Consider the following 54,999-nt stretch of genomic DNA (forward strand, 5'->3'; position numbering starts at 1 on the left):
GCTGCTCCGCAGCCTGGCGCTGGGCACGCACGAACTCCTCCAGCTCACCGAGGTTGGGAAAGTCCAACTTGTCCACCAGGCCGCGCACCGCCGCCCGGCCGCCCTGGTCCTTCTCCCGCGCCATCAACGAACTGAGCTGCTTCTGGCTGAGGGAGACCTGCGGTTCCTCATTGGACGGATCATCGGCGGACGCGCCGAGCACCGGGTGGATCGGACGCCCGTCACGGCGGTAACCGAGCACAGCAGAAGGGTCAGGCAGGCTGCGGGTCATGGAAGGGTGCGCTCCCTCTATGGCCCCGCGCCATTTCGAGTCTACGGAAGCCAACGTCGCGCCATCTACGGATGGACAGACAATCAGTACCCAACCTGGGTGATCTGAACGTTGGGATCTCTATCCGGGCAGTTCGACTGGATAGGACGCAGGAGGTGCCTTCGTGGCAAGAATAGAACTGTCGTATACGCCGACGGTCGAGGACTTCCAGGAGGCGTTGGGAGCTCGGGCCAAAGCGTCGAAAACCGCTCGTCGGATGCGCTGGCTGATAGCCGCAACGGGCGTCTGCATGACCATTGCGACGGTGCTGGCGTTGGTGAAGAACGGCAGCCGTGATCTGTCGCTACTCGTCAGCCGTGCAGGCAGGGTTGGACCCGTCGGCCATCCGTCCGCGCGTCCGGCCTGGTGAAGCCGTTGTGCCATCTTCAGCAGCAGCGCGTACTTGTGGGCACGGGCCAGCCGCATCGAGTCGACCAGCGAGTCCAGCGGACCAAGGCTGATCTGGAGGGCATAGCCGTTGGGCACGTCGGTGGGGTCGACCGTTCCCAGGCTGACGGCCGGCAGCCGGGCGTTGACCGCCGACCGGTCTCTTCGCCGCCGCGTCGTCATCGACGTCCAGCCACGTCACGGCGATGTCGGTCCAGTCGAGCTGCTTGGCGGCCTTGAAGGTGTGGTTGCCGGCCAGGATCTCGTTGGGGCGGCCGGTGAGCGTGCCGCGATTGACGACGATCGGCCGGTACTGGCTATGAGTGGACAGTGACTCGGTGATGGAGTCGAGGTCACCGGTGCGCGGGTTGCGGTGGTAGGGGGCCAGCTCGTCGACCGGGATGGCCAGGTCCGCGAGCGAGGCCGGTATGCGAGTAGCGGCAGACATGAGGCTCCAGCCCTACGCCCACCTTCGCGCCTAGGTGATCAAGCACTATCACCAGCCAGCTGAGGCGCCGCCAGTTTCGTGATGTCAGGGTGACGTCAAAGGTTTGTGCGGCGGCTTGGTGCACGCCCGCTCCCCTTGTTGGGTGGTGATCATCAGGGGGAGTGAAATGACGTACGCGGAAGAGGGGAAGCCGCCGACCGAGGCGGCTATGGTCGGTCGGCACAGGGATGTTGCCTCGGCGCGCAGGAGGCGGCGCACCAACCCGCGGGCCCGCAAGCGCCGACCGGGCGACAGTGAGGTCCCTTACCCCTCCCGGCCCGTGCTGGCCACGCTGTCGATTCCCTTATGCGCCATCCTGATCCTCGCTGGCGGCGCGCTGATGGCGTTTCCCTGGTGGATGGCGGTGCCCGGATTTCTGCTCTTCTTTGCGGGATTCCTCGGGTTTGTGTTCGCGGTGATCGCGCTCTGTCCCTCCGCGGTACTGCGCGGCATTGTGTGCGTGCTGCTCTTCGTTCCCATGCTCGCCACCGCACCGTCCGGTACGGAGGCGGCTCAAGCGGCGGTCCTCACGGCGCGGGGTGTGGCGACGGCGGGCACCATCGTGCGGATCAAGGAGAGTCACGGGAAAACCACCACATACCGGTGCACCGTCCACTACAACGATCGCGTCGAGGGGCCCGGATACGTCAGGTGCGGCAAAGACGATCGGGTCGGCGACCGGGTGCGGGTACTCCAGGATCCCGAGGAGATGGTGGACCCGCACTTCGACAGAGGAGCGGGCTGGGCGCGAAGAGAAGTGTCCTTCGCCGTGTCGAGCGGCGCCGCGCTGCTGGTCATCTCCCTGCCGTGCGTCGCCATCGGGGCCGTCCTGCGCCGCAGGGGTCTCCGTTCCGGCGCGGCCGCCGCCAACCCCTAGGCAGGGTCCGACGGGTCGTGTGGCCGGGTGGTGTCTGTATCGTTCCGGCCCTGGGGACGTTGCGCCTGATTCTCACGGCGCAACGTCCGGGCTTACGGCTATGGCTTCTGGAACGTCGCGGTGTAGACGCCGCTCTCGTGGGTCAGCCCGCCGGGCTGGGCGCATTGCTGCACGGTCGGTTTGGCGACATCGAGGACGGTCTCGACGGAGTCCCCTTGGAACTCACCGGCTGTCGCTTTGCCTTTGAAGATGCTGAGCATGTCGCTGCCGGTCGAGCTTGCGGCGAATCGGCCGCTGGCCGTGCTGGTCCTGCCGTTGTTCCAGTGGAACGTCAGAGTGACGGGGCCGCTGAAGAACGGTGTCAGGCAGGACAGGGTGAAGGTGCCGTCGAATGTCTCTGTCCTGCCGGTCAGAGTGGGGTCCGTGGAGGTGCAGCTCATGCGCTGGTCCGCGTGGAGGTGTACGAGCTGAGGCTGCAGCGTCAGGCCGGGGGTGAAGGTGTCCTGTTCTTGGCCCTTGCAGAGGACGTCGACGGCGACGGCGTGGGCGGCAGTTGCCGGCCCCGCCAGGGGGAAGGCCGCAGCGAGCAACAGCGCCGCTGCTGAGGCACGCAGCGATCTCCTGATCTTCAACGCACGCACGACAGCCCCTCTCGTTCCGGTGCGGGGTGCGGTGAGCCCGCCGAATACCAGCTATGCCCGTTCGGCTCGCCGTTGAAATGCCTCCGCAGGGGCGCACAGGCGCTACCCAGGGCGTGCACGACACGCTGAACACCTCCGCCAGATTCGGCGTGCCGTGCACGTAGGACACCTTGCGCACGGGCGCTGTCGATGAGTCAGCCGTACTCGACCGTCGGACCGTCCAGTCACACGACCTATCGGACACTGCCTAAGCCTGTCGGCCTGCGCTGGCCCGGCCCGCCGTGTCAGGTTCTCAGCCGTATCTGTCACCAGATCTCAAAGCTGGTCGTCACACACGAGGTGGACGAGGCGCAACGTGGCGCCTGACCGAGGGCTGTGACTTCGCACTTCGACTTGCGCCCTCGCATTCGACAGGATGGGTGCCATGACCGAGATTCGCACCCCCCGTCTCCTCCTCCGCCGCTGGTATGACGACGACCTGGCTCCCATGGCGGAGATCCATGCGGACCCGCAGGTCATGCGCTGGATCGGCGACGGTTCGGTTCGTGATCTGGAGCGCACGGCGGAGGACATCGAGCGGTGGGAGGAGGAGTGGGACGAGGAAGGGTTCGGCCTCTTCGCCGTTGAGCTGCTGGCCTCGGGTGAGCTGGCAGGCTTCGCGGGTCTTTCCGTGCCCACGTTCCTGCCTGAGGTGCTGCCTGCGGTGGAGATCGGCTGGCGGCTCGGTCGGCAGTTCTGGGGCCAGGGGTACGCGTCCGAAGCCGCTCACGCGGCACTGGAGTTCGCGCTCCAGGACCGCGGCCTCGACCGCGTCGTCAGCATCGCCCGAGTGGGCAACGACGCTTCCGAGAACGTGATGCGCAAGCTCGGCATGGTGCCGGAGCGCGAAACGAAGCACCCGGTGTACGGCCACCCGCTGCGCGTTCACACCATCGATCTCTCCGAGTTTCACGCGTGAACCGATCGGGCCGCCCCAACCGCCGTCATTCTGGCGTGGAGCAGGCGGCATGGCTAAACGCAGTAGGAATCTGCCGAGTCCGCGGGGCAGGACAGGGCGCTACCTGACAGAGGGGTCGGCGGGTGCGGTCTTGGTGACAGACATCCCCGCGATGTGTCGTCTACCTCTGCTACCTCTGCGAGGCACACGTGACCTGCGCGGATGCCGTGATCAAAATGGGCAGCCCAGACGCCATGTGTGATTCGCGGGCGGCGACCTCGCGTTGGAGGCGGGCGACGAGGTATTCCGGATGGGTCCAGGACTCCTTGCGGGCTCGTTCGGCCAGGCGGTCGGCGGCGGCCAGCAGGGCGGGGGCTTTGAGGGCCCGGGCGAGGAAGGCCAGGTCGGAGGTGGTCTGCTGGCTGGTGCGACGGCTGGCAGCCGGGGGCTTGCCTGTGGGCTGAGTCAGCACGGACTCGCCATCGACGGTGGGGGTGCGGGGCATCAGCCGGCCTCCTTGTCGCCGCCACCGTCGATCACGGTGAACAGTCGGTCATAGGTGCCGAGCTCTTGCTGTTCGACCTCGACCAGCGGGCCGGATCCGGTGCCGACGGCCTGGATCTGACCCGTCGGACGACGCCGGGCTCGATGCCGCATCATCGCTCCGGCCTCGGCGTGCTCGGGATCGGTGAAGGTCTGGTGGCGGGCCCAGCGGCGGACATGTCGAGCGACGATCTCCCCGTCGGTGGTCAAGGCGATGACCTTGTCGTTGTCGGTCAGCACGGTGACGTGGTGACCGATGGCGGCGGGGTCGACGGAGTAGTCACAGGTGTCGACGCGGACGTAGTGGTCCCGGCCCAGCCGGGTGGAGAACCGCCACCAGGTTGGCGGATCCACCGCCGGCAGGGTGAGCATCCCGGCCCGGTCCGCCTCCCACCGATCGAGTGGGCGGGCTCCCAGGGTCCGGTGGACGCGCCGGTTGGCGACCTTGAGCCAGGCGTCGAGCTGGGTATTGAAGTCGTCCGGACCGCTGACATGACGGCCGGGCAGGAACGAGGTTTCCAGATAGCCGTTGGCCCGCTCCACCAGCCCTTTCGCCTCGGGATCCCGCGGTCGGCAAAGGTAGATCTTGGTGGCGAGCAGGCCCGCGAACGCGGCGAATTCGCTGGTGGGACGTCCGCGGCCGACGCCGGCCTCGTTGTCCCAGACCGGCGTCTTGGGGACGGCCTGCCACTGTGACAGCAGCCGCCAGTGACCATGGATCAGGTCGCCGGTTCTTCGTGAGGGCAGCATCCGGGCGGCGATCAACCGTGAATACCCCGACACCATCACCAATACCGGAGGCCGACCGGTCTGGCCATGGCCCAGCGGGATCTGTGCTTCTGGGAACCACAGGTCGCATTGGGCCAGTTCACCGGGGCGGTAGGTCGTGCGGGAGACCGGATCGACGGGAACATAGGCTGGTCGAAGCTCGCGGATCCGGTCCTTGAGGATCGTCATCCCCCTCTCCCAACCGATCCGCTCGGCGATCATGGTCGCGGGCATCGTCGGTGTCTCCCGCAACAGCTCACGGATCTGCACTTCGACCGCGTCCACCACCGAACCCTTCGGCGGTCGCGCATACTTCGGGGGCCGGTCGCTGGCCAGGGCCCGCTTGACCGTGTTCTTCGAAAGGCCCAGGTGCCGCGCGATCGCACGGATCGGCATCTGCTCGGCCCGGTGCAGGCGACGGATCTCTGCCCAGTCCTCCACGAGGATCACCCTTCCTCCTGACCTTGATCACCAAGGCCAGGACCAGACGAAGATCACCAAGTGGGTCAGTTTTGATGTGCCGTCAGAGGGTCAAGATTCGGCCGACGCCGAGATCTGCCAAGTACTGCCCTGCGATGCGGCGGGCGTGAGCATCTGAGCGAGCTGGCCAACGGCTGGCGACCAGGCTGCGGTCGGCGAGGCCGGCTGCAGGTTCTGCGGTAGGGACTCCGACGCCCTCGCTCCAGATGGCCAGCGGTAGGACCGGGTGATGCCGCTTCTGGTGTCTGGATTCGCCGACGGCAGACAAGCTCGGGCACTCCTCTCCGGCCATCACGCTCGGTTACTATGCTCGCTTCATGCCGGAAGCCGGAAATAGAGGGCGGACCGCCATCGACGGGCTGTTCGGAGGGGAGCGGGATGGGCACGCGCCAGTCGAAACTCCCCAGATTCTCTCCAGGGCTGAGAGTGGGCGGTCTGCTGATGTGCGCCACTGTGGAGTTGACCGTGAAATCTAAGGAAAAAGCTTCGTGGAGCCTGGGAAAATGCTGAGGGAGGTCGTCGCGACGCGCTATGTCACGCCCTTGCGTGAGGGCGGGTCGCTTCCGGGGATTGTCGAGGGGGACGATCTCGGGACTTACATCATGAAGTTCACCGGGGCCGGGCAGGGGCGGAAGACCCTGGTCGCGGAGGTGATCTGTGGTGAGCTCGGGCGGCGGCTCGGGCTGCGGGTGCCGGAGCTGGTGCGGATGCAGCTCGATCCGGTCATCGGGCTGAGCGAGCCGGACCAGGAGGTCCAGGCGCTGCTGAAGGCCAGCGGGGGGCTGAATCTGGGGATGGACTACCTCCCCGGGTCGCTGGGGTTCGATCCGCTGGCGTTCGAGGTGAGCGCGCGCGAGGCGGGCCGGGTGGTGTGGTTCGACGCGCTGATCAACAACGTGGACCGGTCCTGGCGCAACCCCAACCTGCTGGTGTGGCACGGGGAGTTGTGGCTGATCGACCACGGTGCGGCGATGATCTGGCACCACAACTGGCCGACCGCCCAGAAGGCGTCGGCCCGGCCGTACGACGCCTCCGACCACGCGCTGGCCACGTTCGGGCCCGATGTGGCCGCCGCGGCCGAGGAGTTCGCGCCGCTGATCACCGAGGAACTGCTCGACGGGATCGCCGCCGACGTGCCCGACGAGTGGCTGGTGGACGAGCCCGGCTTCGACTCGCCGGAGGAGCTGCGCGCGGCGTATGTGCGCACGCTGCTGGCCCGGGCGCGGACCGTCAGTGAACAGATCACCGTCGGGGAGCCGACGAAGGACCGGCCGTCGCAGGCACCGGAGTGGCTGGCGGGCAAGTTGCCGCGGAGGGCCGTGAAGTGAGCGGACTGCACAACGGGCGCGACGTCTTCGAGTACGCGCTGCTCAAGGTCGTACCGCGGGTCGAGCGCGGAGAGATGATCAACGCGGGGGTGGTGGTGTACTGCCGCGCGCGGCGGTTCGTCGAGGCCCGTACGCATCTGGACGAGGCCCGGCTGCTGGCGCTGGACCCCGAGGTGGACATGGCCGGTGTACGGGCCGCGTTGGGTGCCGTGGAGGGCGTCTGCGCGGGTGGTGCACGGGCCGGTCAGGCCGCCGGCGAGGATCCGGGGCAGCGCTTCCGGTGGCTGATCGCGCCGCGCAGCACGATCGTCCAGCCGGGGCCGGTGCACACCGGTCTGACCGCCGATCCCACGGTGGAGGCGGAGCGGCTGCTGGACCTGCTGGTGCGGTGAGAGCGTGCCGGGCACGGTGCGCGGGGCGGATTCCTTCGGGGACCCGCCCCGCGCGCTGTTTGCGACCGGCGTGCGGTGGTGGGGCGTTGACAGGGGGTGGCCGGGCTTCTAGCGTCAGCCCTGCTGAGGCTACTAAGCGGTTGCTCACCTGGATCGGGGGCCGGCCGCTGGTGTTCGAGGTATCGACGATCGAGGGTGAGGAGAACCCGCATGTCCACCACCGAGCAGCGTGTCGCCATCGTGACGGGCGCGGCCCGCGGCATCGGCGCGGCCACCGCCGTCCGCCTGGCCGCCGAGGGCCGCGCCGTCGCCGTACTCGACCTCGACGAGGCGGCCTGCAAGGACACCGTCGGGAAGATCACCGCGGCCGGCGGCAAGGCCGTCGCGATCGGCTGCGACGTCTCCGACGGCGACCAGGTGGCGGCCGCGGTCGAACGGGTCACGGCGGAGCTCGGCGCACCCACCGTCCTCGTCAACAACGCGGGCGTGCTCCGCGACAACCTGCTGTTCAAGATGAGCGAAACCGACTGGGACACCGTCATGAACGTCCACCTGCGCGGTGCGTTCCTGATGTCGCGGGCCTGTCAGAAGCACATGGTGGACGCCAAGTTCGGGCGGATCGTCAACCTCTCCTCCAGCTCGGCGCTCGGAAACCGCGGCCAGGTCAACTACTCGGCGGCCAAGGCCGGTCTCCAGGGCTTCACCAAGACCCTCGCCATCGAACTCGGCAAGTTCGGCATCACCGCGAACGCCGTCGCCCCCGGCTTCATCGCCACTGACATGACCGCCGCCACCGCCGCGCGGGTGGGGATGGACTTCGAGGACTTCAAGACCGCGGCCGCCACCCAGATCCCGGTGCAGCGCGTCGGCAACCCGGACGACATCGCCAACGCCATCGCCTTCTTCACCGGCGAGGCGGCCGGGTTCGTCTCCGGCCAGGTGCTGTACGTCGCCGGCGGCCCGCTGTGCTGACCGCCGGACCGACCGCAGGAGCACACGAGCAGGAGGACGGGATATGACAGAGCAGGACAGCGGGCTTCCGGCGCCCTCCGGCAAGGTGGCGCTGATCACCGGGGCCAGCCGCGGTATCGGCTACGGCATCGCCGAGGCCCTGGTGGCCCGCGGCGACCGGGTCGTCATCACCGGTCGCAACGAGGACGCCCTCAAGGAGGCCGCCGAGAAGCTCGGCGCCGACCGGGTGCTCACCGTCGCCGGCAAGGCCCACGACGAGGCGCACCAGGCCACCGCCGTCGAGCGGGCCATGGAGACCTTCGGCCGGGTCGACTATCTGGTCAACAACGCCGGCACCAACCCGGTGTTCGGCCCGATCGCCGACCTCGACCTCAATGTGGCGCGCAAGGTCTTCGAGACCAACGTCGTCTCGGCGCTCGGCTTCGCCCAGCGCACCTGGCACGCCTGGCAGAAGGAGAACGGCGGCGCGATCGTCAACATCGCCTCGATCGCCGGGGTGGCGCCCTCGCCGTTCATCGGTGCGTACGGCATCAGCAAGGCCGCCATGGTGAACCTCACGCTCCAGCTGGCGCACGAGTTCGCGCCGGCGGTACGGGTCAACTCCATCGCCCCCGCGGTGATCAAGACCAAGTTCGCCGCGGCCCTCTACGAGAACCGCGAGGAGGAGGCGGCCGCCGGCTACCCGATGGGGCGGCTGGGCGTCCCGGAGGACATCGGCGGGGCCGCGGCCTTCCTGCTGTCCGACGCGTCCGGCTGGATCACCGGGCAGAACCTCGTCGTGGACGGCGGGCTCTTCCTGAACGCCGGGGTGTGACGGCCGGGGGCCGCTGCGGTCGGCGGCCCCCGGTCCGGCCCGGGCCGACCTCGTCCAGTTCAGCTCAGCCCGGCCCAGCCCGGTGAGGGTGGTGCCGGCGGGCCCGCTGGGCGTCGCCCGCGGAGCCGGGAATACCGCCGAGGGCGCCGGCGGACGGCCCGCGGCGGGGATTGTCAGTGGTCGCCGGTAGGTTCTGAGAGAGAACGGAACGCACACCGGAGGTTGTTGACGTGGTCACCGACATGCTGCCCGAGTCCTGGCGCGGGGTCCTGGGCGAGGAGTTGGCGAAGCCCTACTTCAAGGAGCTGATCGACTTCGTCGAGCAGGAGCGCGCGGCCGGCCCCGTCTACCCGCCCCGTGAGCAGGTCTTCGCGGCGCTGGAGGCCACGCCCTACGACCAGGTCAAGGTGCTCATCCTCGGCCAGGACCCGTATCACGGCGCCGGCCAGGGCCACGGTCTGTGCTTCTCCGTGCAGCCCGGGATCAAGACGCCGCCGTCGCTGCGCAACATCTACAAGGAGATGAAGGAGGAGCTCGGCCACCCGGTTCCGGACAACGGCTATCTGATGCCCTGGGCCCAGCAGGGCGTCCTCCTGCTGAACGCCGTTCTCACCGTCCGCGAGGGCGAGGCCAACTCCCACAAGGGCAAGGGCTGGGAGAAGATCACCGACGCGGTGATCCGCGCCGTCGCGAGCCGTCCGGACCCGGCCGTCTTCGTCCTCTGGGGCAACTACGCCAAGAAGAAGCTGCCGCTGATCGACCAGGAGCGGCACGCGGTGGTCCAGGGCGCGCACCCCTCCCCGCTGTCCGCGAAGAAGTTCTTCGGCTCCCGCCCCTTCACCCAGATCAACGACGCGATCGCCGCCCAGGGCCACGCCCCCATCGACTGGCGCATCCCCGACCTGGGCTGATCCGCCACCCGGTGCGTCGCGCACACCGCGCGGAGCTTCCCCCCGGCGGTTAGCGTCGGGGGGAGCCAACGGTGGCGGCGATCGAGGACGGGGAGTGTGCGGTGGCGGAGCAGCGACGGGAGGCGGAGCACGAGGACCGCATGCTGACCCGGATCGGCCAAGCGATCATGCTGCACCGCGCCGGCGACCGGGAGGAGGCCCGCAACCGCCTGGCCGCCCTGTGGCAGGAGATCGGCCCGCGCGGCGACGCCTTCCATCGCTGTGCCCTTGCGCACTACATGGCCGGCACCCAGGACGACCCCCGGGACGCCCTGGACTGGAACCTGCGCGCCCTGGAGGAGGCGGAGGGCTTCGTCACGGAGCGGCCCCCGCGGGCCCGGGCCGCGGAGCCCGCGGCCGAGCCAGCCACCGGGACCGCGACGGTCGGCGAAGCGGGCACCGCCGTCGGGCCGGGCCCCCGCCACCCCTTCGCCGCGGTCCGGGCGTTCTTCCCCGCCCTGCACCTCAATCTCGCCGCCGACTACGCCGGACTCGACCGCCCGGCCGACGCCCGCGCCCAGCTCCGGCGGGCTCGCGCCTCGGTGCGCACCCTCGCCGAGGGTGACTACCGGCGGCGCCTCACCGACGCGATCGAGCGTCTGGAACTGCGCATCGAGGGCACCTCGGGGCCGCCCCGATAGCGCTGCGGGCCGGCCTGCCCGGTGCCGGTCACATCCGCGCCGTCCCTGCCGGTCATCGGCTACGCCGGCACAGTCCCTGTCCGTTGCTGGGTCGGCGGGCCGCCGTCCCCGCCCGCCGCGGGCCGCGCCGGTCCCCGGCTCAGCCGCGCAGCATCCCGTCGAGCAGTTCCGCACACGAGGCGCGCAGCGCGTCGCGGGTCGGCACCGCGGCATGGAACTGCCCCGCGACGCAGGAGAACAGCACCCCGTCGCACCACGCCACCAGGGCCAGCGCCTGCCGCTCCGGCGCGCGCGAACCGGCCGCCCTCAGCAGCGCCTCCGCCGGCTCCCTGAAGGCCCGGCCCGCTCCGTCGTAGACCTCCCGCAACTCCGGCCTGCGGGTAGCCTCCAGCGCCAGCTCGTAGCGGGCGATCAGCAACGTCCGGTGGCGGGAGAGATAGCGGTGCAGAGCGAGCGCCAGCGCCTCCGCGAGCGCCGCCGGGGAGCCGGCCGCCGGGTCGGCGACGCCCGGCATCTCATCCGGCGCCAGCACCGCCGCCTCGCGCTCGGCCAGCCGTCGCACCGCGGCCGTCAGCAGCGCCGCCCGGGTCCGTGCGAGGTTCGACGTGGAGCCCTGCGGCAGCCCGGCCGCCTCGTCGACGGCGCGGTGCGTCAGCCCCCGCATGCCCCGCTCCGCGAGCAGGGTCAGGGCGGTGTCGGCGATCAGGCGGTGCCGGGGGAGCGGAGCGGACGACGCGGCGGCGGTACGGGCGTTCATGCAGGGGAGCCTAGCGCGGGCCGGGACGCGGGAACTACGGGCGTAGTGCGACACTTCTCGCACCTGTCACACCTCTCGCGACCTCTGTTCACCATCATGCAACTACAGGTGTAGTCTCACTCGCGCCGCTACTACAGATGTAGTCATGCTGTCGGCACGTCGGCACGTCGGCACGTCGGCACGTCGGCAGATCGATCTATCGGCATGTCAGCACCTGGACATGCGGCTCGGCGACTTCGGCACACAAGGAGGCTGCGACATGCGGGAACGCACCGCGATCGTGATCGGCGGCGGAATCGGCGGGCTCACCGCCGCGGTGGCCCTGGACCGGCGGGGCTGGCGGGTGACCGTACTGGAACGGGCCGCCGCCCTGGAGCCGGTCGGCGCGGGCATCGGGCTGGCCCCCAACGCACAGCGCGCGCTGGACACCGTCGGCGTCGGCGACGCGGTCCGCGCCATGGCCTCCCGGCAGCTGACGGGCGAGATCCGCCGGCCCGACGGGCGGCTGCTGGCCCGCACGGACAACGCGGCCGCCGTCCGGCGGTTCGGCGGCCCCGTCGTGGTCGTCCACCGTGCCGATCTGGTCGCCCTGCTCGCCGGCCGCCTGCCCGGCGCCGCGGTCCGCACCGGCGCCCCGGCCACCCTCATGGACGCCGGCGATCCACTGCGCGACGACCGGCCCGCCCGGGTCCGGACCGCCGGCCCGGACGGCGAACCGGCGGAGCTGACCGCCGACCTCGTCGTCGCCGCCGACGGCATCCACTCCGCCGTCCGCCGGGCGCTCTTCCCCGCCCACCCCGCGCCCCGTTACGCGGGCTTCACCACCTGGCGTTTCGTGGTGCCCGCCGTCGACGCCGCCGGGCTCGCCGATCCCGACACCGCGCACGAGACGTGGGGGCCGGGCGGCCTGTGGGGCACCTTGCCGCTGCACGACGGGCGGATCTACGCGTACGCCACCGCGGCCGTTCCGCCGGGCGGCGACCGGGACGGCGGCGACCAACGGGCCGAGCTGCTACGGCGGTTCGGCGACTGGCACCGGCCTGTCCCGCAGCTGCTGGCCGCCGCCGACCCGGCCGCGGTCCTCCGTAACGACGTGTACGCCGCGGCCGCCCCGCCGCCCGCCTTCCACCGCGGCCGGGTCGCACTGCTCGGCGACGCGGTGCACCCCATGACGCCCAACCTCGGGCAGGGCGGCTGCCAGGCCGTCGAGGACGCCGTGGTCCTCGCCCACGAGGCCGCCCCGGACGCCGCCCTCGCTCCGGCGCTCGCCGCCTACACCCGGCAGCGGCTGCCCCGCACCATGGCCGTGGTCCGCCGGTCGGGGCGGATCGGCCGGCTCACCACCTGGCGGTCCCGGCCCGCCTGCGCGCTGCGCGGCGCCCTGCTCGCGGCCACCGCCCGCCTGGCGCCCGACCTCGCGCTGCGCGGCCTGGACGGCATCGCCGACTGGCGGCCGCCGACCGCCCCGTAAGCTGCGTGACCAGGTGCCCGGACGGGTGACGGGGCAGGGCGCCGGACCGCGGAACCAAGGGAGAAGTCGAGTGAAGGTCGGTTGCATCGGACTCGGGGACATCGCGCGCAAGGCGTATCTCCCCGTACTGGGCGCACAGCCCGGGATCGAGCTGCATCTGCAGACCCGCAACCCGGCGGCGCTGCAACAGGCCGGGGACGCCTACCGGCTGACCGGGCGGCAGCTCCACGCCGACCTGGACGGGCTGCTCGCCGCCGCGCCGGACGCCGTCTTCGTCCATGCCGCGACCGTCGCCCACCCCGAGTTGGTGACCCGGTTGATCGAGGCCGGCGTGCCGACCTACGTGGACAAGCCGATCGCCTACGACATCGCCGACACCCGGCGGATCGTCGCCCTCGCCGAGGAGCGCGGGGTCGGCCTGGCCGTCGGCTTCAACCGCCGCTTCGCCCCCGGCTACGCGCAGTGCCTGGAGCACCCCCGCGACCTGATCCTGCTCCAGAAGAACCGCACCGGGTTGCCCGAGGACCCCCGCACGCTGGTCCTCGACGACTTCATCCACGTCGTCGACACCCTGCGCTTCCTCGTGCCCGGCGAGATCGAGCACGTCGACGTCCGGGCCCGGGTGCGGGACGGCCTGATGGACCATGTGGTGCTCCAGCTGTCCGGCGACGGGTTCACCGCCCTCGGCACCATGAACCGCCGCAGCGGCTCGGTCGAGGAACTCCTCGACGTCTCCGGCCAGGACGCCCGCCGCCAGGTCGTCAACCTCGCCGAGGTCGTCGACCACCAGGGGCAGCCGAGCATCCGCCGCCGCGGCGACTGGGAGCCGGTGGCCCGTCAGCGGGGCATCGAGCAGATCGTGCTGGCCTTCCTGGACGACGTCCGGGCCGGGCGGCGGCCGTCGGCCCGGGACGCGCTGCGCACCCACGAACTGTGCGAACGGGTAGTCACCGAGGCGCTCGCACAGGCTGCCGCCCGGCGCTAGTCCCGGGCCCGGCCGAGCGGTCGACGCGGCGGCGCCGGACGCCCCGGCCCGCCTCGATCGCCCCGTAGGCGAGCAGTGCGGCGACCGCCCCGTGGACCGCCCAGTCGCCCCACCGGGTGTACGGGCTGGTGCCGCGGGCCAGCGGCAGGTCGTAGACGGCCGCCGCGGTGCGGTCGGTGCCCAGCCGCTCGCCGACCGGTTCGCCCCGTGGCCCGTACACCGCGCTGACGCCGGTGAGCGTGGCGTGCACCATCGGGCGCCAGGTCTCCGCGGCGCGCAAGGCCCCCAGGGAGGCGTGCTGGGCCGGCGCCCAGCTGTCCTGGAACGTCGCGGTCGAGGACTGGGCCACCAGCAGTTGCGCGCCGTCGGCGGCCAGCCGGCGGCTCATGTCCGGGAAGGCGGTCTCGAAGCAGACCAGCGGACCGGCCCGCAGACCGGCCGCGGCGGGGAGTGCCATCACCACCTGGTGGGTGCCCCGCCGGCGGTCGCTGGCGGCGGCCTTGCCCACCTTCGTCGCCCAGCCCAGCAGGGACCTGGCGGGTATGTACTCGCCGAACGGCACCAGCCGCATCTTGGCGTAGCGGTCGCCGGTCGGGCCGGTCGGGCCGATGAGCACCGCGCTCTTGGAGATCCCGGTGCGGGCGTGGTCCGGTGCGTCCGCGTTCACCAGCAGGTCGGCGCCGGTGCGCCGGGACAGCGCGGCCAGCCGGGCGGCGAGCGCCGGATGGTCGGCCGGGTCCTGGTAGAGGCTGCTCTCGCCCCAGACGACCAGGCGCACCCCGCGGCCCGCCAGCGCACTGGTGAGCGCCTCGCTGCGGGCCAGCCGCTGGGTGGGCGTACCGCCGGGGCCCGGCTGGACGATCGCGATCCGCACCGTCCCGGCGGGCCGGGGGAGCGGCGCCCACAGCCAGACCGCGGTGCCGGCCAGCACGCACACCAGCAGGCCCGCGACGGCCGGCACCCGGGCCGCGGGGACGGCGATCAGCCCGGCCAGCGCGGTGTTCACCGCCACGATCAGCAGGCTCAGCAGCCACACCCCGCCGAGGGACGCCAGCCGTAGCGCGGGCGGCACCTGCCACTGGCTGGCGCCCAGCAGCCCCCACGGTCCGCCCAAGTACTCCCAGGAACGGACCAGTTCGACCATCAGCCAGCCGGACGGCACCAGCACCAGCGCGGCGGCGGCCCGCCCGGCGGACGGCGCCCCGCCCAGCAGCGCCCGCACCAGCATCCCCCAGGGCGCCCACAGCGCCCCCAGCAGCAGCGCCAGCACCAGGATGAAGACATGCAGGCTCGGCAGCAGCCAGTGGTGCACCGCCAGCATGAAGCCGGCACCGCCCAGCCACCCGTACACCGCGGCCCGCCGGGCGGTGTGCGCCGACCGCACCAGCAGCAGCCACGGCACCAGTGCTCCGTACGCCAGCCACCACCAGGACGGCGCGGGGAAGGCGAGGGCGGGCAGCGCGCCCGCGAGCGCGGCGGCCGGGCCGCGGACCCAGAGGGAACCGGCCTCCCGTGTCCGGTGGCCGAGCGGTATGTCCATACGGGCTCCCTGTCGCCGTGCCTGGCCCAACGTTCGGTGCGTCCCGTCGATATCTCTTGCCACGCTCAAGGGTTGTCAGCCCTCCCGGGCTTCCGCCACTTCTCGTGCACCCGGATCGCCGCTCGCGTCGTGGGTGCGCCGAGGCCCCCGCCCAAGGGGCGAGGGCCTCCCGACCGGTCGGCAGCCGGTGCCGTCAGTTCACCAGCGAAGGGGCGGGGGACAACAGTTCCGGGCCGGCGTCCGCGGCGGCGAACTGGGTCCGGTACAGCTCGGCGTACCGGCCGCCGGCCGCCAGCAGCGTCTCGTGCGTCCCCCGCTCGACGATCCGGCCGCCCTCGACGACGAGGATCAGGTCGGCGGCCCGCACGGTCGACAGCCGGTGGGCGATGACCAGCGCGGTCCGCCCCTCCAGCGCCTCGGTGAGCGCCTCCTGGACGGCTGCCTCCGAGGTGTTGTCCAGGTGGGCGGTGGCCTCGTCCAGGATCACCACCCGGGGGTGGGCCAGCAGCAGCCGGGCGATGGTCAGCCGCTGCCGTTCGCCGCCGGAGAGGCGGTAGCCGCGTTCGCCGACGACGGTGTCCAGGCCGTCGGGCAGCGAGGCGATCAGCTGGTCCAGGCGGGCCCGGCGCAGCGCGTCCCATAGGGCGTCCTCGGTGGCCTCGGGGGCGGCCAGCAGCAGGTTCTCCCGGATGGAGTCATGGAAGAGGTGGCCGTCCTGGGTGACCATGCCCAGGGTGTCCCGCAGTGAGGCGGCGGACAGTTCGCGGACGTCGACGCCGGCCAGCCGCACCGCACCGGAATCCGCGTCGTACAGCCGCGGCAGCAGCTGGGCGATGGTGGACTTGCCGGCGCCCGAGGAGCCGACCAGGGCGACCATCTGGCCCGGCTCGGCGCGGAAGGAGACGCCGTGCAGGACCTCCTCGCCGCCCCGGGTGTTGAGGGTGGCGACCTCTTCCAGGGAGGCCAGCGACACCTTGTCGGCGGACGGGTAGCCAAAGTGCACCGCGTCGAACTCCACCGACACCGGGCCCTCCGGCACCGGCCGGGCGTCCGGCCGCTCGGTGATCAGCGGTTCCAGGTCCAGCACCTCGAAGACCCGCTCGAAGCTGACCAGCGCGCTCATCACCTCGATGTGCGCACCGGACAGCGCGGTCAGCGGGGCGTAGAGCCGGGTGAGCAGCAGGGCCAGCGAGACGATCGCGCCCGCCTCCAACTGCCCGCGCAGCGCCAGGAAACCGCCCAGCCCGTAGACCACGGCCAGCGCCAGCGCGGAGACCAGGGTGAGCGCGGTGACGAAGTACGTCTGGACCATCGCCGAGCGGACGCCGATGTCGCGCACCCGGTGGGCCCGGGCGGCGAACTCCGCGGACTCGCGGGCCGGCCGGCCCATCAGCTTCACGAGGGTGGCACCGGGCGCGGAGAACCGCTCGGTCATCTGGGTGCCCATCGCGGCGTTGTGGTCGGCGCCCTCCCGCCGCAGCGCCGCCAGCCGCCGGCCGACCAGCCGGGCGGGCAGTACGAACACCGGCAGCAGCACCAGCGCGATCAGCGTGATCTGCCAGGAGAGGCTGAGCATCACGCCGAGCGTGAGCAGCAGCGTGACGAGGTTGCTGACGACTCCGGAGAGGGTGTCGCTGAACGCCCGCTGGGCGCCGATCACATCGTTGTTGAGCCGGCTGACCAGGGCCCCGGTGCGAGTGCGGGTGAAGAAGGCGATCGGCATCCGCTGGACGTGGTCGTAGACGGTGGTGCGCAGGTCGAGGATGAGGCCCTCGCCGATGCTCGCCGACAGCCAGCGGGTCAGCAGCCCCAGCCCCGCCTCGGCCAGCGCGATGGCCGCGATCAGCCCGGACAGCTCCACGACCAGCCCGGCCGACTTGCCGCCGACGATCGCGTCCACCACCCGCCCGGCGAGCAGCGGGGTCGCCACCGCGAGCAGCGCGGTGACGGTGCTCAGCACCAGGAACCACACCAGTATCCGGCGGTGCGGGCGGGCGAAGGCCGCGATCCGGCGCAACGTCCCCCGGGAGAAGCGGTGCCTGCCCCGCTGGGCCATCATCGTGCTGTGCAGCGAATGCCAGGCGGTGACTTCCATGTCCATCGCGGCCTCCTGTTTGCCGGTCGTCACGGGATCGCCGTGAGGGCCGGCGACACGAAAGAACCTAGAACCTCAACCAATCTTGAGGTCAAGGGATTCCGCTCACCGTCACCCCAGGGGGCGACCCGGACCGCGCCCTGTCCCGCAACCGGGCCGCCGCGGCCACACCGCCCGCCGTGTGCCACGGGACCCGCCGTGCGTCAGGGGCCCCGGTCCTACGGCTGAAGGGGCCTCTCCCAGACCACCGGCGCGGCCGGACCGTTCGCACGCTCCTGACCGTCCCCACCGCCGTCACCGTCCTCACCGCCCTCGCCCGTCACCGTCATCCGCACCCCCTCCCGGCCGTCGGCCAGCGTGGCGGTCGCGTCCACGACGACCCGGGCCGAGGTCGCCGTCCGTGCCACCTCCGCCAGCGCCCGCCCGACCGCGGCCACCAGCTCGCGCGCGCACTCCGCGCCGACCCGCGCGTCCACCGGCCCGACGAACTGCACCGACGGCCGGGTGCCCAGCACCGCCGTGGCCGCGCCGGCCTCCCGCAGAATCCGGGTGCGCGGCCCGGCCGGCGCCTCCGGCGGCCCCTGCTGGAGCGCGATGATCGCGGTGCGGATCTCCTGGATCGTCGCGTCCAACTCGTCGACCGCCTGCCCCACGCCCTCCTTGACCTCCGGGAGGACCGCGGTCCGCTGGGCGCTCTCCAGCAGCATCCCGGTGGCGAACAGCCGCTGGATCACCAGGTCGTGCAGATCCCGGGCGATCCGGTCCCGGTCCTCGTAGACCGCGAGCCGCTCCCGGTCGCGGTGGCGGTCGGCCAGGACCAGCGCCAGCGCCGCCTGTGACGCGAACTGGGTGCCCAGCGTCCGTTCCAGCTGCGTGAAACGGGGCCCGCCGGACGCCCGGCACAGGGCCAGCGCGCCCAACACTCGCCCGCCGCTGCGCAGCGGCAGCAGCATCGTCGGTCCGTAATGGCGCGACAGCGGGGAGATCGAGCGGGGATCGGCGGCGAAGTCGTCGGAGAAGACCGCCTGCCCGGCGTGGATCCGGTGCAGCACCGGACTCTCCGGCGGGATCGTGCCCCCGTACGCCTCCGCGCGCACGGACTCGGGCAGCTCCGTGGAGATCGCCACCACCTCCATCGCGCCGTCCGGCTGCGGCAGCAGCACCGCGCCGGTCGCCGCCTCGGCCAGCTCCCGGCCCTTCTCGGCGACCACCGTCAGCGCGTGCTCGGTCGTGGAACCGGTCTCCGGCCCGGCCAGCAGCGCGGTGGTCACCGACGCCGCACCGTCGATCCAGCGCCTGCGCTGCCGGGCCGCGGCATGCATCCGGGCGTTGCCCATGGCGATCCCGGCCTCGGTGGCCAGCACCCGCAGCAGCTGGAGGTCCACCTCGCCGAACCGCCCGGCGCGCGCAGCCGACCCTGCCGCGGCGCCGTCCGCCTTCCCCGCCAGGAAGACGCTCCCGAACAGCTCGCCCTGCACCTTGATCGGCACCCGGAGGGCGAACGGGGCGGACGGCCGGCCCTCGGGCGGGCTGCCGTGGGTGATCAGGTCGCGCAGCCCGTCGCCGTCCTCGTCCAGCACCTCCACGGCCGCGTAGCGGGCGCCGGTCAGCGACGCGGCGGTCTCGGCGATCCGGTGCAGCACCCGGTGCACGTCCAGGTCGGAGCCGATGGCGACCATCGCCTCCAGCAGCTGCGGCAGCCGGGACAGCGGACCGCCGGCCAGATGCCGCAGGCTCTGCGCGGTCTGCTCGGCGAGCTCCGCCGCCGAGCCCTCGACCCCGGCCCCGGCGTGCGGGTCGGTGGGATCGGGGAACGGCGACGCAGGCGGCATGAAGACGGCTTCTGGTTCGGCCCAGCACAAAACGAGGCGAAACGATACGGCTGCGACCAGTCTAATTCGCCCGGAAGAGGGACATCGGGACGACGACCGCACCACCGCCCGGGCCGGACCGGCGCCGCCCACCGGCCCGGCCCGCCGCCGGGACGCCGCGGCTCAGGCCGGCAGTGCCGCCTCGATAGCCGCCACCAGTTCCGCCGCCTCCGGCTCCGTCCGCGGGCGGAAGCGGCCGGCCACCGCGCCGGTGTGGTCGATGAGGAACTTCTCGAAGTTCCACTGGACGTCGCCGGCCGTTCCCTCGGCATCCGGGGTGGCGGTCAGTTCGGCGTACAGCGGGTGCCGGTCCGCGCCGTTGACGTCGGTCTTCTCGAACAGCGGGAAGCTGACGCCGTACGTCGTCGAGCAGAACGTCGCGATCTCCTCGGCCGTGCCCGGCTCCTGGCCCGCGAACTGGTTGCTGGGGAAGCCCAGGACACTGAAACCGCGGTCGGCGAACTGCTGCTGGAGCCGCTCCAGGCCCGTGTACTGCGGGGTCAGCCCGCACTTGGACGCCACGTTGACCACCAGCAGGGCCTTGCCCCGATAGTCGGCGAGGGAGGCGGGCTCACCGGTCAGGGTGCGCAGCGGGATGTCGTACAGGCTCATGCTCGGGCTCCTCAGTACGGTTCCGTGGACGGGGACGTCCGTCATCGACCCCAACAACCGTGCCCGGCCTGGTCTTCCCGGGATCGTCGATCGGCCAGGTGACCGCCGGCCGCAGCTCGCCGGCCCGCCACTCCCTGAGCAGCTGGTCGAAGATCGGCGTCTCCTCCTCGGCGGGCCGCCGGACGGCGGGCGGCGGCAGCCGGGGCGGCTGGTGCGGCAGCGAGATGCGGTGGAAGGAAGGCCCCGCGGTCTTCTTGGCGTCCATGCCCGGACTCAACACCACATCGCCCCGGGAGTTGCGGCACGGGGCCGGTCACGCGCCAGATGACCCCTGCGGCGGTGACGGTCAGAAGATACGTTCCAGAGGAGGGGAGGAGGGGGAGAGAGCCTGCGGCCCGGTCCGGCCGCCTCCTTGGGTCAGGCCCGGCGGAGCAGGCCGCCCAGTACCTCGCGTAGTGCGCCCTCCGGGTCGGCGACGCGGCCCTCGGCGCGCCACCCCACGAAGCCGTCGGGTCGTACCAGGACCGCGCCCTCCGGGGTCGTCCCGTGCAGCTCGGCCCAGTCGGCGCCGCCCTCCGGGACGAGGTCGGCGTCGGCGTCGGTACCCACGCGGTAGTGGTCCAGCCGGGCCGTCCAGTGCGCCGCGGCGGCCTCCGCCGCGGCGCGCCAGATCTTGCCGTCCTCGGTGCCGGTCAGCAGGACGAACGACCGCTCGTAGAGGTCCAGCGTGGAGCGCCGCTCGCCGTCCGCATGCACCCACAGGTGCGGGGCCCGGGTGCCCGGCTCGCCGGTCAGCCGCATCCGCTCGGGGACGACGGGGAGTTCGGGGTCGGCGCCGATGACCGCGCCGCGCGGATAGCAGTAGCCGAGGGCGACGGTCAGCACCCCGCGCTGCCGGCCGCCGCCACCGGGGCCCGGGTCGTAGCCGGGGTGGCTGTGCTCGGCGGACCGGGCCGAGGCGCGGGCGCTGGTCACCTCGGCCACCGGCCGGCGCTCCTCCTCGTAGGTGTCCAGCAGCGCGGGGGCCGCGGAGCCGTCGAGGACCGCGGCGAGCTTCCAGGCGAGGTTGTGTGCGTCCTGGATGCCGGTGTTGGAGCCGAACGCGCCCGTCGGGGACATCTCGTGGGCGGAGTCGCCGGCGAGGAAGATCCGGCCCGCGGAGTACCGCTCGGCGACCCGCTCCGCGGCGTGCCAGGGCGCCTTGCCGGTGATCTCGACCGCCATGCCCGGTACGCCGGTGGCCCGGCGGATGTGCTCGATGCAGCGCGCGTCGGTGAAGTCCTCCAGGGTCTCGCCCCGCTCGGGGTGCCAGGGCGCGTGGAAGACCCATTCCGCGCGGTTGTCCACGGGCAGCAGCGCCCCGTCGGCCTCCGGGTCGGTCAGGTAGCAGGCGATGAAGCGGCGGTCGCCGACCGCGTCGGCCAGCTCCGGGGCCCGGAAGGTGATGCTGACGTTGTGGAAGAGGTCGCCGGGGCCGGACCGGCCGATGCCCAGCCGCTCCCGCACCGGGCTGCGCGGCCCGTCCGCGGCGACGAGGTAGTCGGCGCGCAGGGTGGTGCGCTCGCCGGTGTCCCGGTCCTTGAGCACGGCCGTGACCCCGTCGGCGTCCTGGTCGCAGCCCATCAGCTCGGTGTGGAACCGCAGGTCGCCGCCGAGTTCGCGGGCGCACCGCAGCAGCACCGGCTCCAGGTCGTTCTGGCTGCACAGGCACCACCGGGACGGGCTGAAGCGGGCCAGCGCGCCGCCCGGGTCGATCTCCCGGAACAGCCACTCCTGTTCGTCGCCGGTCAGTGAACGGGCCTGGAGGATCCCGTGGTTGTCGGCGAGGACCGAGGCCGCCGCACGGATCCGGCGCTCGGCGCCGGCCACCCGGTACAGCTCCATCGTGCGGACGTTGTTCCCCCTCCCGCGTGGATGCCGCGAGGTGGCCGGGTGCTTCTCGACCAGGACGTGCGGGACCCCCAGGCGCCCCAGGAACAGCGACGCGGACAGGCCCACCAGGGACCCGCCCACGATCAGTACCGGCACCCGGTCTTCGGCCTTCGGGTTCATGTGCTTGGCTCCAGCTCCAGCGACGCATACGGGAGATGGAGCAACGCATGCCCGGCCTGTGGCGCCTTCCATCACGGTTCACCTGCATGGCTCACAGATCTCGCGCCGACCGTGGGTGTTGGCCACGATCGAATCCGGACCGCCGCCCGCGACACGCCGGGGCCGGAGGTCCCCCCAATCGGCTCAGTCGCCCGGATCGCACCGGGAGTGCGGGAGGCACCGGAATCCCGGGCCGCCCGGAACCGACGACGCACCACAGGGGCCCGCCGCCCCGGAGGAGATGCGTACACGATGACACCGCTGTCGGAACGAATATCGCAGTCCGCCTTCGACGGATCCAGACTCCGGGTCGTGCTTCTGCTGGACCTGCAGGAAGGTGCCCAGCAGCAGTTCCTGGAAGCCTATGAGCAGCTGCGGAACCAGGTCGCGTCCGTCCCCGGGCACATCAGCGACCAGCTGTGCCAGTCCATCGAGAACCCCTCCCAGTGGCTGATCACCAGCGAGTGGGAGAGCGCCCCGCCGTTCCTCGCCTGGGTCAACAGCGAGGAGCACGTGAAGATGGTGCAGCCGCTGCACAGCTGCGTACGCGATACCCGTTCCCTGCGCTTCAGCGTCCTGCGCGAGACCTCCGGTGCCGCGGCCGGCGCCCCCGAGTCCGTCAAGGGCCGGCTCCAGGCGCACCCCCGCGTCGGGGACGGCGTGGTCCGGCACGCCCTGACCTTCACCGTGAAGCCCGGCAGCGAGTCGACGGTGGCCGGCATCCTCTCCGGCTACACCTCCCCCGAGGCCCGGGTCGACGCCGACACCCGGCTGCTCCGCACCTCCCTCTTCATGTACGGCAACCGCGTCGTGCGCACCATCGAGGTGCAGGGCGACCTGGTCGCCGCGCTGCGCCATGTCTCCCGGCAGCCCGAGGTCCGGGCCGTCGAGGAGGCCATCAACCCGTACCTGGAGCAGGACCGGGACCTCAACGACCCCGATTCCGCCCGGGTGTTCTTCACCCGCGCCGCACTGCCCGCGGTCCACCACGTGGCGATCGGCGGCCGGCAGACCGGGGACTCCGGGGACCTCGAACGGCATGCGCTCTTCTACCCGGCCAAGGAGGGCTGCGGTATGACGCTGGCCCAGCTGCTGGCCCGTCAGGACGAGGAGACCGCCGACGACCCGGCGTGCCCCGTCCACAGCAGCACCATCTTCCAGCGCGACGACATCGTCGTCCGCCTCGTCGATCTGCGGGCCCCGCTCGACCGCGACCCGCTGGTGTCCCTCGGCGCCCGTGGACCCCGCAGCCTCGCCGTGCTGCGGCGGCTGCTCGACGGCGACGTGGCCGGCGGTATGACCAGCGAGCGCGAGCTGGCGCGCTTCCTGGCCCGCGCCGACATGGACCTCGTCACCGACCGCCGGGCCCCCGGCGCCTGAGCGCGCCGGCCGCCCGCCGACGGGCGCACCGGCCGCACCCGGCCGTGCCCCCTTTCGGCCTTCCCGTCCTTCTCGTCCTTCTCGACGTCCGCACCGTCCCACCCGTCCACCGGCATCACGCCCTTGGAGGAATCAGCCATGACCACGCACCGCCCACGCATCGTGGACCTCAGCGAGACCCAGCCCAACCGCCGGCGCGGAGGTGATCTGCGTGCCATGCTGACACCCGGCGCGGTGGGCGCCACGAGCGGCTTCATGGGCATGGCACTGGTCCAGCCCGGCGAACGCATCGGCGAGCACTACCACCCGTATTCCGAGGAGTTCGTCTACGTCGTCCAGGGCTCCCTGGAGGCCGACCTCGACGGGGTGACGTACCCGCTGCGCCCGGACCAGGGGCTGATGATCCCGCCGTACATGCGGCACCGCTTCCGCAACGTCGGGGACACCGAGGCCCGGATGGTCTTCCACCTCGGCCCGCTGGCGCCGCGGCCGGAACTGGGCCACGTCGACACCGAGGGCTCCGAGGAGAGCACACCGGCCGCCCCACCCGAACGACCGGAGCCGGTGTCATGACCCGCCGCGTGGCGGTCACCGGCCTCGGTGTCGTCGCCCCCGGCGGCGTGGGCATCCCGGCCTTCTGGGACCTGCTGTCCGCCGGACGCACGGCCACCCGCGGCATCACCCTCTTCGACCCGACCGGCTTCCGGTCCCGGATCGCCGCCGAGTGCGACTTCGATCCGGCCGCGCACGGCCTGGACGAGGAGCAGGTGGCCAGGTCGGACCGGTACATCCAGTTCGCGCTGGTCGCCGCGGCGGAGGCGCTGCGGGAGGCCGGCCTGGACCTGGAGCGGGAGGACCCCTGGCGGATCGGAGTGTCCCTGGGCACCGCGGTCGGCGGCACCACGCGCCTGGAGCACGACTACGTGGCGGTCAGCGACTCCGGCCGCCGCTGGGACGTGGACCCCCGGCCCGCCGGGCCGCATCTGCACCGGGCCTTCTCGCCCAGTTCGCTGGCGTCCGCGGTCGCCGAGCAGATCGGCGCGCACGGCCCGGTGCAGACCGTCTCCACGGGGTGCACCTCCGGTCTGGACGCGGTCGGATACGCCTTCCACACCATCGAGGAGGGCCGGGCCGACGTCTGCGTCGCGGGCGCCTCGGACTCGCCGATCTCCCCGATCACGGTGGCCTGCTTCGACGCCATCAAGGCCACCTCCGCCAACAACGACGACCCCGCCCACGCCTCCCGGCCGTTCGACGCCCGGCGCGACGGTTTCGTCATGGGCGAGGGCGGCGCCGTCCTCGTCCTGGAGGAGCTGGAGCACGCCCGGGCCCGCGGTGCCACCGTCCACTGCGAGATCCGCGGCTACAACACCTTCGGCAACGCCTACCACATGACCGGCCTGACCCAGGAGGGCCTGGAGATGGCCGAGGCGATCAACCGCTCGCTGGCCCACGCGCAGCTCGACCCCACCCAGGTCGACTACGTCAACGCGCACGGCTCGGGAACCCAGCAGAACGACCGCCACGAGACCGCCGCGGTCAAGAGGTCGCTGGGCGCCCACGCCTACAAGGTGCCGATGAGCTCGATCAAGTCGATGGTGGGCCACTCGCTGGGCGCGATCGGCGCGATCGAGGTCGTCGCCTGCGTCCTGGCCCTGATCCATCAGGTGGTCCCGCCGACCGCCAACTACGAGAACCCGGACCCGGAGTGCGACCTCGACTACGTGCCGAAGACCGCACGGGAAGTGCCGCTGCGGTCGGTGCTGTCCGTGGGCAGCGGATTCGGCGGGTTCCAGTCGGCCGTGGTCCTGACCCGCCCGGGTGGGAGGACCCGATGAGCTCCCCGCGCACACGCTGTTCCGTCGTCACCGGCATCGGGGTGATCGCCCCCAACGGGGCCAACACCGAAGCCTTCTGGAAGGCCACCAAGGAGGGCATCAGCGTCCTCGACACGGTCACCCGCAAGGGCTGCGAGGAGCTGCCGCTGAAGGTCGCCGGAGAGGTCCGCGACTTCGACCCGACCGAGCTGATCGAGGAGCGCTTCCTCGTCCAGACCGACCGGTTCACGCACTTCGCGATGGCCGCGGCCAACCTCGCGCTGGACGACGCCCTGTTGGGCCGGGCCGACTACAACCGCTCGCCGTTCGCGGTGGGAGTGGTGACGGCGGCCGGCTCCGGCGGCGGCGAGTTCGGCCAGCGGGAGTTGCAGCACCTGTGGGGCCAGGGCTCCCGCCATGTCGGCCCGTACCAGTCGATCGCCTGGTTCTACGCGGCCAGCACCGGCCAGATCTCCATCCGCGGCGGCTTCAAGGGGCCGTGCGGCGTGGTGGCCAGCGACGAGGCGGGCGGACTGGACGCGCTGGCGCACGCCAGCCGCTCCATCCACCGCGGCACCGACGCCGTGGTGGTGGGCGCCGCCGAGGCGCCGCTGGCCCCCTACTCGGTGGTCTGCCAGCTCGGCTACGAGGACCTCAGCCGCGTCGTCGAACCGGACCGCGCCTACCGGCCGTTCACCTCCTCGGCGTGCGGGTTCGTGCCCGCCGAGGGCGGCGCGATGCTCGTCGTCGAGGAGCGGACCGCCGCCGTGGACCGGGGCTCCCGGCCCCGGGCCGTGCTCGCCGGTCACGCCGCCACCTTCACCGGGGCCGCCCTCTGGGACGCGTCCCGGGAGGGCCTGGCGCGGGCGATCGAGGGTGCGCTGGCGGAGGCCGGCTGCGCCCCCGAGGAGGTCGACGTGGTCTTCGCGGACGCCCTCGGGGTGCTCGCGGCGGACCGGGCCGAGGCGCAGGCGCTCGCCGACGCCCTGGGCCGGCACGCCGCGGAGGTGCCGGTGACCGCGCCCAAGACCGGCATCGGCCGCGCGTACTGCGGCGCCCCCGTCCTGGACATCGCGGCCGCGGTGCTCTCCATGGAGGGCTCCGTCGTGCCGCCGACCCCCAACATCGTCGAGGTCGACGTCGACCTCGACGTGGTGACCGGCAGGTCCCGGCCCGCCGAGCTCCAGACGGCGCTGGTGCTGAGCCGGGGACTGATGGGCTCCAACGCGGCGCTGGTGCTGCGGCGGTGCGAGAAGTCCCCCTCCTGAAAGGAGAAACCCATGACCGCTCGACTGACCCTCGACGAACTGGCCACGCTGATGAAGTCGGCGGCCGGCCTCACCGTCGACCCGAAGGAGATGGCGGACCGGCCCGAGGCGACCTTCGCCGAGTACGGCCTGGACTCGTTGGGCCTGCTCGGCATCGTGGGCGAGTTGGAGAACCGGTACGGCCGGACGCTGCCGCCCGACGCCGAACGCGCCAGGACCCCCCGCGACTTCCTCGACCTCGTCAACACCGACACCGTCACCACGACCACTACGACAGGAGCCTGACCATGCCCGGCCACACCGAGAACGAGATCACCATCGCCGCCCCGCTCAGCCTCGTCTGGGACATGACCAACGACCTGCAGAACTGGCCCCGCCTCTTCAGCGAGTACGCCTCCGTCGACGTGCTCTCCCGCGAGGGCGAGACGACCACCTTCCGGCTGACCATGCACCCCGACGAGAACGGCAAGGTCTGGAGCTGGGTCTCCGAGCGGACCCCGGACCGCGGCGCGCTGACCGTCCGCGCCCGCCGCGTGGAGACCGGCCCGTTCAAGTTCATGGACATCTTCTGGAAGTACCAGGAGATCCCCGGCGGCACCTCGATGCACTGGACCCAGGACTTCGCCATGAAGCCCGAGGCGCCGATCGACGACCGGGGCATGACCGAGCACATCAACCGCAACTCCCGGATCCAGATGGAGCTCATCCGGGACCGGATCGAGCAGCGCGACCGCGAACTGCGCGCCGGTGCCCCGGTCGACTGACGCGCCCGGCACCTCGTCGGCCCCACCCCGGACCGCCGCCCGGCGGCAACGAAGGGAACCTCCCCGATGCACCACGCTCTGATCGTCGCCCGGATGGAGCCCGGCTCGGCTCCCGACATCGCCGAGGTCTTCGCCGCCTCGGACCGCACCGAGCTGCCCCACCTGGTGGGCGTCAACCGGCGGACGCTGTTCCAGTTCGGTGACGTGTACCTGCACCTCATCGAGTCCGACGTGCCGCCCGGCCCGGAGATCGCCAAGGTGCACCAGCACCCGGAGTTCCGGTCCATCAGCCGGCGGCTGTCGGCGTACGTCAGCGCCTACGACCCGGAGACCTGGCGCAGTCCCGAGGACGCCATGGCCCGGCAGTTCTACCGCTGGGAGCGGGACGGCGCCGGCTGATCCCGGCCGGCGCACGGTGACCGGCCTCCCCGTCCCCGCTATGCCGGACGGGGCGGCCGCCACCGCGTCCGCCGGACCGTTCACGCCCGCCTCACTTCGCCGGGACGGTGCACTCGAAGGCGTGCAGATACGGGTTGACCACCACGATGTCGTGGACCTGCAGCCCCGCCTCGGCCATGTGCCGCACCAGGCTCTCCTTGGAGTGCTTGGCCCCGCCCACGTTCAGCAACAGCAGCAGGTCCATGGCGGTGGTGAACTTCATCGACGGACTGTCGTCGACGAGGTTCTCGATGACCACCACCCGGGCACCCGGCCGGGCCGCCTCGACGACCTTCCCCAGCGTCCGCCGGGTGCTGTCGTCGTCCCACTCCAGGACGTTCTTGATGATGTACAGGTCGGCCTGGACGGGGATGTCCTCGCGGCAGTCGCCGGGCACGATCCGCGCCCGGTCGGCCAGGTCACCGCCCTCCCTGAGCCGGGGGTCGGCGCTGCCCACCACCGACGGCAGGTCCAGCAGGGTGCCGTGCAGCGCCGGGTGCTTCTCCAGCAGGCCGGCCAGGACATGGCCCTGCCCGCCGCCGATGTCCGCGACCGACGACACCCCGGTGAGGTCGAGGAGTTCGGCGATGTCGCGGGCCGACTGCCGGCTGGAGGCGGTCATCGCCCGGTCGAAGACCCGGGCGGAGTCCTGGGCGTCCTCGTGCAGGTAGGCGAAGAACCCCTTGCCGTACAGGTCCTCGAAGACGTTGCGGCCGGAGCGCACCGCGTCGTCCAGCCGCGGCCACGCCTCCCAGGTCCACGGCTCGGTGCACCACAGCGTGATGGAGCGCAGGCTGTCCGGGGCGTCCTCCCGCAGCAGCCGCGACATCTCGGTGTGGGCGAACGACCCGTCCTCGGTCTCCTCGAAGATCCCGTAGCAGGCCAGTGCCCGCAGCAGCCGCCGCAGCGGCCGTGGTTCGGTGTCCACCGCGGCGGCCAGCTCCTCCACCGGGGTGGGCCGCTCGCCCAGCGCGTCGGCCACGCGCAGCCGGGCGGCCGCCCGGACGGCCGCCGCGCACGCGGCGCCGAAGATGAGTTCCCGCAGCCGCATGGTGGCCTGGGGGGTGGGGCTCACGGTGGTCATGCCGCCTCGATTCTCCGTTGACGTGGGCTAGCCGCACAGCCCGGCCGGCCTGGAGGTCCGGCAGGTGTTGCGGGTGAAGACGTTCCCGCGCCCGTCCCGGTCCGCGTTGATCAGGTCCGCCGGGGCGTTCCGCAGTACGACGTTGTCGCTGATGACGTTCCGCTCGCCGGTGGTCTTGACGAAGCTGGGGAAGAGCACCACGCCGCCGGAGAGCGGTGACGTGCCGACGTTGTCGCGGACGAGGTTGTGCGTGACCAGGGTTTCCTCGGTGCCGGTGAGGACGACGCCGGAGCCCTGGAGGAACGGCAGCCGCTTGGTCTTCGGGCAGTGCTTGTTGTTCCGCGCGACCTCGTTGTCCCGGACCGTCAGCGCCCCGGCCTTGGGCCGGTTCTCGTCGCCGACGACGAAGATCCCGGCGCAGTTCTCGGCCATGGTGTTGTGGTCGATCAGCAGGTTCCGCAGCCGCCGGGCCGTGAGGCCGATGCGGTTGCCGGTCAGCCGGTTGTCCTCGATGCGGGTGCGCCGGGTGTCGAGCGCCCCGCCCTCCTCCGTGACCGCGTTGGCCAGGAAGATCCCCGCGTCGCCGTTCTCCGAGGCGGTGTTGTCGCTCAGCCGGCTGCGCAGCGACTTCTCCAGCGCGATGCCCCACTGGCCGTTGTGCCGCGCGGTGACGCCGCGCACCGTCAAGTCCTCGGTGCCGGAGGCCCAGACGCCGTTCCGGCGGAAGCCCTCGACGGTCAGCCGCTGGAGCTTGACGCCGGTGACCGGGCCGCCGGCGCCGCCGGTGACGCAGATGCCGTCGCCGTCCCGCCCGCAGCGGTTCCCCGCCCGCCGGGCCGGCGGGGCGATCACGGCGTGGCCGTCGGACCCGCGGAGCGTCACATGCGACTTGTCGATCAGGACGCTCTCGCGGTACACGCCCGGCAGCAGGAGCACGGTGTCGCCGGGGTGCGCCGCGTCCACCGCGCGCTGGATCGATTCGCCGGGGTGGACGACGAGCACCTCGTCGTCCCGGTCCGGCGTTGCCTGGGACGGCGGGGCCGTACCGAGTGCCCCGGCCAGGACCGCCGCCGCGCAGCCCAGGTAGCTCATCCGCCGTGCCCTGCGGGCCTTTTGTCGTAGTGCCATGAGGCGAAGCTATGGGCGATCATCCGCGTTCGCCACACGGGGTAACCCGGTGGGCACAGTGCGTGCAGCGGTCAGCTTTCCGGGCCGGGGGCGGCCGGCCGGCGCCGGGGGGAGCGCGGCGCGGCCGGCCGTTCGGTGCTCACGGGGACGGGCCGCTGGTCGGCCGCCCCGCCCGGCCCGGGATCGGACGGGGCATCAGCCGGACCGTCCGGCAGTACCTCCGTCAACAGGGCCGCGAGGCTGGCGGGCAGGAACCACGGGCGGAGGCGCGGGACGGTCACGGATGCTCAACGCCGTCACGCGGCCGGACGACACCCGTCCGCCGCCTCCCGGCCGCTTCATCACTCCAACGGCCGCTACCGAGGTGGCCGCCGGACCGGCCCGCCCGCCGCGTCGGGTCAGCCCAGCCGGCGGCCCTCGCCGGCCGCCGCCCGGAGCAGCACCTCGGTCAGCTCGCCGGGCCGCGACAGCATCGGGTAGTGCCCGGTGTCCAGGTCGAAGAAGCCCACCCGGGGCTCGGTGAGCACCGCGAACCGCGGATCCCCGGTGGCCACCAGGGCCTCCACCGCCGCGATGCTCGCCCCGTTGGCCGTGCAGAAGACGCCGGTGCCGGGCAGCTCCGCGGCCGCGCCGGTCAGCCGCAGCGGCCGGGTCAGCGTCGCCAGCGGCTGCGGCGCCGCCAGCCGCGCCAGCCGCTCCCGGTCGGCGGGCGACACACCGGTGAGGCTGCCCCACAGCTCCTCGTCGTCCAGCGGCGGAGGCGGCAGGAACCGCCCGCCGCCCACCTCCGCCGCCCGCCGCAGCAGCCGGTCCCGCACGGCCGGGTCGGGCATCACGTCGACCCCCGCGTCGCCGTCCCCGGGCAGCCCGGTGTCCAGGTAGACCAGCGCGGCCGCCCGGTCCGGGCGCCGGTCGGCGGCCCCCAGCAGCGGGAGCAGGCCGTAGCAGTGCCCCACCAGCACCCCCTCGCGCACGTCCTCGTGGTCCAGCACCTGCACGATGTCCTCGATGTGCGTCTCCAGGTCCGTGTCCGGTCCGGCCAGATGCCGCCGGTCGCCCATCCCGGTCAGCGTCACCGGAAGCGCGGTGTGCCCCCGCTCCCGCAGCAGCGCGGCCATCTCCCGCCAGATCCAGCCACCGGTGTAACCGCCCGACACCAAGACGAATGCGGTCATCGCACGTGCTCCTCGCTTCTCGTCCAGCACGCGGTCCGCCGGGGGTGGCGGCCGCGGGATCCGGACCGTAGAAGCTCCCGTAACGGGAGATTCAAGGACGGCAAGTGGCGGGGGCGGGCCGCCGGTTCGGGACAGGGAGCGGACCCGCCGGTCGCGCCCCGGCCATTCAACCCGGCGGGCCCTTCGTCTACAGTTGAGGAATTCCCCTGTTCAACGATCAACGCGATGGCCGGTCGGCCTGAACGCGGAGGGCATGCGTGGGCGGTTTCGCCGAGTCGGTACGGGAGCGGGTGCGCGCGGCACGGGCCGCCGTCGAAGCGGCGCGCGCCGCCGACGACGCCTATGCGCTGGCCGTCGCGGAGGACGAACTGGACGACGCGCTGCGGATCGCGCACGGCATCGGGATCGACCCGGACCGCGGCTCCGGGGCCGTGCCCCGGAGCGGGGCGCCGGAGTGAGCGGCACGCCGCCGCGGCTGCGCCCGGTGCGGTCCGGCGCCGCCGGAGCCGGGTGACCGCCGATGTCCGGCGCACCACGACGCAAAGGGCCGCCGCCGTGGCGCGCGGTCCGCTCCCGCACCTGCATACCCACCGCCGCCGCCCGGACCTGCCGGGGCCGCCACCTCGGTCCGGGCCCGCGGCGCTCCGCCCGCGGCCACGGGCGGAGCTGCCCCGACCTCGCCGCCCGGCACCGGATGTCGCCGCGCTGCGGCGTCCGCCGGGCCCGGGCCACCGCCGTCCGCCCCGGCACCCGCCTGGCCCGCCTGCCCGCCACCGTCCTGGTCACCCACCGGGCCGCCGCCCATGTGGCGGTCCGGCGCAGCCTGTGGATACGGGTGCTGCTCTACATCGCCGTGACCCACCTGGCGCTGGTGTTCCTCGCGCTGGTCGTCTACCTCGGCCGGCACGCCGGGACCTGACGCGCCCCCGCCCTCACCCCGCCCGCGCCACCGGCTCCCCGCCGGCCGCCCGCGCCGCGGCCGCCCCGCCGGCCCGTTCCCGGGTCCGCCACAGTCGGCCGACATCCCGTCCGAACGACCACACCAGCAGCGCCAGCGCCCCCGCCACCGCGCCCCGCTCCAGCGCCCACGGCGCGATCCCGGCGTCCGCCGCGACGAGCACCACGCCCTGTACCGCGGCCACCGTCTTGCGCGCCATGCTGGGCGGCAGCGGCGCACGCAGCCACGGCAGCACCCAGGACGCCGCGACGAACAGATAGCGCAGCGCGCCGACGGCCGGCACCCACGGCCCCAGCGGACCCGCCGCGTAGAGGGACAGCACCAGGATCAGGAACGCGTCGACCTCCATGTCGAACCGCGCCCCCAGCGCCGTCGCCGTCCCGGTGCGCCGGGCCACCGGCCCGTCCACCGCGTCCAGCGCCAGCGCGACCGCGGCCAGTCCCGCCAGCGCCGCCACCGGCACCGGCCGGGCGAAGGAGTCGGCGACCAGCGCCGTCACCCCGCCGACGAGCGTGGCCCGGGCCAGCGTGACACGGTTGGCCGGCCCGAAGCTGCGCTGCCAGGACCCGCGCACCGCCCGGGCGAGCACGGAACCGGTGACCGCCGCGAAGGCGACGCCTGCCAGCCAGCCCGCCGGGCCCAGCCCCACCGCCCGGCACAGCACCGCCAGCAGCACCAGCTGCGCGACCGTCCCGACGACCAGGTCCAGACCGAACGGCCGCGCCCCGCACCGCACTTGTCCGGCCATCGCACCTCCCCGACCCTGTGGCGGAGCCGGGGGGACGCCGCGTAGGGTGACGGCGTCGCCATGATCCCCGGCATGCGTCCCTCAGCATTCATGACGCCTTGCCGCACCGTCCAGGAGGATTCCTTGCCGCGCGTCGCCGAGAGCTTCTGGCTCAGTGCCCCGGGCCGCGGCGAGATCCGGACGGCCGAGCTGCCGCGCCCCGGCGCCGGCGACGTCCTGGTGCGCACGCTCTACTCCGGGGTGAGCCGCGGCACCGAGAGCCTGGTCTTCCGCGGCGGCGTCCCGGAGAGCCAGTACGCGGCGATGCGGGCCCCGTTCCAGGACGGCGCGTTCCCGGCACCCGTCAAGTACGGCTATCTGAGCGTGGGCGTGGTCGAGGAGGGGCCGGACCCGCTCCGCGGCCGCACGGTCTTCTGCCTCTACCCGCACCAGACGCACTACGTCGTCCCGGCGGACGCGGTGACCCCGGTCCCGGACGCCGTCCCCGCGGCGCGCGCCGTCCTCGCCGGCACCGTCGAGACCGCGGTGAACGCGGTGTGGGACGCGGCCCCGCTGCTCGGCGACCGGATCGCGGTGGTCGGCGGGGGCATGGTCGGGGCCGCGACCGCCGCGCTGCTGGCCCGCTACCCGGCCGCGCGGGTGCAGCTGATCGACGCCGATCCGGCGCGCGCCGCCACCGCCGCCGCGCTGGGCGTCCCGTTCGCGCTGCCCGCCGACGCCCACGGCGACTGCGACCTCGTCGTGCACGCCAGCGCCACCGAGGAGGGCCTGGCCCGCGCCCTCGAACTCCTCGCCCCGGAAGGCACCGTGATCGAGCTGAGCTGGTACGGCGACCGCCGGGTGGCGCTGCCGTTGGGGGAGTCCTTCCACTCCCGCCGGCTGACCCTCCGCAGCAGCCAGGTCGGCGCCGTCGCCCCGGCCCGCCGCGGCCGGCGCGGCTTCGCCGACCGGCTCGGGCTGGCGCTCGACCTCCTCGCCGACCCCGCCTTCGACGCACTGATCACCGGCGAATCGCCCTTCGCCGAGCTGCCGTCGGTGCTGCCCCGGCTGGCCTCCGGCACGCTCCCGGCGCTCTGCCACCGCATCCGCTACCCGGCGTGACGCCGCCCCGCGACGCCCCGTTCACCGCACACCTGGAGGGACACCCGTGTTCAGCATCACCGTCCGCGACCACCTGATGGTCGCGCACAGCTTCCGCGGCGCGGTCTTCGGCCCGGCGCAACGTCTGCACGGCGCGACCTTCATCGTCGACGCCACCTTCCGCCGCCCCGCACTCGACGACGACAACATCGTCGTCGACATCGGCCTGGCCACCCAGGAACTGGGCGCGGTGGTCGCCGAGCTCAACTACCGCAACCTCGACGACGAACCCGCCTTCGCCGGCACCAACACCTCCACCGAGGCCCTGGCCAAGGTCATCGCCGACCGGCTCGCCGACCGGGTGCACGCCGGCAACCTCGGCGCCGGCGCCCGCGAACTCGCCGGTATCACCGTCACCCTGCACGAATCCCATATCGCCTGGGCCAGTTACGAGCGCGCACTGTGAGCCGCCCCGGCCGCACCCGATGACCGCCCCCGGCCCGAAGGGCCCGCGCGAGGTGCACGCCGTCCTGCCCGGCCCCGCCCGCCACCGGCACGGACGGCGCCGGCGGGCTGCTGTGCGTGGCGTCGGTGACCCCGCGCAAGGGCCACCGCCGCCTGGTGGACGCCCTCGCGACCGTCACCGACGCGCCCTGGAGGTGCACCTTCGTCGGCGGGACGGACCCGGACCCGCAATGCGCCCGGCAACTGCGCGAGCGGATAGGGGAGCTGGGTCTGACGGACCGCGTCCGGCCGGCCGGGCCGCGGACCGGTGCTGCGCTCGCCGCCCGCTACGCCGCCGCCGACCTGGTGCTGCTCGCCTCGTCCGCCGAGACGTACGGCATGGTGCTCACCGAGGCGCTGGCGCGCGCGATCCCGGTGCTGGCCACGGCGGTGGGCGGGGTGCCGGAGGCCGTCGGGTGGACCCCCGACGGCAGCGTGCCCGGCCTGCTGGTCCCGCCCGGCGAATCGGCGGCGCTCGCCGGGGCGCTGCGCACATGGTTCGGCGACCCGGTGCTGCGGCGGCGACTGGCGGCCGCGGCCCGGGCCCGCCGTGCCATGCTGGAGGGGTGGGAGACGACGTCGCACAGCCTGGCCGGGGCGCTGGAACGACTGCGGACCGCACCGCGGCACCCATGAGGGGCGCGGTCGGCGGCCCGCGGTTCTGCCCCGGCTGGCTGGAGTTGCGCGAGCCCGCGGACGCCGCGGCCCGCGCACCGGAGCTGTTGCCCCCGCTGCGCGACCGGCTCGCCNCCNCCCCGGAGCGCCCCGGCAGCCCGGGCGGTCTCGTCATCCGCGACCTGGGCTGCGGCACGGGCTCGATGGGCCGCTGGCTCGCGGTCCGGCTGCCCGGCCCCCAGCACTGGGTCCTCCAGGACCACGACGCGGATCTGCTGGCTCGCGCCGCGCGCCGGATGCCGTCAACCGCCGCCGACGGACGGCCGGTTAGGGCCGCGACCGCGCACGGAGACTTGACCGCCCTGACCGCCGAGACGCTCGCCGGCACGTCCCTGGTGACCGCCTCGGCACTGCTCGACCTGCTCACCCACGACGAACTGGAAGCCCTCGCCGCGGCCTGCACGGGCGCCGGCTGCCCGGTCCTGCTGGCGCTCTCGGTCACCGGCCGGGTCGATCTCGCCCCGGCCGACCCGCTCGACGCCGCGCTCGCCGCCGCGTTCGACGCCCACCAGCGGCGGACCGCGGGCGGGCGCCGGCTGCTGGGCCCGGACGCGGTCGCGGCGGCCACCGAGGCGTTCACCCGGCGCGGCGCGCGGGTGGTGACCCGGCCCAGCCCCTGGCGGCTGGCCGGGCCCGAGCGCGCGCTGACCGAGCACTGGCTGCGGGGCCGGGTGGCCGCCGCCCGGGAGCAGCGCCCGCAGCTGGCCTCCGCGGCCGAGGGATATCTGCGGCGGCGCCTGGCGGCGTGCGCGGCGGGGAAGTTGGAGGTCACGGTGCACCACACCGATCTGCTGGCGCTACCTGGACCGGCCCCGGTGCCGGCTCCCCGCACGGGCTGATGATCCGTCACCTCTGGCCCTGGGCGAGGGTGGCCGGCGGACTGGCCATCCTGGCGGTACTGCTGTGGCACCTGGGCTCCGGCGTCTTCGTCGACGGCCTGCGCCGGATCGACGCCGCCACCCTGCTCGCCGGGGTGGGCATCGGCGTGCTGACGACCGTGTGCAGTGCCTGGCGGTGGCGCCTGATGGCCCGCGGCCTCGGCCTGCGGCTCCCGCTGGGCCGGGCGGTGGCGGACTACTACCGTGCGCTGTTCCTCAACGCCGCGCTGCCCGGCGGCGTGCTGGGCGACGTCCACCGCGCGGTGCACCACGGCCGCACCGCGGGCGACGCGCGGCGGGCCGCCGGCGCGGTGGTCCTGGAGCGGGCCGCGGGGCAGCTGGTCCTGCTCGCGGCCGGGGCGGTGGTGCTGACCGTCCGGCCGTCACCGGTGCGGACGGCGCTCGGCCGGGCCCTCGGCACACCGGAGACCGGACCGCTGCTCGCGGTGGCCGCCGTGTGCGCGGTCGGCATCCCGGCGGCCGCACTGCTCGTCCGTGCACGCCGGCGCCGCAAGGGCGCGCCCGTACGGCCCGAGGGCCGGCTGCGCACCGCGCTGGCCGAGGCCCGGCGGGCCGGCGCCGCCCGCGCGCTCTGGACGGGCGTCGCGGCCTCGTCACTCGCCGTGCTCGCCGGCTATGTGGCGACGTTCCTGCTGGCGGCCCGGGTCGCCGGAGTACGGGCGCCGGCCGCCGACCTGCTGCCGCTGGTGCTGCCGGCCCTGCTGGCCATGGCCCTGCCGCTGAACGTCGGCGGCTGGGGGCCCCGCGAGGGCGCCGCGGCCTGGGCCTTCGCCGCCGCCGGGCTGGGAGCCGGGCAGGGCCTGGCCACCGCCGTCGTCTACGGCGTGCTCGTCCTGGCCGCGAGCCTGCCCGGCGCCGGGGTGCTGCTGGTCCGCTGGGGTGCCGGGCTGCGCGCCGCCCGGCGGCCCCAACTCCAGCTCGAAGAGCGTGTCCTCGCCGAGTGCGGACCGCCGGACCGGCGGCCGTAGGGCCCGCCGCATCACCGGCGTACCGGGAAAGCGCAGGCCGGGCACGCCGTCGCCGAGCAGGACCGGCGCGACGGTGAGGTACAGCCGGTCCAGCGCCCCCGCCCGCAGGAACCGCGAGACGGTGACCCCGCCGCCCTCGACCAGCAGGCGGCCCAGGCCGCGCGCCGCCAGCGCGGTCCGCAGCCGCGCCGGGGCGAACGCGTCCCGCCCGGACAGCGCCAGCACCTCGACGCCGTCCCCGACGCGTTCCGGGGCCACCCCCGGGCCGACCACCCACAGCGTCGGCGCCGCACCGTCGGTGAACACCCGCCGGTTCCGCGGCACCCGCCCGCCCGGATCGAGCACCACCCGCACCGGGTCGGGCCCGGCACAGGCGCGGACGGTCAGCCGGGGGTCGTCGGCCACCGCGGTCCCGGCACCGACCACCACCGCGTCGGCCAGCGCCCGCAGCCGGTGCAGATGGCGGCGGTCCGCCTCCCCGGTGACATAGTCGGCGTCGCCGGTGCGGGTCGCGATGAAGCCGTCCAGGCTCTGCCCGAGCTGGCCGAACGCCACCCGGGCCCCGGCCAGGCACAGCGGCAGATACCGCTCGGCCAGCTCCGCCGCGGCGGGCGAAAGCACCCGGGCCGCGCGCTCCCCACCGCCGCCGCGGCCGTCCGCGCCGTCCGCCGACAGCCCGACCGCCACCGCGTCGCCCGCGCCGCGGACCCCGAGCAGCAGCTCCCAGACCTCCGCCGCGCCCAGCGGATCAGCCGCCGCCGACACCGCACACCTCCGGGTACCCGTCGAACGCCTCGGCCAGCCCCGCCAGCAGCGCCCGTCCCTTCTCGGCCGTGGCCAGCGACGGCCGCCCGATCACCCCGGACGCGGTGTAGGCGGCCATACCGAGGGTGAGCAGATGGGGCCGCGCGCCGCCGCCGTGATCTGCGGCGGCATACCCGTCCCGGACCACCTCGGGACGGGCGTGCAACAAAATCGAGGTCTCGGTCTCGCCGGCGTGCATGTCGTCGTGGGCGGAGGTCTCGATACCGGCCCGCCGGCGCGCCGCGTCCCAGTCCGCCGGGCCGGGGAAGAGCGCCATCCGGATGCCGTCGTCCGCCGCGGACTCCTGGACGACGTTGCGCAGCACGTAGTTGCCGCCGTGGCCGTTGACCAGCACCAGCGCGGCGAGGCCGGCGCGGTGCAGCGACCCGGCGATGTCGCTCACCACCGTGTGCAGGGTCCGGGCGGAGAGACTGACGGTGCCCGGCCAGCCGGCGTGTTCGTGGGAGCACGAGAACGTCAGCGGCGGCAGCAGCAGCACGTCGTGGCGCGCGGCGATCTCCTCGGCGACGGCGCAGGCGATCAGGGTGTCGGTGGTCAACGGCAGGTGGGCGCCGTGCTGTTCGAAGCTGCCGACGGGCAGCAGGGCCAGCGCGGGACGTCTGGTGCGGATGTCCTCGGTGGTGTCGGTCGGCAGTCCGGCGGGCGAACTCCGGTGTCCCGGTGCGGTCGTGGGCATCGGCGGCTCCGATTCGCCGGCAATCCGGCGCGAGTGGGCGGGAGTCGGCGGATCCGCGAGGGCCGGGCCGGCCGCCGCGGGTCCGCACGCGGGTACGATCATGCCATGACGGACTCCGATGGCGCGTCCGGCGCCGCTGACGAGGGCGTGCGACGGGTGGTGGAGGTCCGACTCCCCACCACCTACGGGGAGTTCCGGGCGGTCGGCTATCTCGACCGCCGCACCGGCACCGAGCAGGTTGCCCTGGTCCAGGGGGATCCGGCGGGGGAGCGGGTGCTGACCCGGCTGCATTCGGAGTGCCTGACGGGCGACGCCTTCGGCTCCACGCACTGCGAGTGCGGTGAGCAACTGGCCGCGTCGCTCCGGGCGATAGCGGAGGAGCGGCGCGGCGTCCTGCTCTACCTCCAGGGGCACGAGGGCCGCGGCATCGGGCTGCTGGCCAAGCTGCGGGCGATGCGGCTTCAGTAGGACGACGGTCTGGACACGGTGGACGCGAACCTCGCGCTCGGGCTGCCGGCCGACGCCCGCGACTACGCCTGCGCGGCCGGGATGCTCCGCGACCTCGGCGTCCGCTCGGTACGACTGCTGTCGAACAATCCGCGCAAGGGTGAGGCGCTGGAGCGGTACGGGGTCCCGGTCGCCGTACGGCTGCCGCTGCTGGTGCCGCCCGGCGCGGAGAACCTCCGCTACCTCCGCGCCAAGCGGGAGCGGCTGGACCACGACCTCCCGCATCTGGACGGCATCCCCGGCCCGCCCTGACCAGGAGACCTCGATTTGTCCGGATCGCGCCAAAATTTCCTGTCCCCACATCTACACATAAAGGCGACATAAGGGCAAAATAAAGGTGCGCGGCTGATGCCACGCGACACGGCCCGACTTGTGAGCGAAGGAGGCGAGTCGTATGGCCGACGTCTCACACCCCAGGGGAGATCTCGCTGGTCACCCCGACGTTTCCGAGATGAGAGAGCGGTTTGAGCGGACGGTCGGCGGGCGTGATGTGGTGCTCGTCGACGGGCCGGTCTTCCTGGTCGGTCTGTACTGCGCGGTATCCCCGTGGATCGTGCACTTCACCGCCTCGCAGCCGGCGCTGATGAGCCACAACCTCATCGTCGGCATCGCGATCGCCCTGCTGGCGGTCGGGTTCACCGTCACTCCGGAGCGCATGTACGGCCTCAGCGGTGCGATGGCTGCGATCGGTGTCTGGCTGATCATCTCGCCCTGGGTCGTCGGGCGCGGCCCCGACGCGGGGGTCATCTGGAACAACGTCGTCATCGGCGCCCTGACGTTCCTGCTGGGCGCGCTGTGTGTCGCCGTGGCGTCGAGGAGCCGCCGTGTCACGTGAGACGCGCCCCCGCGCGGGCGCGTGAGAACCACCGGCCCGCCTGCCCTTCGGTTACAGAGCGACGGCAGGCGGGCCGGGCACGTCCGGCGGCGTACGGACGGTTCCCAGTCGACTACCGACGGTGGTCGGAATCCCGGCCGGGCGGCCGGTTCGGCGTGACGAGCTGCCCGGCCACACCGGCCAGCACCAGCCCACCGGCCAGCACCAGCCCGTGCGCCAGCGCCACCCCGGTGACCAGCACCGCGATCGCGGTGGCCAGTATCAGCCACACCGTCCAACGCCGGAACGGCGCCGCGGTTGCCGCCCAGGGGGCGGCATCGGGCGGGAACTCCTCCGCGAGCTCACGGAGTCGGGGGTCGTCGTCGGGGCACACAAGCGTTGTTGTGCCCTTGGGGTGCTTGCGCCTAACCCCACGTTGTCGGCTTCCTCGCCGTAGCGGTTCGCCATTTTGCGTCTGGCGGCGCTTGCCGTTTGCGCCTGCGGCGCGTTTCCCGGCCCGCTTCGCGGGCTTGTTGGTCCGCTGCGCGGGGCTGTTCGGCCGCGGTGCCGGGCCTCCGGGGCAGGGGGTGGGTCCGGACTGCTTCGCTTTACGTCCGGACCCACCCCCTGCCCCTCCGACCCGTCCCCTCCCGTTGGGGAGTGGAGAAAGGCCCAGATCCCTGACCGATAGTTGAATCTCTCAACCACTCTGGCGCTTACGCGGGCGGAAGGATCGGCCCGCCCTGGTCTACTCCGGCGAAGTGCCGTTCACCGACGGAGGATGGTTGGCCGAGAGGGTTCTGACGTACTCGTACGCGGCCAACTCGAAGCGGTCATCCCCGGTTTCACGCGCGTGCTCCACACACCACTCACGAGCCTCACCAGGGGAGGCGGTATCCACGCAGAATTCCCCGCAGACAAGGCACTTGGCCACGTGCCGCACACTCCACTCCGGATCGATCTGGAGAGCCCATTCCGCCACCCTCTTACGCTCCCTCATGACGTCCCCTCCGGACCTTTCGGAGTCTCTTCGACCGCATCCTGCAAGGCTTCGACACATGCGGGCAGAGCGGTCAGAATCTCTTCCGCCTCATGCTCAGTCAGCTCATCGACCCACGCGATACGGGACCTGAGGGCATCCCGTGCGGCATCGAGCTGGCGGTAGAGCCCCCGATACCGCACGTGCCGGTTCCACGCTTCCTCGATCTGGTCGCACCACTGCGGCCGGGCGTCCCCACTCACCGGGACACTGCCTTCCGCGTGTGGCGGTGCCTCTCCAACTCCAGCGTGCACATAGCTGCGAGCGCACGTTTGCCGTTCTTCCGGTGCTCGGCGCGTTGCTTCACCAGTTCCGCGCATCAACAGGCTTCGGCTCCGGGTACGGGTCCGGCAGGTGCACGGGGTCGCTCAGACCGGGCATCAGCCAGCCACCTCCACCCCGTGAATCCAACGCGGCCCCGCGTCGACGCCGTGTACCGCGAGCCACAGCGCCCGGCGCCGGGCACGCTGCAGCCGCCGCTCCTGGCGCTCCTGGGGGGTCAGGATGTACGGACGGATCAACGCCACATCCTCACCCCGCAGCAACCGCTGTTCGGCGGGGACGCGCGGGATGCTGAGCGTGGGGGTGTCGGGGTGTTCGGGGGTGGAGGGTGCGTCGCCGGACCGGTGACGACCCTTGCCGGGCAGTAACGCCCGAAGCAGCAGTTCGAAGATCCACGCGCTATGTTTGCGCATGTCGTCAACCTCCCAGGGGTTGATGGCCATGCCCCCGGGCCGTCGCCACGGTCGCGGGGGTCTGCTGTCGGTCGGACGGGAGTGACCGTATGGCCCCTGGGAAGAAGGAGGGGGCACACTTTGTGCCCCCTCCCTCAGACCGTCAACATGCCGATCTTGACGGCGAGTTCGCTTGCTCGGCGCCGCTGAGCCGGGTTCTTGGACTCGCTCTCTTCCAACACGATGCGCCTGGCATAGCCGTTGTAACGGATGGTTTCCGGCGCAGCTTCGTAAGCCTTGTCGAGAGTGGCTAGCGCAGCTTCGGTCTGCCCATCGAGCTGGTATCCGCGCGCTTCCTCAATGCGATGCCTGGCACGGCGGGGGCGCGAAGGGATTGCGGTGGCGTCCGCAACGGCCGCTTGGCGAACGCTCTCGGCTCCCGCATGTAGCTCAACTGCGACAGTGACCGCGTGTGCCCCTATAACGGTTCGCGAGAATGACGTTACGGGGTGGTAGTAGTCGGCGGGCAGTCGTGCAGCCATAGCACGGGCTGTGTCCCAGTATCGCCAGGCGGTTCCCGTTTCACCACGACGGGCGGCCGTGTATCCAGCTTCGAATTGGAGGGCTCCGGTGATGGCGAGTACATCGTCACTGGCGTCGGGCAAGAGCGGTTCCAGATACCGGAGCGTCTCCAGATTCACCGCGTCCGCCGCGTCGAAGTGAGCGGGACCGCTGTCACGATGGGCTTGTGTCGCGAGCCAAGCCGCGACGCCGATTGCGTGAGGATCTGCGGATTCTTGTGCGGAGACCATCCCGCGCTCCACGACACGCCACAATAGCGAGGCGTCGGGCTGGTACGCGATGAAGAACTGGCTCAGGCTGTACACCTCCGACAAGACAGCTTGAGCTGTGCGTCGCTCGCTCGACGAGTCGGCTTGGAGCACGGCAAGTTGCGCATCCTGAATGAGATCGGGCAATAGGGCCCCGATAGCGTCACGGTGATTGGGTGCCGAGTGCCGGGCACTCCAAGCACATTCAAGGCGTTGCCGCAGGTGCGCTTGAGTTGGGGCCTCTCCCTGTGTCGTCAACGGAAACGCGTTGATGGCTGAGCGCACCAAAGGGAGTCGAGCGTGTCCGGGGCCGGTAAACAACTCAATTGCCATTGACTGATCACCAGTGAGTTCCGATAGGTCACCGACCCTCAGAGCTTCGGCAATGCGCAAAACCATGGGGAGCTTGGGCATTTGAAGGCGCCCACCCTCAACTTGCTTGACCCAACTCGCTGACTTCCCCAGTAGACCAGCCATGACACCACGGCTCATGCCGCGACGGGTCCGAAGGATCTGCATCCGCTGTCCGAAGGCAACCGGCTCAGCGAACGGGTCCGAGGTAGTATCTGGAGACACGGCCTTGCCCCTCTCTGTACAGCTCGTCACTGCCAGGGTACGGGGTAGGGCCGTCCCTGTTGATTCCTTGCGGGTGCCACTTCCCTCACGACAAAGGCGAACGGTGCCGCACACTCAAGGGCCACCCTCATGCCCCGGAGCGTCAGAGTGGTTGACAGGTGCAACGATCGGACAGAATCAGGGAACTCTCTCTACTCCCTCTCCCGTCGGGTGTCATGAAGACGGTTGCTGGGGGTGACCTCAATGGTCTCCGACCGGTCGCTCATTAAAAAGACGTAGCCATCAGCCCAGAACCCGCAGGGGCCCACCGGACGCGCGCTCCAACGCACCTGGCTTCCACCCAACCCACGGGAGGGGACGGGTCGGAGGGGCAGGGGGTGTGTCCGGACGTAAAGCGAAGCAGTCCGGACACACCCCCTGCCCCTCCGACCCGGCACCGCACCCAACAGCCCCGCGCAGCGGACCAGCAACTCCCGCGAAGCGGGTCGGAAAAACGCGCCGTCAGGCGCAAACGCAAGCGCCGCCAGGCGCAACAAGGCGAACCCCTACGGCGGGGCAGCCGACAACGTGGGAAGCAAAGCCAAGCGCAGCGAACCGTCACTCACGAGGGTGACCCCAGTTCCCGCCGCTCCGCTCCCCGCGTCCTCGCAGGTCGTCGGGGTTCCCCGCCCGGTACGGGCGATACGGCACACTGGCCCGGTGGCGAGCAACATTCCGGAGGAGTCGACGAGCTTCGTCGGCCGGAGGGCCGAACTGCGGCGACTGAGTGGCGAGTTGATGCGGCACCGGCTGACGACCCTGACCGGGCCCGGTGGCGTGGGAAAGACCCGGATCGCGGTGCGGGCCGCCCAGGCCGCCGCCGCGCGGTTCCCCGACGGCGTGCGCTGGGCCCCGTTGTGGCCCTTACAAGGCGACCAGCTCCTGGTCGCCACCGTCTGCGACGCCGTGCGGCTGGCGGACCACTCGGCGCGGACGCCGGTGGACGCGCTCTGCGCATGGCTCGCCGACAAGGACCTGCTGCTGGTCCTGGACTCCTGCGAACACCTCGTCGCGGCCTGCCGCGACCTGGTCGGCGACCTGCTGACCGCCGCCCCGGGCCTCACCGTCCTGGTCACCAGCCGCCAGCCGCTGGGTGTCGCCGGGGAGCGGATCACCGAGGTCGGCCCGCTGCCCTGCACCGGCGACAACGACGCGCTGACCCTCTTCACCCAGCGGGCCGGTACCGCGGCCCCCGACCTCCGGCTCACCGACCCGGCCAACGCCCGGGCCGCGGACCTGATCTGCCGACGCCTCGAAGGCATCCCGCTGGCCCTGGAGCTGGCCGGTGCCCAGCTGGCGCACCGCCCGCTCGCCCAGGTCGCCGAGCGGCTCAGCTCCCGCCTCGATGCCCTGGACGGCACCGGCCTGCCCTGGACGCCGCGCCACCGCACTCTGCGCAACGCCATCGGCTGGAGCCATGAGCTGTGCGCCCCGTTGGAGCGGCTGCTGTGGGCCCGGCTCTCGGTCTTCCGCGGCACCTTCGACGCCGACTCCGCGGCCGCGGTCTGCGCCGACGGCCCGCTCTCCGCCGACGGGGTGCGCACCGCGCTGGCCGGCCTGGCCGCCAAGTCCGTGCTCAGCCGGGAGGGGAGCCGCTTCCGGATGCTGGACACGCTGCGCGAGTACGGCCGGATGTGGCTGGCCGAACTCGACGAGGCGGACACCGTCGCCGACCGGCACGCCGAGCACTTCGTCGGCCTCGGCCGCCGCGCCGAACACGGCTGGCTCGGCCCCGACCAGGTCACCTGGTACGGCCGGATCGCTGAGGCGTACGTCGACCTGTGCACCGCGCTGGACCATCTGCTGGGCCGTGCCCCGGGCCGTGCCCAGGAGCTGTCCGCGGCCATCGGCTTCTTCTGGAGCTGCTGCGGCCATCTGCACGAGGCCCGCGACTACCTGGAGCGCGCGCTGGCCGCCCAGGACTCTCCCGGTCCGGCCCAGACCCGGGCCCTGTGGGCGCTGGGTGTCGCGGTGCTCCTCCAGGGAGATCTGGAGACCGCCGAGTACCTGGGCCGGCAGTGCGCCCGGGCGGCCCGGGAGGACGGCGACCAGGACGCGCTGCTCGCCGCGGGCTACCTCATCGGCCTCACCCACCTGATGGCCGGCCGCCCGCTGACCGCCCACACGGTCGCCGGCCAGGTGCTCGGCCCGCCCCCGCACGACCCGTTCGGCTCCGCGAGCCGGCTGCGCTGCCACCTCGTACGGCTCTTCGCACTCACCGCCCTCGGCCGGCTCGACGAGGCGCGGCACGAGGCCACCGCGCTGCGGCACGGCTGCGTCCAGCGCGGCGAGTACTGGTCCCGCTCCTACACCGACTACCAGCTCGGCCTGATCTCCCTCTTCCAGGGCCGGCCCGACGAGGCCGCGGACCACGCCCGCGCCATGCTCGCCGCCAAGCAGTTGATCGGCGACAACTTCGGGATCGCGCTCGGCCTGGACCTGCTGGCCGCCGCGGTCGCCGCCCAGGGCAACGCCGCGGCCGCGGCCCAGGTGTACGGCGGCGGCCAGGCCGTCTGGCGCACCGTCGGCCACCCGCAGCGCGGCACCCCCGAACTCCGCGCGGTGCGCGAGGAGTGTGAGCAGCGGGCCCGCGCGGTGCTCGGCGACGAGGCGTACACCGCGGAGTTCGACCGGGCCGCCGAGCAGGACCCGGAGGAGCTGCTCGCCCGCATTCTCGCCGGGGAGTTGTGACGGCCGGTCCGGCCCGCGCTCAGCCGTCCTCGCCGGCCAGCGTGTACAGCAGCTCGTAGGCGGTGGTGGCCAGCCGGCAGGTCCGGCCGCGGCGGGTGGCCAGCGCGACCAGCCCGGTCCCGGACGCCGGGTGGTAGCCGGCGAACGCCTGCTGGCCGAAGGTCGCCCCGACGTGGAAGAGCAGCGGTCCGCGCGCCGCGGGGTGCTGGTACCACGTCAGGGTGTGGGTGTTGTGGTGCCGCCAGCCGCGCCGCAGCAGCGGGACCCGCACCAGGCGCAGCGCCTCGGCCAGCGGACCGTCCTCCGGGAAGAGGTGTGCCTCCAGGTAGGTGAGCAGGTCGTCGGGGGTGGCGCGGACCGCCCCGGAGGGGGCGAAGGCGCCCATGTCGGTGCTGCGGACCGGGGTGATGCCGTTGGTGCGGTGGCCGATGGCGTCGGTGCCGGTCGCGCCGGGCGCCAGGGTGGTGCCGGTCAGGCCGAGCGGCTTCAGTACCCGGGCGGTGAGGAGGTCGGCGTAGTCCGTGCCGGTGGTGTGGCTGATCGCCGTGCCGAGCAGCGCCGGCCCGAAGTTGGAGTAGTGCCAGCGGGTGCCGGGCCGGTGGCGGGGCCGGGTCCGGGCGAAGGTGGCCAGCAGCCGTTCGGTGTCGTAGCCGGCGTAGCTGTTCTCGTACGGGCGGACCACGGCGCCGAACAGCAGGTCGGTGGGGACGCGGGGCAGGCCGGAGGTGTGGGTGGCCAGGTGGCGCAGGGTGATCCGGCCCGAGCGGGGGTGGCGCAGCGGCAGCCGCGGGAGCCGGGCGGTGAGCGGGTCGTCCAGGGACAGCGTCTTGTCGACGACGAGGTCCGCCAGCAGCAGCATGGTGAACGTCTTGGACAGGGAGCCGAGTTCGTAGCGCAGGGCGGGGCGCGGGGTGGGCGGTGCCAGCGCGGTGCCGCCGGCGGCCACCGTGCGGTGGCCCTGGCGAGTGACGGCGAGGACGACGTCCGGCGCGTCGATCTGGTTCACCGCCTCCGCCAGTCGGTCCGCGAGCGCCGGCCCGCCGGGTGCGGTCCGCATCAGCCGGCGTCCGCGGTCAGTGCGCGGGAGGTGGCCATCGCCGAGGCGAACGCGGCGACCAGCGTGGGGTGGTGGACGAGGTCGAAGACCACGTCCGGATCGCCCTCGGGCATCCCGCGCTGGACGGGCATCGCGCCGGACGCGTCCTGGGCGGCGGCGAACCGCTCCCACATCTGGGCGTCCAGGGCGGGCCGCGGTAGGCAGGCGTCCACGACCAGGAACTCGCCGATCAGGTCCCAGTGTTCGAGGTCGGCCCAGTCGTCCAGCCAGGCCGGCAGATAGCGGGTGAGGTAGTCGGCGAGGTCCGGCGGCATCCGGTCCGGGGCCTCGCCCCAGTTGGTGATGTGGAAGACGGTGTGGGTGATCTCGTACGCGATGTGCAGCTGGACCGTCCAGGGCTCGGGCATCCGGCCCAGCCAGGTGCGGGCCAGGGCCTGGTCGAAGTCGGCGCTGGGCGCCAGCCCGAGCCTGCGTTCGGCGTTGAGCACGCCGAGCCGCCGGTAGGGCGCCATCTCCAGGGCCTTCCAGGTGGTGGTCTGCCGGGCGACGGCCAGTGCCGCCTCCAGGCCGGGGTGGCGGTGGCCCAGTTCGTGGAACGGCGCGTAGATCTCCAGGGGCACCGGGGAGTGTGGCTCGTCGTGCTGGTGCTCGGCCAGGAGGTTGCCGCCGTCGAGCAGTTCCCGCCAGGCGAAGTCGAGCAGGGAGCGGGCCCGGGTGCGCTGCCGGGAGCCGGCCACGCCCTCCCGGAACAGCACCTGCATGTTGATCGCCAACTCGCCGACGGGCTTGAGGCGTTCGATCCTCGCGCGGCCGGTGGTGCGGTCCTCGGGGGTCAGCCGGAAGTGCTCGCGGTGCGCGTCGAGCCAGCTCAGGGCCCGGTCGCCGATCTGGTGCAGCACTGCCGGGGAGGCCGGCGGGGCCTGGGACGCAGCCGTCACGGTCACAGCGCAGCCTCGCTTTCGCAGGGGGCCGGGCCGGCCACCGCCACCGGGTCGGCCCCGGCCTCGTCCGAGGCGGTACGGGCGAGGGTGGCGGCGAACGCGGACACCAGGGTGGAGTGGTAGCAGGCCCAGAAGTCCTCGGTGGGGTCGGTGGGCCGGGGCACGGTACCGGTTTCGGGCAGACCGCCGTCGGCGCCCTGTGCGGCGGCCAGTCGTCGCCAGGCCGCCGCGTGGTAGGGGGCCGCGGGGAGGATGGCCGCGACGGCGAGCAACTCGCCGACCAGGTCCCAGAGTTGCTCGTCCAGCCAGTTCTCCAGCCAGGAGGGGAGCCAGAGCCGCAGGTATCCGGCGGTCTCGGGGGTCAGCCGCCGGCGGTCGCGGCCCCAGTCGGTGAGGTGGAGGACGTCGTGCGTCACGCCGTACGCCGCCCGGACGTCCAGTGCCCAGGGTTCCGCCAGCATCCCCAGACCGGTCTGGGCGAACTTCTCGTCGAAGTCGTCGTGTTGGGCCAGTCCGATGCGGCGTTCGGCGTTGAGCACCGCCAGGGTGCGGGTGTGGTCCTCGCGGGCCACCCGCCAGCCGCGAAGGCCGGTGGTGGTCGGCACCAGCTCCTCCACGGCCGGGTGCCGCAGCCCGGCCTGGGCGAAGGCCCCGTAGATCTCCACCGGGTAGGTGGCGTACGGCTCGCCGCGGATCAGCTCGGCGAAGAGTTCGCCCTCGCGGGTCTCCTGCCAGGCGAAGGCGAACAGCTCCGCCGCCGCCGCCCGCAGGTCGGCGCGCGGGTGCCTGGTGGCGATCTGCCCGCTCAACTCGGCCAGTTCGCCCAGGGGTTTGAGGGTGCGGTTGGGGTCGGCGTCGGTGGTGACGTCCGGCGGCAGGCGGAAGAGATCCCGCTGCTCCGTCAGCCAGCCCAGGCTGCTGCCGGCCACCCGGTCCAGCAGCTCCGGGTCGCCCCGCCCGGCGGTCACCAGCCCCGCCCGAAGAACCGCTGGGCGGCCACCACGTGCAGGGCCACGCGGGGGTCGCCGCCGCCCATCTGCCGTACGAACGCCAGCCCGGCGTCCAGCCCCAGGGTGGGCGGTACGTCGGGGAGCCGGGCCAGCCAGCGGCCCACCCCGGCGGCCTGGAGCCAGTCGCGGCGGCGCACCGCCCGGACGAAGCCGCGGGCCAAGTCATCGGTCCGCGCGGCCAGTTGATCCGCCACGTCGGCTGCCAGGCCGGGCAGGGCCAGCGCCGCGAGCTGCGAGATCCGGTGCGCGAGCCGTGGCCAGGGGGCGGTGTCGAGCCACTCCGTGCCGGCCTCGGGGGGTCGTGGCCAGGGCGGGGTCCCGGAGGGGAGGTAGGCGTGCGTGGCCTCGACCAGCCCGCGGTAGCTCCATGCCGATACTTCGGAAGCGTCCGCGCCCGGCGGGAAGTTCGCCAGCGTCTGCCGTACCACCGCCTCGTCGTCCGCGCCCACCGGCACCGCACGGTGCTCCAGTGCGTACGGGGCGAGTGCGTCGGCGCCCAGGACCCGGACCGCGGCCGGGGCGAGCGGATCGCCCTGGCGCAGGATCCGGGAGAGCGCATAGGGGTCGCCCCCGCCCTGGAGGGCGAGGGCGACCCCGGTTGCGGCATCGGCGATCACAGCGCTGAGCGAGACAGCTCCCTGCGTCTGTTCAGCCAACACGGTTCCTCTCAGCGGGCGCCGGACTTGGGGCGCGGAGTGGGCGGCGAGAACAGCAGTGCACCGAGCAGAATCACCGCGCCGCCGCATTCGCGGCTGTCGCGGTAGATGCCGTCGGGCTCGGCGGGGCTGAGGAGCCCCTCGACCTCGGAGGCCAGGGCAGCGGTCTCGACCGGCGCTGTGGGATCCGTAACCATGTGATCAACTCCTTCGATGAGCGGGGACACCAGGCTGACATTTGGCATATACGGTCGCAATCCGGATGATGACCGTGTGTGACTGGGTTGCAAGTTACTGCGGCGTGTCGCTATGACGGCCGATGATCAAGGTCCCCACAACTCCCGTGCGTGCCAAGGGCGTTGGCGGTCATGGAAGCGCGAGCGTCGGCCCATTGCTGCCGCCGTGCGCTGCCCGCGCAGGCCCGAACGCCCCCGTTCCGCACTGCTCTGATCGGTGGGTTTCCGGCGGTGGATCACCAACTCTGCGCCCAGCGCCGCCCCTCGGCTTCGCACGACGCGGTCGAGCCGCCCCAGGCGTGCGCGGGAAGCCTGGCCAGGCACCCGGGACCGGCCTGGATCGGAGGAGGCAACACCGGACTGCTGCTCTGGTTGATCATGAGCTGTCCCGTGGTCACCGCCGTCAGGGCGTGGGCGGCGCGATGCTGAGGGCCAACTCCAGCGCGATCCTCACCGACGCCTTCCCGGCCGACCGGCGCGGGCTCGCCCTGGGGCTGGGCCGGCTCACCCCCGGCCGGCAGCGCCCGGCCCCCGGCTCGGACGGGCGGGGCGGCGCCCCCGTCCGCCGCCCGGGCAACGGCCGGGGGTGACGCCGGGCCCGGGGCGGACCGACGGGCCGCCCGGCAAGATCGATTTCGCCGGGACTTCCTGTACCGCGGCTCGCCGCGCCCGTAGAGTGCCGACGTGCCCTCGTACAGCATTGGCCAGGCAGCGCGGCTGCTGGGCGTCAGTTCCGAGACAGTCCGCCGCTGGGCAGACGGCGGGCAGTTGCGGATGGACCGGGACGGCGCGGGCAACCGCGTGATCGACGGGGTGAGCCTGGCCGCGTTCGCCAAGGAACGGGCTCTGGGGCAGCACCCGGTGCCCGGCGAGATCCGCACCTCGGTCCGGAACGCCTTCGCCGGGATCGTAACCGCGGTCACCCTCGACGATGTGATCGCCCAGGTCGAGATCCAGTCGGGGCCGCACCGGGTGGTGTCGGTGGTCAGCCGGGAGGCCGTCGAGGACCTGGGGATCGAGGTCGGCGTCGAGGCCACCGCCCGGGTCAAGTCCACCCATGTGCACGTGGACCGGCCGGCCGGACGCGGCTGACCCGCCCCGCGCCGCAGTCGTCAGCGGCACAGCAGCGCCGCGTGCAGATCCAGTTTGTGGTCGAGCCGGGACAGGTCGCGGCCGGTGAGCGTCTCGATCCGCTGGATGCGGTAGTGCACGGTGTTGACGTGCAGATGCAGGATCTCCGCCGTCCGCGCCCAGGACCCGTGCTGGGCGAGGAACACCTCCAGCGTCTCCATCAGCATCCGGTGCGAGGCGCTGCCGCCGCGCGCCAGCGGCCCGAGCACCCGGCTGCTGAACGCCGTCCGCACCTCGGCGGGCACCCCGGAGAGCAGCGCGCCCAGCGTGGTCAGCTCGTCGACGGAGGTCACCGCGGCGCCGTCCGGGGCGGCCGACCGGGCCGCGGCCAGGGCGTAACGGGCCTGGCGCAGCGCCGAGTCGAGGTCCCCGGCGGTGGCCGCCGGGCCGCTCACCCCGGCGTGCAGCGGCGCCTGCGGACGGCACTCGTGCAGCGCCGGCCATATCGCGTCGAGGGGCGACGGGGTCGCCTTCCCGGAACCGGCGGCGATCACTGCGGCGGGCTGGCCGCCGGGCAACAGCCCGGCCGCGAACGGCTCGTCGGGGGAGTGCCGCAGCGCCTCGGCCAGTGCCCGGACCGCCTGGTCGGGCTCCGCGTCGCCCAGCGCGGCGACCACCACGCGGAACGGGCCGTCCGCGGGCAACCCGCAGGCGTGCAGTGCCGCGTCGAGTGCCGACCGCTCGGCGGTGTCCGCGGCGGCCAGCGCCAGCAGGGCGTCCGCCGCCCGCCGCGCGGCCGTCTCCCGCGCGCTGTCGTGGTGCCGGTACTGGGCGAGGACCTCGGCGATCTCGTGCAGTACCCGCGGCGGTGCGTCGTCCGCGCCGCGCAGATGCAGGAACCACGCGTCGTACGGCCCCTGTTCGCCCTCGATCCGCAGTGTGGTGCCGGCACCGGCGGCCACGTCCCGGCGAGCCTGACGATGCGTCAGTTCCGGTGCGGCGGGGGTGCGGGCGACCACCCGGCCGGTGGCGGTCAGCAGATGGCACGCCGGGCCGCCCAGGTGCGCGAACGCCCGGTCCAGCAGGGCGTCCGGCGCGGCGCCCTCGGCCAGCAGCCCGGCGAGTTCGGTGCGGACGTTCTCCGGCAGCGCGTAGTGCCCGGCGGGCCGACGGCTGAGGTCTCCCCAGCGGCGCAGGTACACCGCCTCGGTGATGGCCCGGAAGGTGGTGTGCGCGGGCACCGCGAGCAGGGCGACCCGGTGCGCGCGGCAGGACTCGACCAGGACCTCCGGCACCGTCCCGTGGGTCTCCTCCCCGGCCAGCAGCGCCGCCGCCCCCGCGTCCGCCAGCGCCGCCACGAAGCGGTCCACCTTCTCCCGGTCGTCCCCGGGTGCCCACCACACCAGTCCGCTCAGCACCAGCTCTCCTGGTTGGAGGAAGCGGGCGGGGTCCTCCAGGTCGGTGGCGGTGACGCCGCTGACCTCCCGGGCGAGCAGCGAATCCTCGCCCCACAGGACGGTCAGGTCGAGCGCGGTGAGCTGGAGAAGATCGTGGACGTGCATGCGGTGGCTCCTTGGACGGCTGCCGGGCGCCTGTCCCGGCATCTCACATTCACCAGGCGAATGCGGGTCCTGGCATCGTAAATGCCAGCCGTTCACATCGATATCCCTCTTGGTTGATCATCCAGTTCCGGGCCGGGGCGTTGGTGCGTTTTCCGTGCTGCGGACCAGTCGTGCACCGGGCCGCCGGGTTGCTTCACTCGGCGGCATGGACCTGAACACCGTGCTGGAGGTGCGCGACGCCCGGCAGCACGCCCCCTGGCGTACCGGCGACGCCTGGCTGGGCGGCGGCACCTACCTCTTCTCCGAGCCGCAGCCGCGCCTCCGCCGCCTGGTGGACCTGAGCCGGATGGGCTGGGAGCCGGTCACCCGGCTCCCGGACGGCTCCCTGGAGATCGCCGCCACCTGCACCATCGCCCAACTCTCCCGCTTCGCCGCCGCCTTCGCGGCCCCGGCCGCGCCCCTCTTCGAGCAGTGCTGCCGCGCCTTCCTGGCCTCGTTCAAGATCTGGAACATGGCGACCGTCGGCGGCAACCTCTGCAACGGGCTGCCGGCCGGCCCGATGATCTCGCTCACCGCCGCCCTCGACGGCAGCTGCCTGCTCCAGGCGCAGGACGGCTCCCGGCGCCGGGTCAAGGCCGCCGACTTCGTCACCGGCGCCGGCCGCAAGGACCTCGGCGAGGGCGAGCTGCTCCGCTCGGTCACCCTGCCCGCCCGCGCGCTGACCTGCCGCACCGCCTTCCGGCAGGTCTCCCTCTACGGACTCGGCCGCTCCGGCGCCCTGGTCATCGGCGCCCTCGACCCCCTGGACGGCTCGCTGGCGGTCACCGTCACCGCCGCCACCGTCCGCCCCTTCCGCCTCTGGTTCCCCGCCCCGCCCGGCGCCGCCGCACTGCGCGGCACCCTCGACGACGCCGTCACCGACGCCGAGTGGTTCGACGACCTCCACGGCCTGCCCGCCTGGCGGCGCCACATGGCGCTGCGCCTCGCCGAGGAGGTCCGCGCCGAACTCACCACCCGCCCGGCGTCCTTCAGGGAGGCTGTCCGATGAGCTACGCCCTCCACGTCAACGGCCGGGACTGTGACGCCGAACCGCGCCCCGGCCAGTGCCTGCGCACCTACCTGCGAGACCGCGGCTGGTTCGGGGTGAAGAAGGGCTGCGACGCCGGGGACTGCGGGGCCTGCACCGTCCACGTCGACGGCGAGCCGGTCCACAGCTGCCTCTACCCCGCCGTCCGCGCCGCCGGACGCCGGGTCACCACCGTCGAGGGGCTGGCCGGACCGGACGGCGAACTCCACCCCGTTCAGCGGCAGTTCCTCGACGCCCAGGGCTTCCAGTGCGGCTTCTGCACCGCCGGCTTCCTGATGACCACCGTCGCCCTGGACGCCGGTCAACGCGCCGATCTGCCAAGGGCGTTGAAGGGCAACCTCTGCCGCTGCACCGGCTACCGGGCCATCGAGGACGCGATCCGCGGTGTCACCCATGTCGAGGAGCCCCGGCCCGGGGAGTCCGTCGGCCGCAACCTCGGCGCCCCCGCCGGCCCGCAGGTGGTCACCGGCACCGCCCGCTACACCTTCGACATCGAGGTCGCGGGGCTGCTGCACATGAAGCTGCTGCGCTCCCCGCACCCGCACGCCCGGATCGTCTCGATCGACACCGCCGACGCGCTGCGCGTCCCCGGCGTCCGCCTCGTCCTCACCCACCACGACGCCCCCGAGCGGCTGTTCTCCTCCGCCCGCCACGAGCACCCCACCGAGGACCCCGACGACACCCGGGTCCTGGACGACGTGGTCCGCTTCGTCGGCCAGCGGGTGGCCGCGGTGGTCGCCGACACTGAGGGCGCCGCCGAGGAGGGCTGCCGCCGGATCGCGGTGGAGTACGAGGTGCTGCCGCACGTCCTCGACCCGGAGGAGGCGATGCGCCCCGGCGCGCCCGTCCTCCACGCCAAGGACCCCGGCACCGCCCGGATCGCCCGCCCGGACGACAACGTCGTCGGCGAGGTGCACGGCGAGATCGGCAGCGTCGCCCAGGGTTTCGCCGAGGCCGACGCCGTCTACGAGGAGACCTTCCGCACCCAGCGGGTGCAGCACGCCAGCCTGGAGACCCATGGCGCGCTCGCCTACTTCGAGGAGAAGGAGGACGGCGACGGCGAGCGGATCGTCGTCCGCTCCAGCACCCAGGTGCCCTTCCTGACCCGGCGCGCCCTGTGCGCCCTCTACGACCTGCCGGAGGACGGGGTCCGGGTGGTCGCGGGCCGGGTAGGCGGCGGATTCGGCGGCAAGCAGGAGATGCTCACCGAGGACATCGTGGTGCTGGCCGCGATGCGGCTGCACCGGCCGGTGAAGCTGGAGTTCACCCGCGCCGAGCAGTTCTTCGGCGCCACCACCCGGCACCCCTTCACCATCGGCATCAAGGCCGGCGCGAAACGGGACGGCACCCTGACGGCCCTTCAGCTGAGGGTGGTCGCCAACACCGGCGCGTACGGGAACCACGGCCCGGCGGTGATGTTCCACAGCGTCGGCGAGTCGATGGCCGTCTACCGCGCGCCCCACAAGAAGGTCGACGCCTTCTCCGTGTACACCAACTGCGTTCCCGCCGGGGCGTTCCGCGGCTACGGACTGGGCCAGGTCACCTTCGCCGTGGAGTCGGCCATGGACGAACTGGCCCGCCGTCTGGGCGTCGATCCGCTGGTCTTCCGGGAGCGCAACATCATCGGCCCCGGGGAGCACATGATCAGCCCCGGCGGCGAGGAGGAGGACCTGGAGATCGCCAGCTACGGCCTGGACCAGTGCCTGAAGGTCGTCCGCGACGCGATCGCCGAGGACCGCGACGACCCGGACGTCCCCGCGGGCTGGCTGGTCGGCCACGGCACCGCCATGGCGATGATCGCCACCGGCCCGCCCGGCGGCCACTACGCCGACGCCACGGTGACCCTGCTGGACGACGGCACCTACGACATCGC

At 73.0% G+C, this 54,999-nt stretch carries 56 protein-coding genes and 3 pseudogenes (2 of these 59 only partly in view); 31 read left to right on the forward strand and 28 right to left on the reverse strand.

The genetic code is table 11. The features are described 5' to 3' along the window. The 3 genes and pseudogenes from B073_RS0125280 to B073_RS49385 form a co-directional block, all read right to left on the reverse strand. Positions 1-271, reverse strand: the start of a protein-coding gene (locus B073_RS0125280; protein WP_018540877.1) for a hypothetical protein. It extends 398 nt beyond the left edge of the window; 271 of the gene's 669 nt are visible here — the first part of the coding sequence; it begins with the start codon at positions 269-271; the stop codon falls past the left edge of the window. Positions 272-391: 120 nt separating this feature from the next. Then, a complete protein-coding gene (locus B073_RS48175) occupies positions 392-880 on the reverse strand; it encodes a hypothetical protein (protein ID WP_234025163.1) in 489 nt (162 codons plus the stop codon). 40 nt (positions 881-920) lie between these two features. Beyond that, a pseudogene (locus tag B073_RS49385) lies at positions 921-1,145 on the reverse strand (ParB N-terminal domain-containing protein); the annotation flags it as partial. Between the two features lie 319 nt (positions 1,146-1,464). Between B073_RS49385 and B073_RS0125285 the strand changes: the two are divergent. Continuing rightward, a complete protein-coding gene (locus B073_RS0125285; protein ID WP_158690221.1) occupies positions 1,465-2,061 on the forward strand; it encodes a DUF3592 domain-containing protein in 597 nt (198 codons plus the stop codon). Between the two features lie 98 nt (positions 2,062-2,159). Here B073_RS0125285 and B073_RS0125290 read toward each other — a convergent pair whose 3' ends face one another. Continuing rightward, positions 2,160-2,702 (reverse strand): hypothetical protein, encoded by a 543-nt coding sequence (locus B073_RS0125290; protein ID WP_158690222.1) that lies wholly within the window; start codon positions 2,700-2,702, stop codon positions 2,160-2,162. Positions 2,703-3,126: 424 nt separating this feature from the next. On the opposite strand from B073_RS0125290, the gene B073_RS0125295 reads away from it, so the two are divergent. Further along, complete coding sequence (locus B073_RS0125295; RefSeq protein ID WP_018540880.1) at positions 3,127-3,660, forward strand: GNAT family N-acetyltransferase; 534 nt, start codon at positions 3,127-3,129, stop codon at positions 3,658-3,660. A gap of 169 nt (positions 3,661-3,829) precedes the next feature. Here B073_RS0125295 and B073_RS0125300 read toward each other — a convergent pair whose 3' ends face one another. Both B073_RS0125300 and istA read right to left on the reverse strand, forming a co-directional pair. Continuing rightward, positions 3,830-4,144, reverse strand: coding sequence for a hypothetical protein (locus B073_RS0125300; RefSeq protein ID WP_018540881.1), 315 nt, complete (start codon positions 4,142-4,144; stop codon positions 3,830-3,832). Beyond that, positions 4,144-5,400 (reverse strand): IS21 family transposase, encoded by a 1,257-nt coding sequence (gene istA / locus B073_RS0125305; RefSeq protein WP_018540882.1) that lies wholly within the window; start codon positions 5,398-5,400, stop codon positions 4,144-4,146. The genes B073_RS0125300 and istA overlap by 1 nt, the downstream gene beginning before the upstream one ends. Positions 5,401-5,933: 533 nt before the next feature. On the opposite strand from istA, the gene B073_RS0125310 reads away from it, so the two are divergent. The 6 genes from B073_RS0125310 (at position 5,934) to B073_RS0125335 (ending at position 10,527) form a co-directional block, all read left to right on the forward strand. Continuing rightward, the gene (locus B073_RS0125310; RefSeq protein ID WP_018540883.1) at positions 5,934-6,758 is read left to right on the forward strand and encodes a HipA family kinase; all 825 of its coding nucleotides are present in this window, start codon (positions 5,934-5,936) and stop codon (positions 6,756-6,758) included. Beyond that, positions 6,755-7,150 carry a DUF3037 domain-containing protein gene (locus tag B073_RS0125315; RefSeq protein ID WP_018540884.1) on the forward strand — a complete coding sequence of 132 codons (396 nt, stop codon included), beginning with the start codon at positions 6,755-6,757 and terminating at the stop codon, positions 7,148-7,150. The genes B073_RS0125310 and B073_RS0125315 overlap by 4 nt, the downstream gene beginning before the upstream one ends. 210 nt (positions 7,151-7,360) lie before the next feature. Continuing rightward, a complete protein-coding gene (gene fabG / locus B073_RS0125320; RefSeq protein WP_018540885.1) occupies positions 7,361-8,122 on the forward strand; it encodes a 3-oxoacyl-ACP reductase FabG in 762 nt (253 codons plus the stop codon). A gap of 43 nt (positions 8,123-8,165) precedes the next feature. Further along, positions 8,166-8,936 (forward strand): SDR family oxidoreductase, encoded by a 771-nt coding sequence (locus B073_RS0125325; protein WP_018540886.1) that lies wholly within the window; start codon positions 8,166-8,168, stop codon positions 8,934-8,936. Positions 8,937-9,178: 242 nt separating this feature from the next. Then, on the forward strand, positions 9,179-9,847 hold the full coding sequence (locus tag B073_RS0125330; RefSeq protein ID WP_037812733.1) for a uracil-DNA glycosylase: 669 nt from the start codon (positions 9,179-9,181) through the stop codon (positions 9,845-9,847). Positions 9,848-9,918: 71 nt separating this feature from the next. Beyond that, positions 9,919-10,527: a hypothetical protein gene (locus B073_RS0125335; RefSeq protein ID WP_018540888.1), complete on the forward strand. Its 609-nt coding sequence runs from the start codon at positions 9,919-9,921 to the stop codon at positions 10,525-10,527. 139 nt (positions 10,528-10,666) lie between these two features. On the opposite strand, the gene B073_RS0125340 is transcribed toward B073_RS0125335, so the two are convergent. Next, the gene (locus B073_RS0125340; RefSeq protein ID WP_018540889.1) at positions 10,667-11,284 is read right to left on the reverse strand and encodes a TetR/AcrR family transcriptional regulator; all 618 of its coding nucleotides are present in this window, start codon (positions 11,282-11,284) and stop codon (positions 10,667-10,669) included. Positions 11,285-11,543: 259 nt separating this feature from the next. On the opposite strand from B073_RS0125340, the gene B073_RS41125 reads away from it, so the two are divergent. Together B073_RS41125 and B073_RS0125350 are read left to right on the forward strand one after the other, a co-directional pair. Then, positions 11,544-12,755 (forward strand): FAD-dependent monooxygenase, encoded by a 1,212-nt coding sequence (locus tag B073_RS41125; RefSeq protein ID WP_018540890.1) that lies wholly within the window; start codon positions 11,544-11,546, stop codon positions 12,753-12,755. A gap of 70 nt (positions 12,756-12,825) precedes the next feature. After that, positions 12,826-13,740, forward strand: coding sequence for a Gfo/Idh/MocA family protein (locus B073_RS0125350; protein ID WP_018540891.1), 915 nt, complete (start codon positions 12,826-12,828; stop codon positions 13,738-13,740). Here the strand turns inward: B073_RS0125350 and lnt are convergent. The 6 genes from lnt to B073_RS0125375 all read right to left on the reverse strand — a co-directional run bounded on the left by lnt (position 13,703) and on the right by B073_RS0125375 (position 21,910). Next, a complete protein-coding gene (gene lnt, locus B073_RS0125355; RefSeq protein ID WP_018540892.1) occupies positions 13,703-15,280 on the reverse strand; it encodes an apolipoprotein N-acyltransferase in 1,578 nt (525 codons plus the stop codon). The two genes, B073_RS0125350 and lnt, sit on opposite strands and share 38 nt — an antisense overlap. A 193-nt stretch (positions 15,281-15,473) precedes the next feature. Next, complete coding sequence (locus tag B073_RS0125360; protein WP_018540893.1) at positions 15,474-17,381, reverse strand: ABC transporter ATP-binding protein; 1,908 nt, start codon at positions 17,379-17,381, stop codon at positions 15,474-15,476. A 212-nt stretch (positions 17,382-17,593) separates the two neighbouring features. After that, complete coding sequence (locus B073_RS0125365; protein ID WP_018540894.1) at positions 17,594-19,207, reverse strand: GAF domain-containing sensor histidine kinase; 1,614 nt, start codon at positions 19,205-19,207, stop codon at positions 17,594-17,596. Between the two features lie 162 nt (positions 19,208-19,369). Beyond that, positions 19,370-19,858 carry a glutathione peroxidase gene (locus B073_RS0125370; RefSeq protein WP_018540895.1) on the reverse strand — a complete coding sequence of 163 codons (489 nt, stop codon included), beginning with the start codon at positions 19,856-19,858 and terminating at the stop codon, positions 19,370-19,372. Further along, positions 19,818-20,123: a hypothetical protein gene (locus tag B073_RS46655; protein WP_158690223.1), complete on the reverse strand. Its 306-nt coding sequence runs from the start codon at positions 20,121-20,123 to the stop codon at positions 19,818-19,820. The genes B073_RS0125370 and B073_RS46655 overlap by 41 nt, the downstream gene beginning before the upstream one ends. A gap of 152 nt (positions 20,124-20,275) precedes the next feature. Further along, on the reverse strand, positions 20,276-21,910 hold the full coding sequence (locus B073_RS0125375) for an FAD-dependent oxidoreductase (RefSeq protein ID WP_018540896.1): 1,635 nt from the start codon (positions 21,908-21,910) through the stop codon (positions 20,276-20,278). Positions 21,911-22,201: 291 nt separating this feature from the next. Between B073_RS0125375 and B073_RS0125380 the strand changes: the two genes are divergently transcribed. From B073_RS0125380 to B073_RS0125410, 7 genes are all read left to right on the forward strand, one after another. Next, on the forward strand, positions 22,202-23,329 hold the full coding sequence (locus B073_RS0125380) for a SchA/CurD-like domain-containing protein (protein ID WP_018540897.1): 1,128 nt from the start codon (positions 22,202-22,204) through the stop codon (positions 23,327-23,329). A 138-nt stretch (positions 23,330-23,467) separates the two neighbouring features. Next, positions 23,468-23,902 carry a cupin domain-containing protein gene (locus B073_RS0125385; protein ID WP_018540898.1) on the forward strand — a complete coding sequence of 145 codons (435 nt, stop codon included), beginning with the start codon at positions 23,468-23,470 and terminating at the stop codon, positions 23,900-23,902. Beyond that, positions 23,899-25,167, forward strand: a complete 1,269-nt coding sequence (locus tag B073_RS0125390) for a beta-ketoacyl-[acyl-carrier-protein] synthase family protein (RefSeq protein WP_018540899.1) — start codon at positions 23,899-23,901, stop codon at positions 25,165-25,167. Before B073_RS0125385 ends, B073_RS0125390 begins: the two co-directional genes overlap by 4 nt. Continuing rightward, positions 25,164-26,414, forward strand: coding sequence for a beta-ketoacyl synthase N-terminal-like domain-containing protein (locus B073_RS0125395; protein WP_018540900.1), 1,251 nt, complete (start codon positions 25,164-25,166; stop codon positions 26,412-26,414). The genes B073_RS0125390 and B073_RS0125395 overlap by 4 nt, the downstream gene beginning before the upstream one ends. 12 nt (positions 26,415-26,426) lie before the next feature. After that, a complete protein-coding gene (locus B073_RS0125400; RefSeq protein ID WP_018540901.1) occupies positions 26,427-26,699 on the forward strand; it encodes an acyl carrier protein in 273 nt (90 codons plus the stop codon). A 2-nt stretch (positions 26,700-26,701) separates the two neighbouring features. Further along, entirely contained in the window at positions 26,702-27,178 is a 477-nt protein-coding gene (locus B073_RS0125405; RefSeq protein WP_018540902.1) for an SRPBCC family protein, read from the forward strand. A gap of 66 nt (positions 27,179-27,244) precedes the next feature. Next, a complete protein-coding gene (locus tag B073_RS0125410; protein WP_018540903.1) occupies positions 27,245-27,577 on the forward strand; it encodes a TcmI family type II polyketide cyclase in 333 nt (110 codons plus the stop codon). Positions 27,578-27,668: 91 nt separating this feature from the next. Here the strand turns inward: B073_RS0125410 and B073_RS0125415 are convergent, their stop codons facing one another. The 3 genes from B073_RS0125415 to B073_RS0125430 all read right to left on the reverse strand — a co-directional run bounded on the left by B073_RS0125415 (position 27,669) and on the right by B073_RS0125430 (position 31,003). Beyond that, positions 27,669-28,700, reverse strand: a complete 1,032-nt coding sequence (locus B073_RS0125415; RefSeq protein ID WP_018540904.1) for a methyltransferase — start codon at positions 28,698-28,700, stop codon at positions 27,669-27,671. 27 nt (positions 28,701-28,727) lie between these two features. Beyond that, positions 28,728-29,828 carry a right-handed parallel beta-helix repeat-containing protein gene (locus B073_RS0125420; RefSeq protein WP_051094188.1) on the reverse strand — a complete coding sequence of 367 codons (1,101 nt, stop codon included), beginning with the start codon at positions 29,826-29,828 and terminating at the stop codon, positions 28,728-28,730. A 398-nt stretch (positions 29,829-30,226) separates the two neighbouring features. Then, positions 30,227-31,003 carry an alpha/beta fold hydrolase gene (locus B073_RS0125430; protein WP_018540907.1) on the reverse strand — a complete coding sequence of 259 codons (777 nt, stop codon included), beginning with the start codon at positions 31,001-31,003 and terminating at the stop codon, positions 30,227-30,229. 257 nt (positions 31,004-31,260) lie between these two features. Between B073_RS0125430 and B073_RS0125435 the strand changes: the two genes are divergently transcribed. Together B073_RS0125435 and B073_RS0125440 are read left to right on the forward strand one after the other, a co-directional pair. Continuing rightward, positions 31,261-31,461, forward strand: coding sequence for a hypothetical protein (locus tag B073_RS0125435; protein WP_018540908.1), 201 nt, complete (start codon positions 31,261-31,263; stop codon positions 31,459-31,461). A gap of 62 nt (positions 31,462-31,523) precedes the next feature. Beyond that, positions 31,524-31,922 carry a DUF6126 family protein gene (locus tag B073_RS0125440; RefSeq protein WP_018540909.1) on the forward strand — a complete coding sequence of 133 codons (399 nt, stop codon included), beginning with the start codon at positions 31,524-31,526 and terminating at the stop codon, positions 31,920-31,922. A 13-nt stretch (positions 31,923-31,935) separates the two neighbouring features. Here the strand turns inward: B073_RS0125440 and B073_RS0125445 are convergent, their stop codons facing one another. Continuing rightward, positions 31,936-32,709: a CDP-alcohol phosphatidyltransferase family protein gene (locus tag B073_RS0125445; protein ID WP_018540910.1), complete on the reverse strand. Its 774-nt coding sequence runs from the start codon at positions 32,707-32,709 to the stop codon at positions 31,936-31,938. Positions 32,710-32,799: 90 nt separating this feature from the next. Between B073_RS0125445 and B073_RS0125450 the strand changes: the two genes are divergently transcribed. The 5 genes from B073_RS0125450 (at position 32,800) to B073_RS47280 (ending at position 36,835) form a co-directional block, all read left to right on the forward strand. Further along, positions 32,800-33,810 carry a zinc-dependent alcohol dehydrogenase gene (locus B073_RS0125450; protein WP_420706461.1) on the forward strand — a complete coding sequence of 337 codons (1,011 nt, stop codon included), beginning with the start codon at positions 32,800-32,802 and terminating at the stop codon, positions 33,808-33,810. Positions 33,811-33,856: 46 nt separating this feature from the next. Then, positions 33,857-34,255 carry a 6-pyruvoyl trahydropterin synthase family protein gene (locus tag B073_RS0125455; protein ID WP_018540912.1) on the forward strand — a complete coding sequence of 133 codons (399 nt, stop codon included), beginning with the start codon at positions 33,857-33,859 and terminating at the stop codon, positions 34,253-34,255. A 125-nt stretch (positions 34,256-34,380) separates the two neighbouring features. Next, the gene (locus B073_RS45325; RefSeq protein WP_234025164.1) at positions 34,381-34,929 is read left to right on the forward strand and encodes a glycosyltransferase family 4 protein; all 549 of its coding nucleotides are present in this window, start codon (positions 34,381-34,383) and stop codon (positions 34,927-34,929) included. Continuing rightward, positions 34,926-35,807 carry a class I SAM-dependent methyltransferase gene (locus B073_RS45330; protein ID WP_018540914.1) on the forward strand — a complete coding sequence of 294 codons (882 nt, stop codon included), beginning with the start codon at positions 34,926-34,928 and terminating at the stop codon, positions 35,805-35,807. Before B073_RS45325 ends, B073_RS45330 begins: the two co-directional genes overlap by 4 nt. Then, complete coding sequence (locus B073_RS47280; RefSeq protein WP_018540915.1) at positions 35,807-36,835, forward strand: lysylphosphatidylglycerol synthase transmembrane domain-containing protein; 1,029 nt, start codon at positions 35,807-35,809, stop codon at positions 36,833-36,835. The genes B073_RS45330 and B073_RS47280 overlap by 1 nt, the downstream gene beginning before the upstream one ends. 102 nt (positions 36,836-36,937) lie before the next feature. Here B073_RS47280 and B073_RS48180 read toward each other — a convergent pair. Both B073_RS48180 and B073_RS41135 read right to left on the reverse strand, forming a co-directional pair. Beyond that, a pseudogene (locus B073_RS48180) lies at positions 36,938-37,600 on the reverse strand (RibD family protein); the annotation flags it as partial. Then, positions 37,584-38,336 carry a creatininase family protein gene (locus B073_RS41135; RefSeq protein ID WP_106731959.1) on the reverse strand — a complete coding sequence of 251 codons (753 nt, stop codon included), beginning with the start codon at positions 38,334-38,336 and terminating at the stop codon, positions 37,584-37,586. The gene B073_RS41135 and the pseudogene B073_RS48180, both read right to left, overlap by 17 nt. A gap of 105 nt (positions 38,337-38,441) precedes the next feature. Here B073_RS41135 and ribA point away from each other — a divergent pair. Continuing rightward, positions 38,442-39,095 (forward strand): annotated as a pseudogene (gene ribA / locus B073_RS41140) (GTP cyclohydrolase II). Between the two features lie 142 nt (positions 39,096-39,237). Then, positions 39,238-39,678, forward strand: a complete 441-nt coding sequence (locus tag B073_RS0125485) for an SPW repeat protein (RefSeq protein ID WP_026247717.1) — start codon at positions 39,238-39,240, stop codon at positions 39,676-39,678. Positions 39,679-39,790: 112 nt separating this feature from the next. Here the strand turns inward: B073_RS0125485 and B073_RS41145 are convergent, their stop codons facing one another. The 3 genes from B073_RS41145 to B073_RS0125510 form a co-directional block, all read right to left on the reverse strand. Beyond that, positions 39,791-40,051, reverse strand: coding sequence for a hypothetical protein (locus B073_RS41145; RefSeq protein ID WP_018540920.1), 261 nt, complete (start codon positions 40,049-40,051; stop codon positions 39,791-39,793). A gap of 1,025 nt (positions 40,052-41,076) precedes the next feature. Then, positions 41,077-41,421, reverse strand: coding sequence for a hypothetical protein (locus B073_RS41150; protein WP_018540923.1), 345 nt, complete (start codon positions 41,419-41,421; stop codon positions 41,077-41,079). Between the two features lie 104 nt (positions 41,422-41,525). Then, on the reverse strand, positions 41,526-42,776 hold the full coding sequence (locus B073_RS0125510; protein WP_026247718.1) for a helix-turn-helix domain-containing protein: 1,251 nt from the start codon (positions 42,774-42,776) through the stop codon (positions 41,526-41,528). Positions 42,777-43,475: 699 nt separating this feature from the next. On the opposite strand from B073_RS0125510, the gene B073_RS0125515 reads away from it, so the two are divergent. Then, positions 43,476-45,506 (forward strand): ATP-binding protein, encoded by a 2,031-nt coding sequence (locus tag B073_RS0125515; protein ID WP_026247719.1) that lies wholly within the window; start codon positions 43,476-43,478, stop codon positions 45,504-45,506. Between the two features lie 19 nt (positions 45,507-45,525). On the opposite strand, the gene B073_RS0125520 is transcribed toward B073_RS0125515, so the two are convergent. The 5 genes from B073_RS0125520 to B073_RS0125540 are packed head-to-tail and all read right to left on the reverse strand — an operon-like array spanning position 45,526 to position 49,367. Continuing rightward, a complete protein-coding gene (locus tag B073_RS0125520; RefSeq protein WP_018540926.1) occupies positions 45,526-46,563 on the reverse strand; it encodes a serine hydrolase domain-containing protein in 1,038 nt (345 codons plus the stop codon). Beyond that, positions 46,563-47,507: a DUF6895 family protein gene (locus B073_RS0125525; RefSeq protein ID WP_018540927.1), complete on the reverse strand. Its 945-nt coding sequence runs from the start codon at positions 47,505-47,507 to the stop codon at positions 46,563-46,565. The genes B073_RS0125520 and B073_RS0125525 overlap by 1 nt, the downstream gene beginning before the upstream one ends. After that, positions 47,504-48,472 carry a DUF6895 family protein gene (locus tag B073_RS0125530; protein ID WP_018540928.1) on the reverse strand — a complete coding sequence of 323 codons (969 nt, stop codon included), beginning with the start codon at positions 48,470-48,472 and terminating at the stop codon, positions 47,504-47,506. The genes B073_RS0125525 and B073_RS0125530 overlap by 4 nt, the downstream gene beginning before the upstream one ends. Further along, positions 48,469-49,131 carry a hypothetical protein gene (locus B073_RS0125535; RefSeq protein WP_018540929.1) on the reverse strand — a complete coding sequence of 221 codons (663 nt, stop codon included), beginning with the start codon at positions 49,129-49,131 and terminating at the stop codon, positions 48,469-48,471. Before B073_RS0125535 ends, B073_RS0125530 begins: the two co-directional genes overlap by 4 nt. 50 nt (positions 49,132-49,181) lie before the next feature. Next, positions 49,182-49,367: a hypothetical protein gene (locus tag B073_RS0125540; protein WP_018540930.1), complete on the reverse strand. Its 186-nt coding sequence runs from the start codon at positions 49,365-49,367 to the stop codon at positions 49,182-49,184. Between the two features lie 461 nt (positions 49,368-49,828). Here B073_RS0125540 and B073_RS47285 point away from each other — a divergent pair, with 461 nt between their 5' ends. Further along, a complete protein-coding gene (locus B073_RS47285) occupies positions 49,829-49,996 on the forward strand; it encodes a hypothetical protein (protein WP_199788200.1) in 168 nt (55 codons plus the stop codon). A 94-nt stretch (positions 49,997-50,090) separates the two neighbouring features. Further along, positions 50,091-50,498 (forward strand): TOBE domain-containing protein, encoded by a 408-nt coding sequence (locus tag B073_RS0125550; RefSeq protein WP_026247720.1) that lies wholly within the window; start codon positions 50,091-50,093, stop codon positions 50,496-50,498. Between the two features lie 20 nt (positions 50,499-50,518). Here B073_RS0125550 and B073_RS0125555 read toward each other — a convergent pair whose 3' ends face one another. Next, entirely contained in the window at positions 50,519-52,039 is a 1,521-nt protein-coding gene (locus B073_RS0125555; RefSeq protein ID WP_018540933.1) for a helix-turn-helix domain-containing protein, read from the reverse strand. A gap of 205 nt (positions 52,040-52,244) precedes the next feature. Here B073_RS0125555 and B073_RS0125560 point away from each other — a divergent pair, with 205 nt between their 5' ends. Beyond that, positions 52,245-53,087: an FAD binding domain-containing protein gene (locus B073_RS0125560; protein ID WP_018540934.1), complete on the forward strand. Its 843-nt coding sequence runs from the start codon at positions 52,245-52,247 to the stop codon at positions 53,085-53,087. Beyond that, on the forward strand, positions 53,084-54,999 hold the 5' portion of the coding sequence (locus tag B073_RS0125565) for a molybdopterin-dependent oxidoreductase (RefSeq protein ID WP_018540935.1). It continues 883 nt past the right edge of the window; only the first 1,916 of its 2,799 coding nucleotides appear in the window; the start codon lies at positions 53,084-53,086; the stop codon falls past the right edge of the window. The genes B073_RS0125560 and B073_RS0125565 overlap by 4 nt, the downstream gene beginning before the upstream one ends.

It is taken from the genome of Streptomyces sp. MspMP-M5, assembly GCF_000373585.1.
GTDB lineage: Bacteria > Actinomycetota > Actinomycetes > Streptomycetales > Streptomycetaceae > Streptomyces.

What these genes read in the sequence shown, in the direction of transcription:
- B073_RS0125555 (WP_018540933.1), bottom strand. Translation starts at nt 52,039, where the DNA reads ATGCACGTCCACGATCTTCTCCAGCTCACCGCGCTCGACCTGACCGTC.
- fabG (WP_018540885.1), top strand. Translation starts at nt 7,361, where the DNA reads ATGTCCACCACCGAGCAGCGTGTCGCCATCGTGACGGGCGCGGCCCGC.
- B073_RS48175 (WP_234025163.1), bottom strand. Translation starts at nt 880, where the DNA reads ATGACGACGCGGCGGCGAAGAGACCGGTCGGCGGTCAACGCCCGGCTG.
- B073_RS46655 (WP_158690223.1), bottom strand. Translation starts at nt 20,123, where the DNA reads ATGGACGCCAAGAAGACCGCGGGGCCTTCCTTCCACCGCATCTCGCTG.
- B073_RS0125380 (WP_018540897.1), top strand. Translation starts at nt 22,202, where the DNA reads ATGACACCGCTGTCGGAACGAATATCGCAGTCCGCCTTCGACGGATCC.
- B073_RS0125330 (WP_037812733.1), top strand. Translation starts at nt 9,179, where the DNA reads ATGCTGCCCGAGTCCTGGCGCGGGGTCCTGGGCGAGGAGTTGGCGAAG.
- B073_RS0125300 (WP_018540881.1), bottom strand. Translation starts at nt 4,144, where the DNA reads ATGCCCCGCACCCCCACCGTCGATGGCGAGTCCGTGCTGACTCAGCCC.
- lnt (WP_018540892.1), bottom strand. Translation starts at nt 15,280, where the DNA reads ATGGACATACCGCTCGGCCACCGGACACGGGAGGCCGGTTCCCTCTGG.
- B073_RS0125400 (WP_018540901.1), top strand. Translation starts at nt 26,427, where the DNA reads ATGACCGCTCGACTGACCCTCGACGAACTGGCCACGCTGATGAAGTCG.
- B073_RS41150 (WP_018540923.1), bottom strand. Translation starts at nt 41,421, where the DNA reads ATGGCCATCAACCCCTGGGAGGTTGACGACATGCGCAAACATAGCGCG.
- B073_RS0125440 (WP_018540909.1), top strand. Translation starts at nt 31,524, where the DNA reads ATGTCCGGCGCACCACGACGCAAAGGGCCGCCGCCGTGGCGCGCGGTC.
- B073_RS47280 (WP_018540915.1), top strand. Translation starts at nt 35,807, where the DNA reads ATGATCCGTCACCTCTGGCCCTGGGCGAGGGTGGCCGGCGGACTGGCC.
- B073_RS0125450 (WP_420706461.1), top strand. Translation starts at nt 32,800, where the DNA reads ATGACGCCTTGCCGCACCGTCCAGGAGGATTCCTTGCCGCGCGTCGCC.
- B073_RS0125310 (WP_018540883.1), top strand. Translation starts at nt 5,934, where the DNA reads ATGCTGAGGGAGGTCGTCGCGACGCGCTATGTCACGCCCTTGCGTGAG.
- B073_RS0125295 (WP_018540880.1), top strand. Translation starts at nt 3,127, where the DNA reads ATGACCGAGATTCGCACCCCCCGTCTCCTCCTCCGCCGCTGGTATGAC.
- B073_RS0125390 (WP_018540899.1), top strand. Translation starts at nt 23,899, where the DNA reads ATGACCCGCCGCGTGGCGGTCACCGGCCTCGGTGTCGTCGCCCCCGGC.
- B073_RS0125365 (WP_018540894.1), bottom strand. Translation starts at nt 19,207, where the DNA reads ATGCCGCCTGCGTCGCCGTTCCCCGATCCCACCGACCCGCACGCCGGG.
- B073_RS0125560 (WP_018540934.1), top strand. Translation starts at nt 52,245, where the DNA reads ATGGACCTGAACACCGTGCTGGAGGTGCGCGACGCCCGGCAGCACGCC.
- B073_RS0125445 (WP_018540910.1), bottom strand. Translation starts at nt 32,709, where the DNA reads ATGGCCGGACAAGTGCGGTGCGGGGCGCGGCCGTTCGGTCTGGACCTG.
- B073_RS0125405 (WP_018540902.1), top strand. Translation starts at nt 26,702, where the DNA reads ATGCCCGGCCACACCGAGAACGAGATCACCATCGCCGCCCCGCTCAGC.
- B073_RS0125415 (WP_018540904.1), bottom strand. Translation starts at nt 28,700, where the DNA reads ATGACCACCGTGAGCCCCACCCCCCAGGCCACCATGCGGCTGCGGGAA.
- B073_RS47285 (WP_199788200.1), top strand. Translation starts at nt 49,829, where the DNA reads ATGCTGAGGGCCAACTCCAGCGCGATCCTCACCGACGCCTTCCCGGCC.
- B073_RS0125520 (WP_018540926.1), bottom strand. Translation starts at nt 46,563, where the DNA reads ATGCGGACCGCACCCGGCGGGCCGGCGCTCGCGGACCGACTGGCGGAG.
- B073_RS41125 (WP_018540890.1), top strand. Translation starts at nt 11,544, where the DNA reads ATGCGGGAACGCACCGCGATCGTGATCGGCGGCGGAATCGGCGGGCTC.
- B073_RS41135 (WP_106731959.1), bottom strand. Translation starts at nt 38,336, where the DNA reads ATGCCCACGACCGCACCGGGACACCGGAGTTCGCCCGCCGGACTGCCG.
- B073_RS0125340 (WP_018540889.1), bottom strand. Translation starts at nt 11,284, where the DNA reads ATGAACGCCCGTACCGCCGCCGCGTCGTCCGCTCCGCTCCCCCGGCAC.
- B073_RS0125375 (WP_018540896.1), bottom strand. Translation starts at nt 21,910, where the DNA reads ATGAACCCGAAGGCCGAAGACCGGGTGCCGGTACTGATCGTGGGCGGG.
- B073_RS0125325 (WP_018540886.1), top strand. Translation starts at nt 8,166, where the DNA reads ATGACAGAGCAGGACAGCGGGCTTCCGGCGCCCTCCGGCAAGGTGGCG.
- B073_RS0125360 (WP_018540893.1), bottom strand. Translation starts at nt 17,381, where the DNA reads ATGGACATGGAAGTCACCGCCTGGCATTCGCTGCACAGCACGATGATG.
- B073_RS0125395 (WP_018540900.1), top strand. Translation starts at nt 25,164, where the DNA reads ATGAGCTCCCCGCGCACACGCTGTTCCGTCGTCACCGGCATCGGGGTG.
- B073_RS0125385 (WP_018540898.1), top strand. Translation starts at nt 23,468, where the DNA reads ATGACCACGCACCGCCCACGCATCGTGGACCTCAGCGAGACCCAGCCC.
- B073_RS0125540 (WP_018540930.1), bottom strand. Translation starts at nt 49,367, where the DNA reads ATGGTTACGGATCCCACAGCGCCGGTCGAGACCGCTGCCCTGGCCTCC.
- B073_RS0125420 (WP_051094188.1), bottom strand. Translation starts at nt 29,828, where the DNA reads ATGGCACTACGACAAAAGGCCCGCAGGGCACGGCGGATGAGCTACCTG.
- B073_RS0125485 (WP_026247717.1), top strand. Translation starts at nt 39,238, where the DNA reads ATGGCCGACGTCTCACACCCCAGGGGAGATCTCGCTGGTCACCCCGAC.
- B073_RS0125370 (WP_018540895.1), bottom strand. Translation starts at nt 19,858, where the DNA reads ATGAGCCTGTACGACATCCCGCTGCGCACCCTGACCGGTGAGCCCGCC.
- B073_RS0125410 (WP_018540903.1), top strand. Translation starts at nt 27,245, where the DNA reads ATGCACCACGCTCTGATCGTCGCCCGGATGGAGCCCGGCTCGGCTCCC.
- B073_RS0125430 (WP_018540907.1), bottom strand. Translation starts at nt 31,003, where the DNA reads ATGACCGCATTCGTCTTGGTGTCGGGCGGTTACACCGGTGGCTGGATC.